The organism is Nonomuraea sp. N2-4H, from assembly GCF_045291505.1.
Taxonomy (GTDB): Bacteria; Actinomycetota; Actinomycetes; order Streptosporangiales; family Streptosporangiaceae; genus Nonomuraea; species Nonomuraea fastidiosa.
This window is the reverse complement of the sequence record NZ_CP147987.1, coordinates 1597507-1653068: the sequence shown is the minus strand read 5'-3', so window position 1 is coordinate 1653068 and position 55562 is coordinate 1597507. Positions and strand designations below refer to the sequence as shown.

The window sequence follows — 55562 nt, the reverse complement described above, 5'->3', positions numbered from 1 at the left end:
TCCCGCTGGACGAGCAACTGCGCAACTGGCGGGAGCTGAACGTCACACCGATCGACCCGGACGCCGCGGATCCGTACACCCGCTGCCGGATCATCACGATGAACGGCATCGAGGTCGAGGCCGTCATGTTCAGCCATCACGCGGCCAGGCACTGCTCGGACCCGGACGTCAAGCGGCGGCTCGCACAGGTCCGCTACATCGAGTCCCAGCAGCAGAAGGCCGTGAACTGGCTGCTGCCCGGCTCGTCGTCGGTGCTGGAGACGACGATCGCCTACGAGCAGGTCGCGGTCGATCTGACGGCGTGGGTGGCGCGGATGGAGCCCGACCCCTACCTCAAGCAGGCGTACCAGTTCGGCGTGCTGGAGGACTTCGACCACCTCTACCGGTACGCCAACCTGTACGAGATGATCGAGCACCGCAAGGCGGACAAGATCGTCGACCGGCTCACCGAGGTCATGCCGGGGCGGCCGACGTACCTGCACCATCGCGACCCCGTCGACAACGTGCGCCGGCCTTACGAGCGCTCCCGCACCGAGCCGCTGTCGCGGCTGCACGCGCTGACGATCACGGCGGCCGAGCAGCAGACGATGAACTTCTACATGAACGTCGGCCCCCTCCACATGGAGCCGATCGCGCGGCAGCTCTACCAGGAGATCGGCATGGTGGAGGAGGAGCACGTCACCCACTACGAGTCGCTGGTCGATCCGGGCGAGAGCTGGTGGGAGATGCTGCTCAACCACGAGTTCAACGAGTGCTACCTGTACCACTCGTTCATGGAGACCGAGACCGATCCCAGGGTGCGCGCGATCTGGGAGCTGCATCTCGGCATGGAGCTGGAGCACCTGCGGCTGGCCGGCGAGCTGTTCAAGCGGTTCGACGGGCGCGACCCCGAGCAGGTGCTCGCGCCCGCGCTGCCGCCGCCCGTGACGTTCGAGTCGAACAAGGGCTACATCCGCGACCTGCTCACGACCCAGGTGGACGTCACCACCCTGGGCACCGGCTACGTACGCGAGGCGCACGAGCGGTTCACCCGGATGCAGCAGGCCGTCATGGGCGGCGAGGAGCCGCCGTCGGAGCGGGTGATCGAGGACAACCGGGCCATCTCCGGGCGGGAGTACCGGCTGGAGACGGAGGGTCCGCACCCGGTCGGCGTACGGCTCACGCCCTAGCCGTGACCTGCTCGCAGGATTTCAGTTTGGGGACTCGGCCGGAATTCGCTAGAGTTCTCTTCGTCACCCGGCAGCGACCGGGGCGACACGCGGAAGTGGCTCAGGGGTAGAGCATCACCTTGCCAAGGTGAGGGTCGCGGGTTCGAATCCCGTCTTCCGCTCGGAGCTTCCGGCTCGGTGGCGTGGCCGAGAGGCGAGGCAGCGGCCTGCAAAGCCGTCCACACGGGTTCAAATCCCGTCGCCACCTCAGTATCAAAGGACGATTAGCTCAGCGGGAGAGCGCTTCCCTGACACGGAAGAGGTCACTGGTTCAATCCCAGTATCGTCCACTCTCTCGGCCCCAGCCCTCACCGGCTGGGGCTTCGTCTTTTCCACCCGAGCGCGGTCCGCGCGCCGATGAGACGATCGCCCTGCGGACGCGCAGGAGATCGCCGGCCGAGGCGCACTTCCCCGGACGGGCGGCGCAGCGTGGAGCCGGTGGAGGAGCAGTGCCGGCGCACGGTCACCAGAACCGCACCGGCCCACAGCGGTAGCCCCGGCGTGGCCTCTTCGCCGGACGGGTGTGCCGCCTGGGGTAGGCGTCCGATTTTCAGATAGCGCACATGCTTGAGGGATGACCGAAGAACCCAGCGATCTGATCCGCAGCGTCTCCCGTGCCCTTCGCGTCCTGGAGGAGGTCTCGCGCGCCGACCGGCCGCTGTCCGTCAAGGTCATCGCACGCCGGTGCGGGCTGACTCTGTCGACCTCCTATCACCTCGTCCGCACCTTGTGCTACGAGGGTTACCTCCATCGATGCCCCGACGGCGACTACCTGCCGGGTTCCAAGGTCGCCGAGCGGTTCCACGAGATGATCGACGCCTTCGACCGCCCGCCCCGCGCCTCGGTGGTGCTGCGTCACCTGGCGGCCGTGACGGGGCACACGGCGTACCTGGCGCAGCTCGTGGGCGGGCGGCTGGTCGTGCTCGACGTGGCCGAGGGGCCGCGCTCGCCGTGGCTTGAGGACCTGCGGGCCGGATTGGAGGCCGCGCCGCACGCCACCGCGCTCGGCAAGGCGCTGCTGCTCGCGCTGCCGCCGCGGGTGCGGCGCGAGGTCCTGACCGAGTACGGCCTGCCGCGCTTCACCTCGGCGACCCCCACCAGCGTTGAGGACGTCGAGGCGGAGCTGGCCGGCTTATGCCCCGGCGAGGTGGTGGAGGAGCACGGGCAGTTCAGGGACGAGGTGGCCTGCGCGGGCGCGGTGGTGCCCGGCACGTCGTGGGCCGTCGGCATCTCGGCCCGCGGGCTGAGCGTCCCCGCGCGCGCCCGCGCCCGCCTCGCCGAGGCCGCCCGCGACCTCGCGTGATCGCCCGCCTGAGGGTAGGACAGCGGCATGAGGGTGATCCTGTTCGGGGCGACCGGCATGATCGGGCAGGGCGTGCTCAGGGAGTGCCTGGCCGACGAGCGGGTCACGGCCGTGCTCGCGGTCGGCCGCCGCCCCACGGGCGTTCCTCACCCGAAGCTGCGCGAGATCCGGCACGCCGGCCTCACCGACCTGGGCCCGATCGAGGACGAGCTGCGCGGCCACGACGCCTGCTTCTACTGCCTCGGGGTGTCCTCGGCCGGCATGCGCGAGCCCGACTACCGCAGGGTCACCTACGACTTCGCGCTGGCGGCCGGACGGACGCTGGCCCGGCTCAACCCGGGATCGGCCTTCGTGTACGTCTCGGGCGCGGGCACCGACGCCGGCGCGCGGGCCATGTGGGCCCGGGTGAAGGGCGAGACCGAGAACGCGCTGCTGGAGCTGCCGCTGGCGGCGTACGTGTTCCGGCCCGGCTACATCCAGCCGCTGCACGGCGTGACCCCGCAGACGCCGCTGTACCGGGTGGCGTACATGGTGACCAGGCCGCTCTGGCCGCTCCTGCGGAAGCTGTTCGCCGAGGAGGTGACCACGACGGAACGCATCGGGCAGGCGATGATCGCGGTGGCCGAGCATGGCGCGGCCAAGCGGATCCTCGGCCCCGCCGACATCAACGCCCTCTGACCCGCCGCTCCACACGGTCGTCAACGCCCTCTGACCGGCCCTCTTCCGCATGAGTCGTTTACGAGGGATGCCCGATGATGGAATATCGCGGCGTGCTCCCGCGCTACGGTAGCCGTCAAATATTCAACAGTCATGGATGGTGACCAACGTGCAGTTCGGCATCTTCAGCGTGGGTGACGTGACCACCGATCCCACCACCGGCAGGACCCCGACGGAGCACGAGCGCATCAAGGCGATGGTGGCGATCGCCCTCAAGGCGGAAGAGGTGGGCCTCGACGTGTTCGCGACCGGCGAGCACCACAACCCGCCCTTCGTCCCGTCCTCCCCCACCACCCTGCTCGGCTACATCGCGGCCAGGACCGAACGCCTGCTGCTCTCCACCGCCACCACGTTGATCACCACCAACGACCCCGTGAAGATCGCCGAAGACTACGCGATGCTGCAGCACCTCGCCGACGGGCGGGTGGACCTCATGCTGGGCCGCGGCAACACCGGGCCGGTCTACCCGTGGTTCGGCCAGGACATCCGGCAGGGCATCCCGCTCGCCGTGGAGAACTACGCGCTGCTGCACCGGCTGTGGCGCGAGGACGTGGTCGACTGGGAGGGCCGCTTCCGTACGCCGCTGCAGGGCTTCACCAGCACCCCGCGCCCGCTCGACGGCGTGCCGCCGTTCGTCTGGCACGGCTCGATCCGCAGCCCCGAGATCGCCGAGCAGGCCGCCTACTACGGCGACGGCTTCTTCGCCAACAACATCTTCTGGCCGAAGGAGCACTTCATGCGCCTGATCAACCTCTACCGGGAGCGCTACGCCCACTATGGCCACGGCACGCCGGAGCAGGCCATCGTGGGGCTCGGCGGCCAGGTGTTCATGCGCAAGAACTCCCAGGACGCGGTACGCGAGTTCCGCCCGTACTTCGACGTCGCCCCCGTCTACGGCCACGGGCCCTCGCTGGAGGAGTTCATGGCCGAGACCCCGCTCACCGTGGGCAGCCCGCAGCAGGTCATCGACAGGACGCTGGAGTTCAGGGAGTTCTTCGGCGACTACCAGCGCCAGCTCTTCCTCATGGACCACGCGGGGCTGCCGCTGAAGACCGTGCTGGAGCAGCTCGACATCCTCGGCGAGGAGGTCGTGCCGGTGCTGCGCAAGGAGTTCGCCAAGGACCGCCCTGCCGGGGTGCCCGACGCGCCCACGCACGCCTCGCTGGTGGCGGCGAAGAACGCCTCGGCCGCCGTCGGCGCCTGACCCCCCGCATCCTCCGGAAAGGAGACGACCCTCATGAAGCTTGCCGTCGTCACGGCGGGACTGACCCAGCCGTCCTCCACCCGCCTGCTCGGCGACCGCCTGGGCGAGGCGGTGGCGCGGCGGGCCGGCGCCGGTGAGGCGGCCGAGGTCCGCAACGTGGAGCTGCGCGACCTGGCCGTGGACATCGCCAACGCGTTCGTCACCGGCTTCCCCGGCGCCAGGCTGCGCGCCGCCCTGGAGACCGTGACGGAGGCGGACGGGCTCGTCGCGGTCACGCCGATCTTCAGCGGCTCCTACAGCGGGCTGTTCAAGAGCTTCTTCGACGTGATCGACAACACCGCGCTGACCGGCAAGCCGGTGCTCGTCGCGGCCACCGGCGGCACCGCCAGGCACTCGCTGGCGCTCGATCACGCGCTGCGGCCGCTGTTTGCGTACCTGCGGGCCGTGGTGGTGCCGACCGCCGTGTACGCGGCTCCTGAGGACTGGGGCGGCGGCAAGGACGCGTTCACCGACGGGCTGAGCGAGCGCATCGAGCGCGCCGCCGACGAGCTGGCCGCGCTGCTGGCGAACCGCGCGCCCCGCCGGCCCGGCAAGGCGGGTGAGCCAGATGAGGTCGTGCCGTTCGAGGAGCAGCTCGCCGCCCTGCGCCCGGACGGCCGGAGCTCCGCGGCGGGCAACGGTCACCGCGAGTGACCGGCGGCGGAGAGCTCCCCGGGACGCGATCGCGCGTCCCGGGGAGGACGCTCAGCGCTTGACCGAGACGACGTCGTACGTCGTGTCGGGGCCGGGGGTGGTGGTGAAGCGGGCGTTGGGCAGGTAGAGCAGGTGGCCGCGGGCGGCGACCGTGGTCGGCACGTCGAACTTCGGATGCGTGATCCGCGTGACGAGCTTTCCGGAGCCGCCGTCGGGCGCCAGCTTGATCACGGCGATCGAGTTGTCGCGGTTCTGCACGGCGTACAGGGTGCGGCCGGACAGCAGCAGGCCGTCGCCGTTGACCAGGCTCACATCGCCGAGCCGGACCTCCGTGGTGGCCCCGGACTTCGGGTTCACCTCGAACAGCTTGCCGGTGTTCGACTGGACGATCAGCAGCGAGCGGCCGTCGGGGCTGCGCACGATGCCGTTGGCGTTGATGCCGTCGCCGTACTGGATGGCACCGCTGAGCGGGATCTTCACCGCCTCCTCCGGCAGCCTGCCGCCCCTGCCGAGGTCCAGCTTGTACAGGACGGGGTTGCTGGAGTCGGTGAAGTAGACGGCGCCGCCGGCGATGATCACGTCGTTGACGAACGACGTGCCGGTGGCGAGCCGGTACGACTTGAGCACCTTCCCGGTGCGCAGATCGACCACCCGGGCGTCGCCGCCGCTGCCGCCGGCCACGAACAGCCGCCCGCGCCCGTCGGTCTCCAGGCCGAGCGACGGCGTGCCGGGCCCCTTGGTGATCACCTTGCCCCTGCCGGTGCGCAGGTCGGCCCGGTAGATGTCGCCGGTGGCGCGCGAGCCGAAGTAGGCGTGGCCGCCGGCGATCGCGATGCCCTCCGGCTGGAAGCCGTTGGGGAGGGGGAAGGTGCCGGGTCGCGTCGCCGCCTGCGCGGGCCCGCCGTGCAGCGTGGCGCCGAGCAGGGCCGCGGTGAACGCGCTGAGTGCGGTCTTGGGGATCGCGGATCTCATGCGCCCACGATGCACGCGCCACCTGCTGCGGCAAAGACCCGTGAACGGCTTCTCACGGAGTTTTCAGAATGTTCTCACCTGCCCGGCTTTTGAGAAGTCTGCGGCGTGGGTCCTGCGGCGGGCGATCGCGGCGAGTAGGTTGGGACGGAGCCAACCAAACGGGGTAGATCATGACAAACGGTGCCCGTCACGCCCTGGGAGTGCTCGCCGGGCTGCTCCTGCCGCCGCTGCTCGCCGCCGGCCTCTGGTACGGCGTGGGCGAGCTGTCACTCACCGCCCAGCGGGACTTCCGGCTCTCCTGGACCGGGATCGTGGTGCTGGCCGCCTCGGGGATCCTCCTGGCCTTGCTGCTCGGCTCGCGCCTGTCGCCCGTCGCCTCGCTGCTCGGCGGGCTCGCCTTCACCGGGCTGGGCGCGCTGCCGTTCGCCGAGATGGCCACGGGCGTGCGGCTGCTGCCCGACGGTCTGCTGCCATCCTCCCTGCGGAGCGGCTTCATGACGGTGACCTACTCGGGGCTGCTGTTCCTGCTCGGGGTGGCGCTGCTGGCCGTCTCCACGTTCCCGTCGCGGTGGCGGGGCCGCCCTCAGGAAGCGGACGCCTACGACGGGCAGTGGCAGTCGGCGCCGTCGCCCTACCTGCCGCCGTCCACCGGCCTGCCCGAGGACGCCACGCGGCCGATGTACCGCGAGTAGGCAGCGCCCCGCCTGGTTGAATGGCCGTCATGCGCGACATGACGATCGACGGCTTCCTCACCGAACTGGCCGGCCGGGTCCCCGCGCCCGGCGGCGGCGCCACGGCGGCCCTGCACGCCGCCCAGGCCGCCGCGCTGCTCGGCATGGTGGCCCGCTACACCACGGGCGAGAAGTACGCCGGCCACGCCGAGACCGTCACCGCCGTGATCGCCGAGACCGACACGCTGCGGGCGCGGGCGCTGAAGCTGGCCGAGGAGGACGCGGCCGCCTTCACCGCCGTCACCGACGCCTACCGGCTGCCCAAGGGAGAGGAGCGCAGCGCCACCATCGCCAGGGCGCTGGCCGGCGCGGCCGAGCCGCCCGCCCGGGTCATCGAGGCCGCCGCGCGGGTGGTCGAGCTGTGCGAGGTGCTGCTGCCGATCTGCAACCGCAACGTGCTCAGCGATGTGGCCGCCGCCGCCGAGGCCGCCCGCGCCGCGCTCACCACGGGCCGGGTCAACGTCGAGATCAACCTCGGCGGCATCAAGGACGAGCAAGTACGCGAGAAGCTGAACATCCGCCTGTCCGGTGTCGACGCCGCCGTCGCCAAGGCAGACTGGGTGACCGCCGAGGTACGCGAGCAGATCAAGCCGTGACGGCAGCGGCGCGCGAGAGCAAGGGGCGAGACGACCGTTGAAGACGCTGACCGGCAAGGACCTGGCGGCCGCCATCAGAGCCCAGGCGCAGGCCGAGGCCGCCGCCGGCCCGCAGCCGCGGCTGGCCATGGTGGTGGCGACCGCCGACGAGGCGAGCCTGTGGTACGTCCGCTCCATCGCCAAGACGGCGGCCGGCGTCGGCATCGCCTGCGACGTCGTCGATCTCGGCCCCGAGGCGGCCGCCGACCAGATCGGCGAGACGCTGGCCAGGCTCTCCGCCGCCCCCGACGTCCACGGCGTGATGCTGCAGACCCCGCTGCCCGCCGGCGCGTCGGCGCAGGAGCTGGCCGCCGCCATCGACCCGCGCAAAGACGTCGACGGCGCCAACCCGCTCTCGCTCGGCAGGCTCGCCGCCGGGCTGCCCGCGTTCCCGCCCGCCACGGCCGCCGCCGTGCTGGCGCTGCTCGACCACTACGAGGTGCCGCTCGAGGGGCGCCGCGCCGTCGTGGTCGGCCGCTCGACCGTGGTCGGCAAGCCGGTCGCCCACCTGCTGCTCGACCGGCACGCCACGGTCACCGTCGCCCACTCGCGCACCCGTGACCTCGCCGCCGTCACCTCGCAGGCCGACGTGCTGGTCGCCGCCGCCGGCCGGGCCGGGCTGATCGGCCGCGGCCACGTGGCTGCGGGCGCGGTGGTGATCGATGTGGGCACCAACCCCACCGAGGAGGGCGGGCTCACCGGAGACGTCGACGCCGCCGCGGTCGCCGACGTGGCCGGTGCGCTCACCCCGGTGCCCGGAGGCGTCGGGCCGGTGACCACCGCGCTGCTGCTGCGCCACACCGCCAGGGCGGCCAACCTGCCGTGACCGTGCCCCTGTGTGATCGTGCCTGATCCGACCCGTGTTTGATTCGACCGTGCCCGTACGGCGGGGTCAGCGCTGACCCGTCCCCGCCGCTGTTTTCACCCCTTCGTGTTTGGAGCCCGGCGTTGCCTGACGTCCTCATCATCCAGAACAGCAGGAGCGGCGGCCCCGGCCGCCTGGGCGACTGGCTGGCCGAGTCAGGGCTGCGGCTCGACGTGGTGCCCGCCCACGAGGGCGCCGCGCTCCCCCAGCGGCTGGAGCACGACGCCCTGATCATGCTCGGCGGCGGCTACCTGCCGGGCGACGACCACCGCGCGCCCTGGCTGGCGGACGCCCGCCGGCTGATGGGGCAGGCGCTGGCCGACGAGGTGCCGCTGTTCGGCATCTGCCTGGGCGGTCAGATGCTGGCCGAGGTGGCGGGCGGCGAGGTGACCGGCGACACCGGCCTGCCCGAGAACGGCAGCCTGCCCGTCACCATCCGCGCCGAGGCGGCCGAAGATCCGCTCTTTCACGGCCTGCCGCCCGTCGTGCCCGCCATCGAGCACCACAAGGACGCCGTGACCCGGCTGCCCGACGGCGCCGTCCATCTCGCCGAGACCGAGCGCTGCCCGTATCAGGCGTTCCGGGTGGGCGAGCGGGCGTGGGGCGTGCAGTTCCATCCGGAGGTGCTGCCCGAGCGCGTACGCCAGTGGCGGGCCGACGGGTTCGACCCCGAGGAGGTCTACGCGCAGGCCGTGGCCGACGAGCCGGTGTCCACGCCGGTCTGGCGGCGGGTGGCCGGACGCTTCGCCGCCCTGACCGCCGGCGCCGCGTCCTCCCCCGCCTCCGCCGGGCGGGCGTGACCCGCGGCCGGGCCAAGAGCTTCGCGCAGGCGTTGCTCAAGGAGCAGCCGCACCGGCCGCCTCCCGGTCAGGCGAGCGCGGCGGTGATGGCGCTCGCGGTGGCCCGCCAGATCGGGCTCTCGGGGTTGATCACGTCGAAGTGGTGGCCGGGCAGTTCCAGGTACGTCACGTCGTCGCCCGCCGCCCTGGCCGCCACCGCGTAGCGGCGGGAGAAGTCGACCAGGTCGAGATCGTCCTCCGCGCCCTGGACGACGAGCTGCGGCACGCCCAGGGGGACGCGCAGCAGCGGGGACGACGCGGCGTACCGGCCGGTGCCCGGCTCGTGCGACGGGTGGCCGAGGGCATGGCGACGGCTCCGGCGCTGAGCCAGCGGCGGTCGCCCGCCTCGAGGTCGAGCACGCCCGCCAGCGACACCGCCAGGGCCACGCCCGCTCCGTCCGCCGCCGCCCGCAGCGCGAGCTGGCCTCCCGCCGAGTGCCCCGCCACGGCCACCCTGCTCAGGTCCATCTCCCCTCTCGCCGTGGTGTGGAGGGTGGACAGGGCGGTGGCGACGTCCTCGGTGGTGGCGTCCCAGCCGTGCAGGTCTGGGCGGCGGTACTCGACGTTCCAGACCGCGAAGCCGCGCTGGAGCAGGTCCGCGCAGAGCGGCTCCATGAGGTCGGCCGCCCAGATCGACCGCCAGTAACCGCCGTGAATCAACGTCACCACAGGGGGACCGGCCGCGCCTGGCGCGGGGTCCGGTAGGCAGTGGTGGCCGGACGCCGGCTTCACCGACCGGACCCCGGCACTCGGCCGGTCACCGGCATCTGACGCGGGGGCCGCCGGCCGGGTGCCGTGAGCCGATGGCTGCGGGAGGTAGAGGTCCGCCCACTGGTCGGGGGCGGGGCCGTAGGGGACGCGCAGGATGCCGGGGTGGCGCATGCGGTGCACGGCGTGGCGGATGCCCCACGCCAGCCCCTGGACGCCGCGCCCCTGAATGCGCCGGACGTGCGCCGGGGCGGTGTCCGTGCGTTCGATGTCCACCCACACCGTCACCGGCGGCTCGGGCACCCGGCCGGCGAGGGCGCGGTCGCCAGGGCCGGGCAGCACCACCGCGGTCTCGCGCTCCGCCAGCAGCGACCGCAGGTGGGCGGTGTCGCGGGCGTGGACGACGGCGCCCGTCACCTCCTGGGCGGCGAACTCGCGTTCGGCGATCTCGTCGAGCAGCCGCGCGTCGGCCGGCACGCCACGGCCGACCACCACCAGGACCTCGCTCATGATCCCCGACCCTACAGAGGGCGGGCGACGGGATAGCTTAGGCGGGTGCGTGTGGAGCGGCTTCATCCGTGGCCGGCCGGCATCGCGGAGGCCGAGGCCATCCAGGACCGGCTGAGGTCCAGGGTCGAGCTGACCGGGCCGGACACGTTCACGCTGGTCGCGGGGCTCGACGTGCACTACAGGGGCGGCGACGCGCTGACGGCCGCCGTGGTCGTGCTGGACGCCGCCACGCTGGAGCCGGTCGAGCAGGTGGTGGCGCACGGGGAGGCGGCGTTTCCGTACGTGCCGGGCCTGTTCGCCTTCCGCGAGCTGCCCGCGCTCGTGACCGCGCTGGAACGGCTCACGACCACGCCCGACCTGCTGGTCTGCGACGGGTACGGACTCGCGCACCCGCGCGGCTTCGGCCTGGCGTGCCACCTGGGCGTGCTGACCGGGCTGCCGTCGCTCGGCGTGGGCAAGACGCCGTTCGTGGGCACGCACGAGCCGCCCGGGGAGGAGCGCGGCTCCTGGACGCCGATCGTGCACGAGGGCGCCGTGGTGGGGCGCGCCCTGCGTACGCGGCGGGGCGTCAAGCCGGTGTACGTGTCGCAGGGCCACCGCATCTCGCTGGACGTCGCCACCGAGCAGGTGCTCCACCTGGCCGCCCGCTACCGCCTGCCCGAACCGATCCGCCACGCCGACCACCTGGCCCGCCACCCCTGACGCCCCGCCCACCGGTATCTGGCCAACCCCCTGACGCCCCGCCCATCGCTCCCTGGCCGACCCCCTGACGCCCCGCCCATCGCTCCCTGGCCGACCCCGTGACGCCCCCGTCGGCCGTGACCCGCCCGGCTCGGCCAGGTGCGCCCGTACGGCCACCCGGGCCCGGTCCCCGTGCGGTCCGGGCGGCCGCGTCCCGGAAGGGTCAGCGGCGCCAGGACCAGACCACGAGCCAGATGCTGAGGCCGAACAGCGTCATTGCGAGCGGCACGTGCAGCGCCATCGCCCCGGAGCCGCCCGCCGCCGACTGGACGAACCCGAGCAGCAGCACCGCCGCGCTCGCCACCGCCGGCCACCCGGCGCCCCGCCCAGGCCGCCACAGCAGCACGCCCGCGACGAGCAGGGCCAGCCCCAGCAGGTGCACCGCGAACGACCCCAGGCCGTGCAGGTCCCCCGCTCCCCCGCTCATGAGCTGCCCGGCCGTCACCGCCTGGAGCAGCACGACGAGCGCGTTGAGCGCGGCGACGACCTTGAACGTGGTTGCGTACCCGCTCTTCTGTGCGACCTCGGTGACCACTCGACTTCTCCTTCTGACCGACCGCTGAACGAAGAACTTCAGCATCTCGGCGGGCGGCGCTGCGGGCATCCGCCGTACGTCGCGATCGCCTCTACACCACCGGTCGTACGCGCGGTCAGCCCCGGCCGTGCGCGCCCGACGCGGCCAGCGGCGGGAGTATCGCCTGGGCGTCGGCGCCGCCGAACCACAGGCCGATCACGAAAGCCGCCGTCGCCTCCAGCAGCATCGCCCGGTCGAGGCCGCCGCCGTCCACGGGGGTGCAGCCGAGGTCGGCGACCAGCGTGCGGGCGGCCGCCAGCGCCTCCTCGTCGTCGCCGCACAGCGGCACCGCAAGCGGCCGGCCGTCGAACACCGGCGGAGTCATCCGCCACACGTCCACGTGGCACAGGTTGAACGCCTTCACCACGTGCCCGCCGGTGACGTCGGCGATCAGCCTGGCGATCGGGCGGGTGGGGTCGTAGGCGTAGATGTCGGCGGTGTTGACGACGTCGATGAGCGGCTTGCCGCGCAGGGCCGTACCGGTGGCTCTGAGCGTGTCCAGCAGACCCGCCTCCCTGACCGCCACCATGACGACCTCGCCGAACGCGGCCGCCTCCCCGAACGACCCCGCCTCCACGCGCCCGGCTCCGGTCGCGAGGCTGTCGGGCGAGCCGCCCCGACGAGCGGGGGTGGTTGCGGCGATCCCGCGCTCGGCGGAAGCGACCGCCCCTTCAGCGGCGACGGCGCTCTCGGCGGCCGTCCGGTCGGCGGCGGCGGTCATGGTGGCGGCTCGTTCGGCGGTGCGTGCCGCGTCGCGGCCGCTGATCATCACCGCGTGCCCGGCACGTGCCCACTGCGTGCCCAGAGCGTCCGCCATGCCGCCCGCGCCCAGGATCCCGATCCTCATATGTCATGCCCTCCTGCCATGAGTCCCCGATGTGGGGCTTTACCGTTGAGGAGGACAGTAGGAAGCACGTTGCGCACCATTCGGTGCCTATCGGAGGCCCCCGTTGTTCCTCGCCGACTGCCAGGCCAGGCTGGCCTTCGACCTGCTGGGCAACACGTGGAACGCGGTCGTGCTGTGGGCGCTGCGGCACGGCCCGCGCCGGCCGGGGCAGTTGCGCGAGGAGATCGGCGGCATCAGGACCAAGGTGCTGACCGAGACGCTGCGCCGCCTGGAGTACAACGGCCTGGTGGCCCGCCACGCCTACGCAGAGGCCCCGCCCAGGGTCGAGTACGAGCTCACGCCGCTCGGCCGCTCCCTGCTGCCGCCGATCGAGGCGTTCGGCGAATGGGCGTTCGACCACGCCGACGAGGTGATGGCGGCGCAGGAGCGGATGGATGCCATGCGTTCTCGTGACGCGCCATAGACTCAGCGTTACCAATTGACTACTCTAAGTAGTCAGTTGGAGGATGTTCCACACCGTTACCCAGGAGGTTTCATGCGATTCGCTTTGCGCAGGGCAGCCGTCGCCGTGGCCGCCGCCGGCGGCTTCATGCTGGCGACCGCGCCCGCGTCGCACGCCGTCATCGACCCGGCCGTGGTGCTCGATTGCCTCACCGCTGCCACCGACGTCGGCGGGCTGCTCGACCCGGCCGCCCTGACGACCGAGCTCCCCCTCACGGGCTGCCTGGCGCCCTGACGCGACGCCGGCCAGGGACCACCCCTCGACACCGGCACTGACGGCACCGCACACCGTCCGGTCCCAGCCATCGAAGCGCAGCAGCAAGGAGTTCCGTTGAAGGTACGAGTCCTGACGGCCGCCACCGCCCTGGTGCTGGCGTCCGGTGTGCCCCCGATCCTCGTCGACACGCTCGGCGCGCTGGATCCCCCGCTCATTGAGATGCAGACCTTCATCCAGCACATCAACGTCCTGACGTCGTAGTGCGTCTCGCGCAAGTGCCCGTGGCCGGCGCCAAGGCCGGGGCCCACTCACCGGTCCGGCACGTCGGCTATGTGATGTTCCTCAGCCGATGGATCCAGGTGCCGCTCTACCTGGGGCTGATCGTGGCCCAGGTCGTCTACGTATGGCGCTTCATGGCGGAGCTGGTCCACCTGGTCCACCTGGGCTTCGGCGGCACGCCGCCGGAGACCACCGTGATGCTGATCGTCCTCGGTCTCGTGGACGTCGTGATGATCTCCAACCTGCTCATCATGGTCATCATCGGCGGCTACGAGACGTTCGTCTCCCGGTTGCGCATCGAGGGACACCCCGACCAGCCCCAGTGGCTCTCGCATGTGAACGCCAACGTGCTCAAGGTCAAGCTGGCCATGGCGATCATCGGCATCTCCTCGATCCACCTCCTGCAGATCTTCATCAACGCGGCCCGTCCGACCATCACCGACAGGGAGCTGATATGGAAAACGCTGATCCACCTGACCTTCGTCGTCTCGGCGCTCGCACTCGCCTGGATCGACCGCATCATGGCGGGTGGGCGTCCCCTTCAGGGCACCGGCAGCAGCGAGCAGCAGCCGGGGCAGGCATCGCAGGAGCGCAGGGCCGCCGCCTAACCCGGCGGCGCGGCACATGGCGCTGCCCGGAGAGGCGGTGGCCGTGGCAATGAGACTTCCCGGGCCGTCCCGCCTCGGCGCGCGCACCATCGTGACGCGCTCCGCCCGCCTCGGTGCCGCGGTCCTCAGGACGCGGGCCTCGGCGGCGCGGGTCCCCGGGCTGGTGGGCACGGGCGTGGCGATGGCGCTGCTCGGCGGCGCCCCCGCGTACGCGCTGCCGCAACCGGCGCAGCCGCCCGCGACCACCGTGCTTCCGCAGCCGGCCGGGCCGTCCGTGAACGCCGCGGCGCCGCAACCGGCCGCGCAGCCCGCGCCGCCCGCACAATCGCAACCCCCCGCGCAGCCCGCGCCGGCCGCGCAGCCGCAACCCCCCGCGCAACCCGCGACCGCGGCGGAACCGGCACCCGCCGCAGAGCCGCCTGAGCCCGCAGAGCCGGCCGAGCCGGCCGAGCCCGCGCCGGCATCCGGCGCGACCCCGCTGATCGGCGACATCACCGTCTTCAATGACGAGATCGTCGAGCCGGTGTCGTTCCCGGTGACCACCTGTGGCGGGCTGGTGCCGGTGCTCAGCAAGTCCTCCGGGACCTGTCCCGGCGCGTCGCGGGTGTCCGACGACGACGCGTGACGCCGTGCGTGCCCGCCATCCGCGCGGGCGGGCACGCCGCATCCCCGGCCCCACGCGCCGGCGAACACGCCGCATCCACCGCCTCCACACGAACGGGCACGCCGCACCCCCCGGCCTGACAGGCGTACCGGCAGCGCACGCGGCCGGGGCAGCCGGTTCAGGGCAGAAGTGCCTCCAGTACGGCGGCGACACCGTCCTCATCGTTGGAGAGCGTGCGGCGAGGCGCCGCCGCCAGCACGAGCGGGTGCGCGTTGGCCATCGCGTAGCCCATGCCCGCGTACAGCAGCACCGCCAGGTCGTTGGGCATGTCGCCGAACGCCACGACCTCCCCCGCGCCGATCCCCCGCTCCCGGCAGAACCGGTCGAGCGTGGACGCCTTGTTCACCCCGGCGGCGCTGATCTCCAGCAGCCCCTCGGTTCCCGAGTACGTGACCTCCGCCAGATCCCCGACCTCGTCGGCGACGGCCTGGTACATCTCGTCCGCCGTGTGCGCGGGCGACATGGCGAGCAGCTTGACGATGGGCTGATCGGCGTCGAAGACCGAGGCGACCTCCCGATAGGCGGCGATGTCCTGGGCGCCCCGCCGCGTGTAGGCGGCCTCGGCCAGCACGTTCGTGCCCGTCTCCACCGCCAGGCCGGCGCCGGGCAGCGCCCTGGCCAGGGCCTCGGCGACCTTGCGGGCCGTCTCGGGGGCGAGCGGGCTGCTGCCGACCACCTCGTCGGCGGCCAGGTCGTAGACGAGGGCGCCGTTGCTGCAGATGGCGGTGCCGTTCACACCCGCCTGCCGGGCGACCTCCCTGACGCCGCGCGGCGCCCGCGCGGTGACGAAGACGATCTCGGCGCCGGCGGCGCGGGCCGCCTGTAACGCCTTCCTGGTACGCGGGCTGACGGTGCCGTCGGAAGCGAGGAGCGTGCCGTCGAGGTCGGTGGCGACAATGCGCGGAAAGGGTGCGGAGGTCACAAACGTGATTTACCAAACTTGGCTTCCTAGATCACCCCGATCGCGGCCTGTTAGGGTACGCGCGTGTCATCCGCCACTCCCTCACCGCGGCCCTCGGCGGCGCGCCCCGACGACCGGCTCGCCTCGGCGTTCCGGTTCGCCGTCGAGCTGCTGGCGTGGGTCGCCACGCCGTGGGCGCTCGCCGCGTACTCGGTGCCGCTGGCCGTGCTCTCCGTGGTGGTGCTGATCGGGCTGCCCACGGTCTTCTCCACGCCAGGCGACAAGCGGCACGTGGTGGTCGCGGTGCCGGGCTGGGTGACGATCGCGCTGGTCGTGCTGCACATCGTGGCGGCCGTGGTGGCGGCGTGGACGGTCTGGCACGCCGTGGTGGCCGGGGTGGTCACCGTGCTCGGCGTGGTGACGGTGGTGCTGGAACTGCCGCGCTGGCGCTGGCTGCTCTCCCGCTGACCGCCCGTCCGAGGTCAGAGCGCGCCCTCCCAGGACAGCAGCCCCTCCTTGGCCTCGGGCGAGTCCGCCAGCGCCGCCCGTACCGTGGTCATCGCCCGCTCGACCGCCTCCAGCGAGTCCAGCCCGCTCACCTTGCGCTCGTGCTCCCACCCTTCGAGCCCGTCGATCCGGTACGGGCACGACCACTCGCCGGTGGGCTCCTCGTAGGGCAGGCCGATCGTCACCACGACCTCACGCGGCGGCTCGGTACGCAGCACCAGCACCCGTTGGGCGATCTCGTACATGTCTGTCGAACTACCCTCCGGGATGCGGCAGAAAGACTCGTGCGCCGCGGTGGTTAGGCATCGGCCGGCTCCGTGCCTTAGGGTCGCCGGAGAGCCATCCGCGCCCGCGCCGTCCAGGGCCGCCGCCGACGCGGCCGTGAGGAAGTCGCAACATGAACGAGTCGTTCGGGACCCGCCTTCGAGCCAGGCTCGACGCCTACGGGCCACTGTGCGTGGGCATCGATCCCAGCCCCGCACTGCTGCACGCCTGGGGGCTCGACGACGCCCCGGCCGATCTTGAGCGGTTCAGCCGCACGGTGGTCGAGTCGGTCGCCGACGTGGCCGCCGTGGTCAAGCCGCAGTCGGCCTTCTTCGAGCGCTGGGGCAGCCGCGGCATCGCCGTTCTCGAGCGCACCATCGCCGACCTGCGCGCGGCGGGCATGCTGGTGCTGCTCGACGCCAAGCGCGGCGACATCGGCAGCACCATGGCCGCGTACGCGGAGGCGTACCTCGACCGGGGCAGCCCGCTGGCGGCCGACGCGGTGACGCTGAGCCCGTACCAGGGGTTCGGGTCGCTGGAGGGCGCGATCACGTCGGCGGTCGCCAACGACGCGGGCGTGTTCGTGGTGACCCGCACCTCCAACCCCGAGTCGGCCGGCTTCCAGCGGCCGGTGGCCGGGCAGGTGATCGAGGGCGCGGCCAAGGCGAACGCGGGCCACTCGCCGTTCGGGCCGGTCGGCCTGGTGATCGGGGCGACGCTCGGGCGGCTCGACCACCCGCTCGACGACCTCAACGGCCCCATCCTGGCCCCCGGCGTGGGCGCGCAGGGGGCGACGCCGGCCGACGTGGCACGGCTGTTCGGGCCGGTGCGCCACGCCGTCGTGCCGTCCGTCTCCCGTGCCGTGCTCGCCGACCCGGCGCGGCTGCGCGAGCGCGTGCTGCGCTACCGCGACGAATGCGCCGCCGCCCTGTCTCCCCAGACCGCCGCCCAGCCCTGACCCGCCTCAGACGCTCAGCCCTGACTCACCTCAGCGACGGCTGCTCAGCCCTGAGCGTCGCCCTGAGACCGTCGCTCAGCCCTGCGCGGACGCCTCAACAGCCGCTGGGCCCTGCGCGGGCGCCTCAACAGCCGCCGGGCCCTGCGCGGCGACGCTCCCAGCGCTCCTGGCCCGCGTGACCGCGGCCAGGACGGCCTGCACCGACGCCGTCAGCACCGAGGTGTCCTGGGCCGCGCCCCAGCGAGTGACGCCGCCCGCGCGCACCTCCACGTACGCGATGGCCCTGCCGCCCCTGCCGGGGTCGAGCGCGTGCTCGGCGTAGTGCAGGATGTCCACCTCGGTGCCGTCGGCGGCGAGCGCGGACGTCAGCGCGGCGAGCGGGCCGTTGCCGGTGCCGTGCAGGCGACGCCCGTCGGGCAGCGTCCCCTCGAACTCGTGCACGCCCGGCCCGGTCTCCACCGCCTTCCACTCCACCGGCGCGGCGCTCTCGCCCGGCGCGATGTAGGTGGCGTGGAACAGCTCCCACAGCTCCTCGGCGGTGATCTCCTCGCCGCTGCCGTCGGTGGCCCGCTGCACGACCGAGGAGAAGTCGATCTGCAGGCGGCGCGGCAGCTCCAGGCCGTAGCGGGTGTGCAGCAGGTACGCGATGCCGCCCTTGCCCGACTGGCTGTTGACGCGGATGACCGCCTGGTAGTCGCGGCCCACGTCGGCGGGGTCGATCGGCAGGTACGGCACGTCCCACGGCGCCTGCTCCGGCGGCACGCCCAGCTCGGCGGCGCGTTCGGCGTGGTGGGCCAGGCCCTTCTTGATGGCGTCCTGGTGGGTGCCGGAGAAGGCGGTGTAGACGAGATCGCCCGCGTACGGGTGGCGGTCGGGCACCGGCAGCCGGTTGCAATGCTCGACCACCCTGCGGACCTCGTCGATGTCCGACAGGTCCACCATCGGGTCGACGCCCTGGGAGTGCAGGTTGAGCGCCAGCGTGACCAGGTCCACGTTGCCGGTGCGCTCGCCGTTGCCGAACAGGCAGCCCTCCACCCGCTGCGCCCCGGCGAGCACGGCCAGCTCGGCGCAGGCCACGCCGGTGCCGCGGTCGTTGTGCGGGTGGACCGACAGGATCACCGCGTCCCTGCGGTCGAGGTGGCGGTGCATGTACTCGATCTGGTCGGCGTACACGTTGGGTGTGGCGATCTCGACCGTGGCCGGCAGGTTGTGGATCACGGGGCGGTCGGGCGAGGCGTCCCACAGGGCGGTCAGGCTGTTGCAGACCTCCAGCACGTAGTCCGGTTCGGTGAGGTTGAACACCTCCGGCGAGAACTGGAAGCGGATGTCGCGGTCGCCGGCCAGGCGGGCGACGTGCTCGGCGGCGTCCCTGATCATGGCGTGCAGCTCGGCCCTGTCGTGGCCGAGCACGATCTCGCGCCAGGTGGGTGCGGTGGCCGTGTAGAGGTGGACGACCACGCGGGACATGCCCTCGATGGCGGCGAACGTGCGCTCGATCAGATCGCGCCGCGCCGCCGTGAACACCACCACGCTCACGTCGTCCGGCACGACGCCCGGCGTGGCGAGGTGGCGGACGAAGTCGAAGTCCATCTGGCTGGCCGACGGGTAGCCGACCTCGATCTCCTTGTAGCCCATGCGGACGAGCAGGTCGAACATGCGGCGCTTGCGTGCCGGGTCCATCGGCTCGGCCAGCGCCTGGTTGCCGTCGCGCAGGTCCACCGGCACCCACAGGGGCGCCTCGGTGATGCGGCGCGCGGGCCAGGTGCGATCGGTCAGCGGCACCTCGACGCGCTCGTGGGCGGGGCGGTAGCGGTGGTATGGCATCGCGCTCGGACGCTGCCGGTTCCAGTCGTACATCATGTGTTCCTTCACGGTCGCTTCCTCGAGGACCGGCGGGCACCCTGACCACCGCGGCGGGGTGCCGGTCCGGTCAAGCCCCGCCGCGGCGGCCGAGAAGCAGCAGACCGTACGACGTCATGCCGGGTAGACTAACCACACCACAGGTCCTCAGACAACCTGAGAGGTTGGCGCCCATGCCGCTCGGCTCGATCCGCCCCAGCCCGCTCGTCGAGCAGGCCACCGAGCATCTGCGCGAGCAGATCACCCAGGGAGAGTGGCCGGTCGGCACCCGGCTGCCAGGGGAGAACGCGCTGGCCAAGACGCTCGGAGTGGGCCGCTCGACGGTGCGCGAGGCGCTGCGGGCGCTCGCCGGCGCGGGCCTGGTGCAGGCGCGGCAGGGCTCCGGCGTGTACGTGATCGCCGCCGAGCCGGCCGAGGACTGGCCGGCCCGGCTGCGGCGGGCCGCGATCACCGACGTGTACGAGGTCCGCGCCATCGTCGAGACCCAGGCGGCGCGGCTGGCGGCGCAGCGGCGTACCGAGGAGGACGTGGCGGCGCTGGAGGCGGCGCTGGCCGCCCGCGTCCGGGCGTCGGAGGGCGACGACGCGGCCTTCGTCGCGGCCGACATCGACCTGCACGCGGCGGTCGTGGCGGCGGCGCGCAACCCGGTCCTGTCGGACCTGTTCGCCGAGTTCGCGCCCGTACTGAAAGAGGGGCTGATCGACCTGGTCGAGATGCTGTCACTGCGCGAGCGCGACCCCAACACGGGTCACGGCACGCACGCGGCGCTGGTGGCCGCGATCAGGGACGGCGACGCGGACGCGGCGGGCACGATCCTGCAGAACGAGCTCGACCAGACCCTCGCCCGCCTCCACAGCCGCCGCCTCTGATCGATCGCCCGCTCCCGCCCCGGCCGAGCGGGCGGTCGCGTGCTGCCTCCGGCCGGGCGTGCGAAGGGCGGAGGGCCGCATGCGGCCTCCGGCCGGGCGTGCGGAGATCGGGCGGTCGCGTGCTGCCTGCGGCCGGGCGTGCGAAGGGCGGGTGACGCGGCTTCCCAGGGGGCCGCATCCCCAGGGGCCGCGTCCTTCGCCGTGCCGGAGCGGGCGCGCCCGCCGCGCGTACCGGTTCTGGTGCTGTCAGATGAGGGCCGCCTCGATGTCGCGGCGGGCCGGCATCGAGGTGCTCGCGCCCTCCCGCTGCACCGACAGCGCCGCCGCCACCGTCGCGAACTCCAGCGCGCGCGGCACCGGCATCCCCTCGGACCTGGCGACGGCGAGCGCGCCGACGAAGGTGTCACCCGCGGCGGTGGTGTCCACGGCGTTCACCTTCCTGGCGGGCACCCGGTGCCGCTCCCCCGAGCGCGAGCCGTAGAGGGCGCCCTCGGAGCCGAGCGTGATCACCGCCTCGGGCACCAGCTCAAGCAGCGCGTCGAGGGCCTCGCCGGGGCCGGTGACGCCGGTGATGGCGGCCGCCTCGTGCTCGTTGGGGACGATCGTGGTGACGGCCTCGAGCAGCTCGTCCGGCAGCGGCTGGGCGGGCGCCGGGGTGAGGTAGACGGGGACGGCGGACACCCGGGCCGCCTGGGCGGCGCCGACCACGGCCTCCATGGGGAGCTCGAGCTGGAGCAGCAGCGCCTGGGATCCGGCGATGGCGGCCAGGTCGCTCCCCGACGGCCCGGTGATCGTGCCGTTCGCGCCGGGGACGACGATGATCGAGTTGCCGCCGGAGTCGTCCACCACGATGTGCGCGATGCCGCTGGGCCCCGGCACCTGGCGCAGCCCGCGCACGTCGACCCCCGCATCGGCGAGCGTGGCGCGCATCTCGGCCCCGAAGGCGTCGTCGCCCACCGCGCCGAGGAACGCCACCTCACCGCCCGCCCGCGAAACGGCGATCGCCTGGTTGGCGCCCTTGCCGCCGGGCACGGTGCGGAAGCTGTGGCCGGTGACGGTCTCGCCACGCTTGGGGGCCCGGGAGACGTACGCGACGAGGTCCATGTTGGCGCTGCCGAATACCGAGATCATGGCTTCATCATCTCCTGTGTACGCGCGGCCAGCTCGGCGAGACTGACCCCGTCGAACCCGGTCAGGCTGCTGGCCAGGCTGTCGCGGATGCGCCAGCGCTCGGGCACGCCGCCGTTCAGCGCCCCCGCCACCGACCCCGCGGTGGCTCCCGCCGAGTCGGTGTCCCAGCCGCCGGCGACGGCGCCCGCGATGGTGGCGGTGAAGTCGCCGCGCGCGTGCACGAGGGTGGCGGCGATGAGCGCGGCGTTGTTGACGGTGTGCACCCAGTGCAGGTGGCCGTGGCGCTCGTGCAGGCGGTCGATGACGCGTTCGAAGTCGCTCTCGCGCTCGGCGTCGGCGACGGCGAGCGTGACGGCCTCGTGCAACCGCGACCCGGCGGGGACCACGGACAGCCCGGCCCGCACGACCTCCTCGGCCGACGTGGCGACCAGGGAGGCGGCGCACATCGCGGCGGTGAACATGGCGCCGTAGACGCCGTTGGCGGTGTGGGTGAGGCGGGCGTCGCGCCAGGCGTACTCGGCGGCGGTGGCCGGGTCTCCGGGGTTGACCCAGCCGTACACGTCGGCCCTGATGAGCGCGCCGATCCACTCCCTGAACGGGTTGCGCCTGGTGGCGGTCTCCGGCGGCTCGACGCCGTCGAGGAGGTTGCGGTAGGCGACCCGCTCGGCGGTGAACGTGCGCCCTGCGGGCAGCTCGTCCAGCCAGAGCTTGGCCACGTCGTCGGTGGTGAAGCCGCGGCCGTGGCGTTCCAGCACCGACAGGGCGAGCAGCGGGTAGTTGAGGTCGTCGTCCTCGGGGATGCCGTCGATGTTCTCGGCGAGGGAGTTGACGGCGCTGCGGCGGTTCCACGGCCAGCGGCGGGCGACGTCCTCCGGCAGGCCCTTGCCGGTGAACCAGCCGGTGATGGGCCAGTTGCCGGTGGACTCGGCGATCTCCCTGATGCCTTCGCGCGGGATCTTCTCGACGGGCTTGCCGAGCACGCAGCCGGCGGCCCGGCCGAGCCAGGCGCCCAGCACGCGGTCCGGGTCCACCTCGGCGCTCCCCTGCCGAGGCGCGGGCCAGTCGGGGCAGGCGGCGACGATGGCGTCCCAGTCGGACGGCTCGCCGGGCGGCGCGGGCAGCGCGGCCAGCTCGTCCAGCAGCTCCTCGGCCAGGCCGCGCAGGCGGGCGGCGCCCGGCTCGGACGCTCCGGCGCGCGGCGGCGCGTCGTGGCCTCCGGCGGCGTGCCAGCGCGCGGCGATGTCGCGGGCGTCGCGGCCGTCCTCGGCGGCCTGGCGCAGCTCGTGCCCGATCAGGTCCTCGGGCTGGACCCAGGTGAGGCGGATCATGCGCGATCGAGCTCCGCGAAGGCGGCCTCGTGGGCGCGGCGGCGGGCCACATCGGCGGCGTGCAGGCGGCGCGCGACCTCGGCGATCGCCTTGCCGGGCGCCACCAGGTCGGTACGGCTGGCCGTACCGACCTGCTCGACCCACTCGGCCGGCACGCTGGACAGCCCGCCGAGCGCGCCCGCGATGGCCCCGCCCATGGAGGCGATGGAGTCGGCGTCGCGGCCGTAGTTGACGCCGCCGAGCACGGTGTCGCGGTAGTCGCCCTTGGCGATCACCAGGAAGGCGAGGGCCAGCGGCAGCTCTTCGATGCTGTGCACCCGGCTCGGCCGCCGCGCGCCGAGCCCCTGGTCGCGGTAGGTGTCGGCGACCGTGTCGAACGGCCGGATGGCCGCGCGCAGCGCCTCGAACGAGCCCTCCCAGTGGCCGAGGCCGGAGGCGGTCTCGCAGACGGCCTCGATGGCGGCCCTGGTGCCGTCCTTGGCCAGGCGCAGGCAGGTGCCGACCACGGAGTCGGCGGTGGCGCCAGGACGCATGGCCTCGGCGACGGCGGCGGCCATCACGCCGGCGGCCTCGCGGCCGTAGCTGGACTGGTGCGCGCCGGTCAGGTCGATGGCCTCGGCGTAGGCGGCGTCGGGGTCGGCGGCGTTGACGATGCCGACGGGGGCGACGTACATGGCGGCACCGCAGTTGACGATGTTGCCGACGCCGGCCTCGCGCGGGTCGGCGTGCCCGTAGTGCAGGCGGGCCACGATCCACTTCTCGGCCAGGAAGATCCGCTGCAGCGGCAGCGCCTCGTCCTCCAGCTCGGGGATCCAGCGCTTTTCGCCGATCAGCTCGGGCACGAGGTACTCGGCCACCGCGTACGCGTCCAGGTGCCGCCCGGCCTTCTCGTACACACGGATCAGCGCGTGCGTCATGAGGGTGTCGTCGGTGATGTGGCCGTCGCCCTTGTGGTACGGGGCGATGGGGCGGGCGTTGCGCCAGTCGGCGTTGAACGGCGGCACGATGCCCTCGACGCGGCCCCCGTAACGTTCCACGATCTGTTCGGCGGTCCAGCCCTCGGTGGCGCCGCCCAGCGCGTCACCGACCGCCGCCCCCGCCACGCAGCCAGTCGCCCTGTCCTCAAGCGGCGTCATGCGATTCCCTCCGAAAGTGTGTCCGCTAGTTCGATCAGATCCCGGCCCGCCAGGTCCGGCAGGCAGCAGCCGGTGAGCGTGCGGGCCGAGGCGATCCACCCCTCCGGGATCGCCTCCAGCCCGCCGCAGGCTCCGGTGAGCGCTCCGGTGAGCGCGGGCGCCGAGTCGGCGAGCGCGGCCAGGCAGGCCGCCGCCGGTACGGCGCGGGTGAGGTCGCCGCCCGCCGCCTCGGCCAGCGCCAGCGCGGCCGGCACGGTCTGCGCGGCGCCGACGCCGTAGCTGTAGACGTGGTCGAGCAGGGCGGCGTCCAGTGCGGGGACGGCGGCGAACGCGTCGCCCGCCTTGCGCGCGGCGGCCAGCGCGAGCCGGGCGTTGTGCCCGATCGCGGTGTCCTCGGGCAGCTCGGCCAGCGCCGCCTCGACCGCCCGTCCCACCTGGCCCGAGTCGACGGCCTCGGCCACGGCGGCGGCCATCGCGCGGGCGGCGAGCACGCCGTCGTAGGCGTTCGTCACCTGGGCGTCGGGCGTGGGGTCGCGGCGCAGCACCCCGTACGCGACCGCCCTGACGGCGGCGGCGTCGTCGAAGTGGTGCGGGTTGTCGTGCCCGGACGCGGGCGGCGCGATCCCCTTGGCCAGGTTGTCCAGCGCCGTCGCGACGGAGATGCGGGCCCTGATGCTCTCCGGGCCGGTGCCGGGACGTAGCGGCACCAGCTCCGCGTACGCCTCCGCGCGGGGCCGGTCGATGGTCAGTGCCGTCCAGGCCAGCCACTCGGCGTCGTCCGACGGGCCGAGGCGCAGCGGCGCGACCGGCTGGTTGAGCGCGAACGGCACCGGCAGCGTGGTGACGCGGTGCTCCTCGGCGAACGTGTCCAGCTCGCGGTGCAGGCGGCGGCTCCAGGGCGCGTGCAGGGCCGCGCGGTGCCGGGTCGCGGGCCAGCCCGCGGCGTCACCGGCGGCGAGCCCGGCGAAGGCTCCCCTGATTCTGTCCCCCGACATATCGATCTACAGTCCTTCCGCCGGCGCGTCGGCTCCGGCCGTTTTGCCGGCTTCGGCGGGCTTTCCGGCTTCGGCGGGAGCGCCGGCCTGTCCGCCGCCCTCCGCCAGCCGGTCGGCCAGCTCGTCGGCGACGTCCAGTACGTGCCGTCCGGCCACCACGGGCAGGCATTTGCCGGTCACGGGCCCGATCCTGGCGGCCCAGCGGGACGGCACGCCGCTCTCTCCCCGGGAGGCTCCGGCCAGCGCGCCGGCGATGGCGCCGATGGTGTCGGCGTCCCTGCCGAGGCCGACACCGTACGTGACGGCCGCCTCGACCTCGCCGTCCCCGGCGAGGAACGCGGCCATGGCCAGCGCCACGGCCTCGGGCGCGACGTCGGTCCAGGGGTAGTGCTTGACGACGACGGCCTCGTGCAGCGCGGCGGGGTCTCCGGCCTTGAGTGCTTCGCGCGCTCTGCTGATGTTGCGCGCGGTCCACGAGTCGGCCGGGACGACCGACAGCGCCGCGTCCACGACCTCCTGCGGTACGGCGCCGCCCATGGCGGCGGCCACGGCTCCGGCGACCGCACGGCCGCCGGTGATGCCCTCACCCGACGCGCTGACCAGGCCGTCCTGCTCCACCAGCCGGGCCGCCTCGGCCGGGTCGCCCGGGCAGAAGATCCCGTACGGGGCCGCGCGCATGGCCAGCCCGTCGGACCAGCCGTGGTTGTGCACCAGCCCGGTCAGCGGCGGTTCGAGCCCTCGGCGAAGCGCTTCGACGGTGCCCAGCTCGGAGAAGCCGGCTCCGCGCATGGGGCCCGTCACGCTGGGGATCACCTCGGCCCGGTAGGCCGCCGCCACGTCGGCCGCGGTGAGCGCGTGGCCGTGGCGGACCAGCAGGGAGGCCGCGTAGATGGCGTACTCGGTGTCGTCGGTGCCGCCGCCCTCGATCTCGGTGAGCCGTCCCCACCTGCGGCGGATCTCCTCCGGGGTCAGGTTCTCGGCAGGGGCGCCGAGGGCGTCGCCGGCCGCCAGGCCGAGCAGGCACCCCCGGGCCCTGTCGCGTGGTGACGTCACCGGTAGTACCGCTCCAGCACCTTGTTGCCGTCCTCGACCAGCCGCTTGGCCGCCTCGTCGATGGTGATCTTATTGGCGAAGTACTCCTGCAGCGCCGGGGTGGCCACCTTGGTCTTCCACTCGTCGAAGCCGTTCACCTTGAGGAACGGCGCCACGACGAGGTTCTTGGCCGAGGCGGTCGCCACGTCCCAGCCGTTCTCCTTCGTGGTGATGGCCGGGTCGGAGGCGGCCTTCTGTGAGGTCGGCAGCAGCCAGTCGCCCTTGGCGAGCTTGGCCTGGTTCTCGGCGTTGAGGAAGTACGCGATGAACTGCATCGCCTCGTCGGGGTGCTTGCTGTCCTGCGCGATCGACAGCGTCTGCGAGACCGCGCCCTGCTCGGCGGTGGTGCCCTTGGGGGCGGGCAGCGTGACCCACTCGAAGCCGTCGGGAGCCTGCTCGGCCACCTGCTGGCGCAGGTAGACGCCGGTCGGCAGCATCGCGAACTTGCCCTGGTAGAAGGCGGGCAGCGGGTCGGCGGTGCCCTGGCCGAGCGCGGCCGGGTCGGCCGACTTGTCCTTGTAGAGCTGGTCGTGGATGCGCTGGAGCACCTCGCGCTCCTCGGGGCCGACCTTGACGGTGGTCTTGCCGTCGGTGGTCTGGAAGAACGTGCCGCCGAAGTTGAGCGCCAGGTTGAGCGTCTTGTTGACCGGCGACTTCATCGGCCAGGCGACGCCGTACGTGCCGCCCTTGGTCATCTTCTTGGCCGCCTCGGAGAACTCGTCCCACGACCACGGGTCGTCCGGGGTGGGGATGCGGACCTTGGCGGCGTCGAGCAGCTTCTTGTTGGCGATGATGACCTGCGACTCCTGCAGGAACGGCACGCCGTAGACGCCCTGGCCGCCCTGCCCGTCGTCGAAGGTGACGGTGTCCCAGGCCGTCTGCGGGATGTCGTTCTTCAGCTCGGCGGGCAGCTTGTCCTTCAGGTCCAGCAGGTAGCCGTCGGAGGCGAAGCCGGCCAGCGCGGGCGAGTCGTTGTGGATGACGTCGGGGGCGGTGCCGCCGGAGAACTGGGTGACGAGCTGGTCGTTGACGTTGTCCCAGCTGCCCTGGACGTAGGTCACCTGGATGTCCGGGTGAGCCTTGTTCCACTCCTCCACGATCTGCTTGTTGGCGGCCACCGACTCCTTCTGCCACGCCAGGCTGAGGAAATCGATCTTGACCGGCTCGCCGGGGGCGGACGACTCGCCGCCTCCCCCGCCGCACGCGGCGGCCAGCGTGAGGACCGCCGCCACCGCCAGAGCGGACTTGATACGCATGTGAGCCTCCTAGCCCTTGACGGCGCCGGCCATCAGGCCGGACTTCAGGCGCCGCTGGATGATTGCGAAGAAGATCAGGCTCGGGATCGTCGCCATGAGCGACGCCGCGGCCAGCGGGCCGAGCCTGGCCACCCCCTCCGGGCCGGTGAACCTCACCAGCGTCAGCGGGAGCGTCATGACGTCGGGGTCCTGGAGGATCACGAGCGCGAACATGAATTCGTTCCAGGACGAGATGAACGAGAACAGCAACGTCGCCACCACGCCGGGCGCGAGCAGCGGGGCCACCACGGTGGCGATGGCCCGCACCCGGGACGCGCCGTCCACCGCCGCGGCCTCCTCCAGCTCGGGCGGCACGGCGCGCACGTACCCCTGGAGCATCCACAGCGCGAACGGCAGCGTGAACGTGACGTGCACGAGCACCAGGCCGGGCAGCGTGTTCACCAGCTCCAGATCCCGCAGGATCATGAAGAGCGGAATGATGATCAGGATGAACGGGAACACCTGGCTGACCAGCACCCACCCGATCGCGATTTTGTTGACCAGGCCGCGGTAGCGGGCCATCGCGTAGGAGGCGGGCAGCGAGATCAGCACCGTGATCACGCTGGCGAACAGCGCCACCAGCAGGCTGCGCAGCGCCGCGCCCACCAGGTCCTGCTCGCCGAACGCGGCGCTGAAGTTGGCCAGCGTGGGCTCGCGCGGGATCCACGTGGGCTCCGTCAGCGCCATCTCCTGCGGCGTCTTCAGCGACGTGGACAGCAGCCACAGCAGCGGGAACGCCAGAAAGACGACGTACGCGAGCAGAGCGGCGTACTGGGCGACGCGCTTCACCTGGCCTCCCTCATCTGGCGCCACAGGTACAGGCCGAGCACCGCGAGCACGACGATGGCCATGGCCAGGCCGAGCATCGAGGCGTAACCGGCCATGCGGTACCTGAACGCCTCCTCGTAGGCGAACAACATCGGCAGCCGGGTGCGCCCGCCCGGCCCGCCCTGCGTGAGCACGTAGACCAGGCCGAACTGGTTGATGTTCCACACGAAGTCGAGCGAGGTGATCGCCACGATCACCGGGCGGAGCTGTGGGAGCGTGATGTTCCAGAAGCGCCGCCAGGTGCCCGCGCCGTCCATCGCGCCCGCCTCGTACAGCTCCTTGGGCACGTTCTGCAGGCCCGCGAGCAGCACGACCGTCGTCTGCGGCATGCCCGCCCAGACCCCGACCACGATGATCGCCGGCAGTGCCAGCGAGAAGTCGGCCAGCCAGTTGATGTGGGTGCCGAGCAGGTCGTTCAGGATGCCCGCGTCGGGGTGGTAGACGAGCTTCCACATCAGGCCGACCACGACCGGCGGCATCGCCCACGGCACCACCGACAGCACCCTGGCCACGGCCCGGCCCCTGAGCTTCTCGTTGAGCAGCAGCGCCAGGCCGAGCGCGGCAAGGAACTGCAGCACCGTCACCGAGACCGACCAGATCGCGCCGATCTGGAACGACGCCCAGAACTCGTCGTCGGTCAGCAGCCTGGTGAAGTTCTCCAGGCCCACGAATGCGGTCTGGTGGTTACGGGTGTTGCGGGCGTCGGTGAACGCCAGGCCGATGCCGTACAGCAGCGGGCCCACGCTGAACAGCACCACCGGCACCATCGCCGGCAGCATCAGCAGCCACATCTCGCGCCGCTGCCGCGAGGCCGCGCGGCGCCGGGCTCCCGGCGTGCGCGGCGGCGCGGATCGCGCCACGGTCGCCGTCACGCGCCGCCCTCCTTCCTCAGCGAGTGCTCGTAGCCGGGGCCGGCCGTCGAGGCGCGGATCGCCAGCCTGGGCGGAACGGTGACCCGCTTGGGCTCCCCGTCGTCGCCCTTGAGGCGTTCGAGCAGCAGCTCGGCGGCCGCCTTGCCGCGCTCGGCCGAGCCGAGCGAGACGCTGGTCAGCGACGGCCACGACGCCGCCGCGAGGTCGGTGTCGTCCATGCCGACCACCGCCACGTCCTCCGGCACCCGCCGGCCCTGCTCGCGCAGCACGTCGAGCGCGCCGAGCGCGATCAGGTCGTTGGCGCACATCAGCGCGTCCACCTCGGGGGCGCGCGCGAGCAGCTCGGCCACCGCGCGCCGGCCCTCGGCGCGGTAGAAGTCGCCGATCTGCACGAGGTTCTCGTCGTAGGGCAGCCCGAGGTCGGCCAGCGCCTCCCGGTACGCGGCGCCGCGCGCGGCGCCCGGCACGGTGTCGAGCGGGCCGTTCACCATGGCGATGCGGCGGCGGCCGAGCGCGTACAGATGGTCAATCGCCAGGCGGACGCCCGTGCGGGAGTCGGCGCGCACGTTGTCCACCCGCGTGCCGTCGGGCACCGAGCCGATGATGACGACGGGGGCCCTGGCCGCGGCCAGCATCTCCAGGTGGGCGTCGGTGACGCGCAGGGGGCTCATGATGAGGCCGTCCACGTACCGCTCGCCGAGGCTGTGCAGCACATCGATCTCGTCGGCCACGACGGCGTCGGTCGAGTGCAGCACGAGCCGGTAGCCGGCCGCCTTCAGCACCGGCTGGATCTCCCGCAGCATCGCCAGGTACGCCGGGTTGCCGACGTCGGCCATCGCGAACGCGATCTGGTTGGTGCGGCGCGACTTGAGCGACCTGGCCACGGCGTTGCGCACGTAGCCGAGCTCGTCCGCGGCCGCCATGACCTTGCGCACCGTCTCCTGCCTGGTCGGCAGGCCGTTGAGGACCCGCGAGACGGAGGCGATCGAGACACCGGCGCGCTCGGCGATCGTGGTGATCGTGGGTCCGTCGGCCAAGGCTGTCCTTCCCTCGTGGTGTAAACGTTTACAGATGATCTGCTGTAAACGTTTACGGCGTGGGGGACATGAAACCTGCATGTAACTTGCAGGTCAAGTCACGATCGCATAACACCAGGTCAGCGGCGCTTTGAGCAAACCGATCACCACGGGACCGGGAACCGGGTCGGCCCCAATGGACCGCCCCGGCCCTTCGCGTGGGCTCCCCCGGCGGACGCCGACGGGCGCTTTTCCGTGAAGGTTCACCCGAGACGGCCCCGCGCACGGACCGGCCTTCTGCGATCGGCCTTGCGCGCGCCTCCCGGAGGCGCATCCGCGCCCGTGTCCAGCAGCTGCGGGCGTTGTTGACGACCGCCGTCGCGCAGCGCTGGGCGCTGCAGGCGCATCCGCGCCCGAGTGCAGCATGTGCGGGCGTTGCCTGCAGCGGGCCGGCACGCGCAGGTCGGCTCCCCCTCCGGACCCCGAGGGGACGGACCCGCTTGAAGCCGGCCCAGCGCCCGGCGCCTGAGCACGGCACGGCACGCCAACCTCCCTGCCCAGGTCACCGCCGGGAGCGAGTGCGTGCGCGCGGACCCTGGAACGCGCCTCAGGCACGGGCAGCGGCCCGGTCGGCTCAGTCGCGGACGGCGGCCCGGTCTGGGGCCGGGTCTGGGGCCGAGTTCGGGGTCGGCTCCTTTCCCGGAGTCGAGGGCTCGGACGGGGCGGCGCTGGACAAGGCGAGGAGGGCGCGGATGGCCGGGGAGCCGGCCGCCGTGACCACGGCCGCAAGCACGGCCGGGATGATGAGCGCCACCGGCAGGGACGCCGCCTCCGCAACGAAGCCGAGCACGGCGGGCCCGAGCAGCAGGCCGCTGTAGCCGAAGGCGGTCACCATGGCCAGCGCCCGCCCGACCCGGCCGCCTGCCGCGCCCACGGCGCTGAACAGCACCGGCACCACCGTCGCCAGCCCCACACCGGCCAGCGCCCAGCCGGTCCACGCGCACACCACCCGCAGCGGGTCGCCCAAGATCGGAGACACGAGCACCAGGGCGTACCCGGCGGTCGCGAGGACGCCCGCGAGCCGGATGGTCAGCACGGAGCCGAGCCGTCCCCTGATCGGGTCGCCGAGCAGCCGGAAGGTCGTCATGGCGATCGAGAAGATCGTGTACGCGAGCGGCGCCAGCGCCGGGTCCGCCTCCAGCACCATCCTGGCGTGCAGCGCTGCCCAGTCGATGGCCGCACCCTCGCTCAGGTGCCCGGCGAACGCGGCCAGGCCGAGCAGCGCGATCAGCCCCCACTTGAGCCCGCCATCACCCCCGCTCCGGCCCGGCTTCCCAGCCCCTTGGCCAGGCTTGACGCCGGTCCCGGCAGGTTTCCCGGCGCCATCGCCCGCCCCTGGGGCACCCCCGCCGGCTTCTCAGCCTCCTGACCCAGCCCCGCGGTGGTCCCGGCCGATTCACCGACGCCCTCGCCCAGCCCTGCGGTGGTCCCGGCCGATTCACCGACGCCCTCGCCCAACCCTGCGGCGCTCCCCGCCGATTCGCCGGGGACCTCGCCCGGAGCGCTCAGCCCGCCCGAGCCAGCAGAACCCTCGCCCGGCCCTGCGGCGGCTCCGGTCACTCCCCCGCCCGCGTCAACGGCCGCCTCTCCAGCGGGACCGGGGCGGGTGTAGGCGTCGGGGAGGAGGAGGCGGGCGGCCGGGAGGTACAGGAACGGCACCACGATCGCCGCCACCACCAGCAGCCCCTGAGCGTCCAGCCCGCCCTGGAGGACGAGCGAGGTGAGCCCGCCGCCGGCCGCGCCGCCGAGGCTCCAGGTGCCGTGGAAGGCGGAGATGATCGGCCGCCCGTAGCACCGCTCGACCTCGACGGAGTGGGCGTTCATGGCGATCTCCAGGACTCCCAGCCCCATCCCGAACACCACCGCGAGCACCATCAGCACCCAGGGCGACGGCGCCAGCGCGGGCCCGAGCAGGGCCACCCCGGACAGCGGCCCGGCGATCCAGCACAGCCGCCTGCTTCCCCACCGGTCCACCAGCCGCCCGGCGAGCAGCATCGACGCCAGAGCGCCACCGGAGATCAGGAGCAGGACCCGGCCGAGCAGGGCGGGCCCCAGATCGAGCCGGTCGTTGAGCGAGGGCAGCCCGGCGGCCCACACGCCCATGACAAGACCGGCGAGAAAGAAGAATCCGAAAACTCCGACACGAGCCCGTCTGGCGACTATGGCGCTTTTGTTCACGGCTAGAGCATAAACTGTGGATCGTGAACGGTGCTACGACGAGTGGCGAGCTTCGCGCGCACAACCGGGTCAGGCTGCTGCGCGCCGTGCACGACTGCGGAGCCACCCGCACCCGCTCCCAGCTCACCCGTGACCTGCGCCTGGCCAGGGGCACGGCCTCGGTCCTGGTGGCCGGCCTGGCCGAGGAGGCGCTGCTGCACGAGGAGCCCGCACCCGAGCACGGGCGCGGGCGGCCGACGCAGGTGCCGGGGCCGCATCCGTACGGGCCGGTCGCGCTGGCCGTGGACGTGCGCGAGGACGCCTGGGAGCTGGCGGAGTGCGAGCTGGGCGGCCGGATCACGGTGCTGGAGGTACGCCCGCACGACGGCACGCCGGAGGGCGTGCTCCGCCCGCTGGGCGAGGCCCTGGCCGCGCACCGCGAACGGCTCGGCAACCGATTCATCGGCGCCGGTGTCGCCCTGGCGGGTCCGGTACGCCACGGCGGCCTGGTGGACATCGCCCACCTGGGCTGGAACGCGGTGGACGTCCCCGCCCTCCTGGCCGCCGGCGCTCGCCAGGAGGGGGCGGCCGGGGCGCCCGGAGAGCCGTCCGGGGCCGAGGTGGATGACGTCCCGCGAGGGGGCGAGGCCGGGGCTGGACGGAGTGCGTCCGGGATGCCGGGGATGCCGGTCGTCGGGAACGACACCGCGTTCGCGGCACTCGCCGAGGCGCGGCGGGGGCGGCTGCGTGACGTGCGCGTGGGCCTGCACCTGCACGTGGACTTCGACCTGGGCGGCGTCCTGGTGGTGGACGGGCGGCCGGTCGCCGGGGCGGGCGGCGCGGGCGCGGAGTTCGGCCACATGACGCTCACCGGCAGCGAGCGGCTGTGCGCGTGCGGGGCGCTCGGCTGCTGGGGCGCGGACGTGGGCGCGAACGCGCTGCTGCGGCACGCGGGCCTGGCCCACGGAGACGGGCGGGGCCGGGAGGAGGCCGAGCACGTGCTGGCCACCGACGCGGCGGCGGTCGAGGAGACCGCGCGGACGCTGGGGCGCGGCATCGCGAGCCTGGTGAACGCGCACGATCCCGAGGTGGTCACGCTGTCGGGGCACGGCCCTGAGCTGTACGAACGGGCCGGAGCGGCGCTCCTGGAGGCGTGCGAGCCGTACCTGATGGCGATCCGCCGCGAGCGGCCGCCGCGGATCGAGGCGTCGGCGCTCGGGTGGCGTGGAGCGCTTCTGGGTGCTATGGAGTCCGTGTTCGACGCGTTCCTGACCGTCGAAGGGCTGGAGATGTGGCGCGAAAACCACCCTGACCAGGCCCGCGACACGCCCGAACGGCAAAGTGTGACGCATTCCACCCCGGGCGGGGGCCGGCCGTCATAACGCGCTCGCGGAAGGCCCCGTACGCGATCTTGGCAGGCCAGGCGTCCGCGACCGGAGCGAAGGGGTCAGGAGGAGCGGGACGATCATGATCTGGGGGCGGGCGCCCGTCGCTCCCGTACGCGCACCGCACAGGACCGAGGCGACCCCCGAGCAGGGGTTCCGCACTCGACGGCGATCTTCGCCGGGGCCTCCTGCGCGACGGCGCACCGCGCGTCCGCCCAGCTCATGACGGGTCCCGGACGCCTCGGACCGATGCCCGCACCCGGCTCCTTCCACTCCTGCGAGAGCCGCCGCGACCGTCACCCTCCGCAGGGGTGACAGCGGGCCCGAGCGGCGCCGGATTCGCCCGAGCGAAGGGGGCATTCCGCCCTTTTAGGGCTACGGTGTGACAGAACGCGTGGTCGGCGGCATAGGGGTCAGCGGGGGCACCGTCGCGCCGGGCGCGAGGTGTGCGGAGGCCGCCGCATCGGGGTGACAGGCACGTTGACAGGGCGCTTTCCGCAACACGAACCGCTGGTATCCGCCATGATTAGCCACTGCACCACGGGTTACAGGACCCGAACGTAAAACTCCCCGAGGAGAGAACTGAGATGGCACTTCCCACTCTCACCCCCGAGCAGCGTCAAGCCGCTCTGGCCAAGGCCGCCGAGGCCCGTGCCGCCCGCACGGCCCTGCTGGCCAAGGTCAAGGCGGGCGAGCTGACGTTCGCCCAGCTGCTGGAGCGCGACGACGACATCGCGAAGAAGATCAAGGTGTCGCAGGCGCTGCGCGCCGTCAAGGGCGTGGGGCCTGCGAAGGCCAACGCGCTGATGGAGGAGGCGGGCGTCGACGAGAAGCGCCGCCTCGGCGGCCTGGGCGCCCAGCAGCGCAAGAAGCTGGTCGAAGCGCTCGGCTGATGCCGGGCGGCCAGGTCCGCGCGCGTGAGGCCGCGCGGACCGGCCGGCGACCCTGGCAGCCCAGGAGAACCCGGCGAGCGGAGCCGCCCCGCTCGGCCGGCGGGCCGCCCCTCAGGGAGCCCTCCCCCGGCTCCCGCCCAAGGGGCCACCCCCACCCCGCCGCCCAGGGCCACTCCTGCAAACGCCTCATCGCCCTCCGACGCCCCCGCCCAGCTGTCTGTCTCGGCGGCCCACCGCCTCCAAGGGCCCATCTCCGCACCCGGCAGCCCCCGGCCTCCAAGGGCGCGTCCCCACCTCCGCCACCCCACCGAGCACCAAGGGCACGTCCCCACCTCCGCCGGCCCACCGGCCGCCCAAGGGCGCGTTTCCGCCCGAGCAGCCCACGCCAAGGGCTCGCCCCGCTTCCGGCGCCCCGCCCCTCCGTCGCCGTCCTCCGGCTCGCCTGAGAGCCTCTTTCACGGCCTCTCGGCCGCCAAGGGCGCGCGAACCCTTCCGATGAGCGGTCCTGGCCGCGTCACGGCGGCAGAGCGAGTCTCACGGCCGGTCCGGCGAAGGCCGCGGCACACCCCGAGTCCGGCGGCAGGCGCATCCGCATCGGCGCCGGCCGCGACCAGCGCATCGGGCTGAGGCTCGGCCGGCGCTCGTCGTCAGTGGTGATCGGCGCATCGGCCAGGACGGAGCCGGTACGGCAGGTGAGGGCGCGGCCGGCGCACCGCGGTCAAGGGCGCCCGTGTCAGGCCGGGGCGACCGCGCGAAACCGGCCGAGGCAGGCGGCAGGTCAGGAGCGCAGGTACATCAGCACGGCGAGGACGCGGCGGTGCTGGTCGGTGTCCTCGGCGTACAGGCCGAGCTTGCTGAAGATGCTCCTGATGTGCTTCTCCACGGCGCCGTCGCTGATGACGAGCTGCCGCCCGATGGCCGGGTTGGAGCGGCCCTCGGCCATGAGTCCGAGTACCTCGCGCTCGCGCGGCGTGAGCTGCGCCAGCGGGTCGTCCTTGCGCCTTCGTACCATCAATTGGGACACCACCTGGGGATCGAAGACCGTGCCGCCCGCGGCCACCCGCCGCAGGCCCTCCAGGAACTCGTCGACGTCGACGACGCGGTCCTTCAGCAGGTAGCCCACCGCGCCCCTGGCGTCGGCCAGCAGGTCGTCGGCGTAGGAGACCTCGACGTACTGCGACAGGATGAGCACCGGCGCGCCGGGCACCCGCCGCCTGGCCTCGACGGCGGCCCGCAGGCCCTCGTCGGTGAACGACGGCGGCATGCGCACGTCGACCACCGACACGTCGGGCTTGTGCTCGGTGACGGCTTCGACGAGGGCGTCTCCGTCCCCGACCGCCGCCACCACCTCGCAGCCGAACTCCTCGAGCAACCTGACCAGGCCCTCCCTGATCAACACCGCGTCATCGGCCACGACTACCCGCACGGCACCTCCGCCACGATCACCGTGGGCCCGCCTTCAGGCGACTGGACGGTCAGCTCGCCGTCCACGGCGCGCAGCCGGTCGGCCAGCCCCGCGAGCCCGTGTCCCTTGGCGACGTGTGCGCCGCCGACCCCATCATCCCCGATCGTGAGCATGAGGGCGTCGCCGAGACGGACGAGCTGGACGGTGCAGACGGTGGCGCGGCTGTGTTTGGCCACGTTGGTGAGCGCTTCGGCGCAGACGAAGTAGATGGCGTTCTCGATGGCGGCGGAGTAGCGCTCGACGGTCTGTACGTCGAGATCGACGGGAACCGTGCAGCGGCCGGCGAGCGCGGCCAGGGCGGGCGCGAGGCCGCGGTCGGACAGGATGGGCGGGGCGATGCCGCGCGAGAGCGCACGCAGCTCGTCGAGGGTCTCGCGGGTGGCGTCGATGGCCGACTTGAGCGTGGCCTGGGCCGCCTCGGGGTCCTTGGCGAGCTGCCGCTGCGCCCTCGACAGCTCCATGGCGAGTGAGACCAGCCGCTGCTGCGGCCCGTCGTGGATGTCGCGCTCCAGCTTGCGCAGCGCGTTGGCCTCGGCGGAGACGGCGGCGGCGCGGCCTTCGGCGAGGTCGTCGATGCGCTCCTGCAGCTCGGCCACGCCGGTCAGCAGCGCCCGCCCGAGCCCGGCGCGCAGCAGCGCGGCGCCCCGGATGACGAACGGCTTCAGCAGCAGGAAGAACAGGCCGACGACGACGTAGAAGGCGGCGTTGACGAGGTAGCCGTCGCCGAGTCCGAGCAGCTCGGGCAGCTCGATGTTGCCGGGGATGCGCATGGTGATGATGCCGTACAGCGGCCAGGCGAGGCAGGCCAGGGGGACGATCCAGAACACCACCGTCACCACGAACGAGATGACCGCGAACGGCAGGTTGATGATGCCGTGCAGCAGGTCGAGCCAGGACTGGCCGCTCGTCAGGGGGTTGACCATGCGGCGGAAGCGGCCGGCCCCGGGCGGCGCGGGCTTGTAGCGCGGCCGTACGGGCGGCCGCTGCAGCACGTCGGCGAGCCATCCCCGCTCGGCGTCGGCGAACCCGCGCGCGATCAGCAGCGTCCCGGCCAGTAGCGGCAGCCCGATCCAGATGACCGCCGTGCCGACGCCTGCGGCCAGGCCGGTCACCATGAGCACGAAGCCTATGAGCGTGGTCGGGAAGCCGACCAGCGTGTATCGGGTGTCAAGGAGGACACGCCTCGTCAGGGAGCGCATGGCCACCACGGTAGGCGGCGGAACCCGGCGGATCGAGTGGGTGCACCGGTGTCCGGTGGTAGGGCTTGCCCTACCCCTGGTGGTGGTGGCGTGCCGACCGAAGGAGTGCGGCTCGCGTCAATGTGCGCGGGGCCGCGCGGCGGGAGCCTGGAGTGCGTCCGCTCTCCCCCGTGCGAATCGAGGCTCCCGTCATGACCGTGCTGCTGGACCGGCCCCCTGTCCAGGCGGCGCCGCCCGCGACCCGGCCGGCGCCCGCGCGGCCCGCGCGTTCGCGCCGCGACCCGTTCATCGACCTGCTGCGCGTGGCCGGCATGGCGCTGATCGTCTTCCAGCACTGGACGATCCCGGTGCTCGACTACGAGGACGGCCGGCTGACGACCGGCAACGCGCTGGCCACGCCCGGCGTGTGGGTGGTCACCTGGCTGAGCCAGGTGATGCCGCTGGTGTTCTTCGCGGGCGGCGCGGCGAACGCGATCAGCTTCGCCCGCTCGGAGCAGGCCGGGGCGCAGGCGCCCGCGTGGCTGGCGGTACGGCTGCGGCGGCTGGCCTGGCCGCTGCTGCCGCTGGCGGCGGTGTGGATCCCGCTGCCGCAGCTGCTGCTCACGCTGGGCGTGCCCGCCCAGCCGCTGGAGGTGGGCGCGCGGCTGACCGGGCAGCTGCTGTGGTTCCTCGCGGTGTACCTGATCGCGGTGGTCGCCACCCCGTACGCGCTGCGGCTGCACGCCCGGCACGGCTGGCGGGTGCCGGCGGCGCTGGCGCTGGGCGCGGTGGTGACGGACGTGGCGCGGTTCTCGACCGGGTTCAATCCGGTGGGCTACCTGAACGTGGTGTTCGTCTGGCTGGCGGTGCACCAGCTCGGCTTCTTCTACGCCGAGGGCAGGCTGCGCGGCGCCGGGCTGCTGGCGGCGGGCGGGTTCGGCGCGGCGGCGCTGCTGGTGGCGTACGGGCCGTACCCGGGCAGCATGATCGGCCTGCCGGGCGCCGAGGTGTCGAACATGGCGCCGCCCACGCTGGCCATGCTGGCGGTGGGCCTGGGCCAGATCGGGCTGGCCGTGCTGCTGCGTCCGGCGCTGGTGCGGCTGCCGCTCGGCCGCCTGCTGGACTGGGCGGGGCCGCGCGTCATGACGGTGTACCTGTGGCACATGCCGGCCCTGTTCGCGGTGACCGGGGTGGTCGTGGTGCTGCTGGGCGTGGACACGCCGCGGCCGGGCAGCGTGCTGTGGTTCGCCGGGTGGCCGGTCTGGTTCGGGCTGCTGTGCCTGGTGATGTGGCCGCTGGTGAAGTGGTTCGCCAGGTTCGAGGCGCCGCCCGCGCTGCCGTACGGCAAGACCGGGACGCGCGGCATGCTGGCCGCGTCGGCGCTGGTCGGTGCCGGGGTGCTGACGCTGACCGTGGGCGGTTTCGCGCCCGGCGCGGGGCCGTTCCTGGCGGTCCTGGCGCTGCTCGGCGGCCTGCTGATGACCGTGCCCCGGCTGGAGTCCTGAGGCGGCGGCGCGGGCCCGGTGATGAGCCGGAAATACGGATGTCATGCGCCGATCACGAGAATCGGGGCATGACGCTGATTCGCCCGCTCGGCGAGACGGACCTGCCGGCCGTCGCCGACATCTACGCCCACTACGTGACGACCAGCGCGGTGACCTTCGACGAGACGCCGCCGGGGCTCGGCGACTGGCGGGCCAAGGCCGCCGCCATCTCGGAGGCGGGCCTGCCGTTCCTGGTGGCGGTGGTGGACGGGAAGGTGGCCGGGTACGCCTACCTCTCCCAGTACCGCCCCAAGCCCGCCTACCGCCACACGCTGGAGGACAGCATCTACCTCGCGCCCGGGTACACCGGCAAGGGCCTGGGCGGGCGGCTGCTCGGCGAGCTGATCGGGCGGGCGCGCGCGACGCAGGCCAGGCAGCTCGTCGCGGTGATCGCGGACACCGGCGACCCGTCGTCGGCGCGGCTGCACGAGAGGCTCGGCTTCCGCGCGGCGGGCCGGCTGAAGGCGGTGGGTTTCAAGCTCGGCCGCTGGATCGACACCGCGCTTTTCCAGCTCGACCTGCGCGCTTCCTGACTCGGGTGGCCTCCGGCGGTTCGAGCACCGGGTGAACTTCGGCAGGATAGGGGTGTGAGCCTTCTCGTTGACCGCCTGCCCGAAGACATCGACGCCGATCCCGACGAGATCTTCGACGCGTTCGTCGCGTGGAACGCCGAGCGGGGGCTCACCCTCTATCCCGCTCAGGAAGAGGCCCTCATCGAGGTCGTCTCCGGCAACAACCTGATCCTGGCCACGCCGACCGGGTCGGGCAAGTCGCTGGTGGCGGCCGGCGCCCACTTCACGGCGCTGACCCGCGACCAGCGCACGTTCTACACGGCCCCCATCAAGGCGCTGGTGTCGGAGAAGTTCTTCGACCTGTGCGCGATCTTCGGCACCGAGAACGTCGGCATGATGACCGGCGACGCGAGCGTCAACCCGGGCGCGCCGATCATCTGCTGCACGGCCGAGATCCTCGCGAACGTGGCGCTGCGCGACGGCGCCGAGGCCGACATCGGCCAGGTCGTGATGGACGAGTTCCACTTCTACGCCGAGCCCGACCGCGGCTGGGCCTGGCAGGTGCCGCTGCTGGAGCTGCCGAAGGTGCAGTTCATCCTGATGTCGGCCACGCTCGGCGACGTCACGATGTTCAAGGAGGACCTGACCCGCCGCACCGGGCGGGAGACCGCGGTGGTCAAGCACGCCGAGCGGCCGGTGCCGCTGGTCTACTCGTACCGGATGACGCCGCTGCACGAGACGATCGAGGAGATGCTCGAAGGCGGCCAGGCGCCGATCTACGTCGTGCACTTCACGCAGGCCGCGGCGATGGAGCGCGCCCAGGCGCTGATGTCGATCAACATGGCGACCCGCGAGGAGAAGGACGCGATCGCCGAGATGATCGGCGGGTTCCGCTTCACCACGCGGTTCGGCCGGGCGCTGTCGCGGCTGGTGCGCCACGGCATCGGCGTCCACCACGCCGGCATGCTGCCGAAGTACCGCAGGCTGGTGGAGCGGCTGGCCCAGGCGGGGCTGCTCAAGGTCATCTGCGGCACCGACACCCTCGGCGTCGGTGTCAACGTGCCGATCCGCACGGTGCTGTTCACGGCCCTGTCGAAGTTCGACGGCAACAAGGTGCGCAGGCTGCGCGCCCGCGAGTTCCACCAGATCGCCGGCCGGGCCGGGCGCGCGGGCTTCGACACCATCGGCTACGTCGCCTGCCAGGCTCCCGAGCACGAGATCGAGAACGCCAGGGCGCTCGCCAAGATCGGCGACGACCCCAAGCGGCGGCGCGGCTATGCCCGCAAGAAGCCGCCGGAGGGGTTCGTGGGCTGGAGCGAGGAGACGTTCGTCAAGCTCCAGGAGGCCGAGCCGGAGCCGCTCACCTCGCGGTTCAAGGTGAGCAACGCGATGCTGCTCGCGGTGATCAACCGTCCTGGCGACTGCTTCCAGGCGATGAAGCACCTGCTGACCGACAACCACGAAGACCGCAAATGGCAGCGGCGGCACATCAGCCAGGCCATCGCGATCTACCGGTCGCTGCTCGCCGGCGGCATCGTCGAGCAGTTCCCCGAGCCCGACGAGCAGGGGCGGCGGGCCAGGCTGACGATCGAGCTGCAGGAGGACTTCGCGCTCAACCAGGCGCTGTCGACGTTCGCGCTGGCGGCGTTCGACCTGCTCGACCGCGAGTCGCCGTCGTACGCGCTGGACATGGTCTCGATCGTCGAGTCCATCCTCGACGACCCGCGCCAGATCCTGTCGGCCCAGCTGAAGAAGGCCAGGGCCGAGGCCGTGGCGCAGATGAAGGCCGACGGCATCGAGTACGAAGAGCGCATGGAGCGGCTGGCCGAGGTCATGTACCCGATGCCGCTCGAAGACCTGCTGCTCGGCGCGTACGAGACCTACCGGCGCGGGCATCCGTGGGTGGCCGACTACACGGTCAGCCCGAAATCGGTGGTGCGCGACATGTACGAGCGGGCGATGACGTTCAGCGAGTACATCCAGTTCTACGAGCTGGCCCGCTCCGAGGGCACGGTGCTGCGCTACCTGGCCGACGCCTACCGCACGCTGTCGCGTACGGTGCCCGAGCACCTGAAGACCGACGACCTGGTCGACCTCATCGAGTGGCTGGGCGAGATGGTGCGGCAGGTCGACTCGTCGCTGATCGACGAGTGGGAGAAGCTGACCAACCCGGCGGCGGCGCTGGAGGAGGAGCAGCAGCTGGAGACCAAGGTGCGGCCGGTCACCGGCAACCCGCGGGCCTTCAGGGTGCTGGTGCGCAACGCGATGTTCCGGCTGGTCGAGCTGTGCGCCCTGGAGAAGGAGGAGGAGCTGGAGGAGCTGGCTCCCGACGTCGACTGGGGTGCGGCGCTCGACGCGTACTACGACGAGCACGAGGAGATCCTCACCGACGCCGACGCGCGCGGCCCCGCGCTGCTGCGCATCGAGGAGGAGGACGGCGTCTGGAAGGTGCGCCAGACGATCAGGGACCCCGAGGGTCACGGCGACTGGGGCATCGACGCCGAGGTGGATCTGGCCACCTCCGACGAGGAGGGCCGGGCGGTCCTGCACGTGCAGGGTCTCAACCGGCTGTAACGCCGCCGGGGTCACCCGATGGGAGGCGGAGAAAGAACAAGCCGTGTGCCGGAACGGACTGGCAACGGGCGTCCCGGCACCGGCCTGTCACCTTCAGTGTCGGCCGGAAAACGTCGGAGATTCGTCATGGTCGTGTCGCAAGATCGTGACATTCCCCGTATCCAGCGGCCCGTGGCCGTGCGGACACGCCTGGCGCCTGGGCGATAACGCGTGGCGGTGCGGGCGGGCCGTTCACCACAATGAGGGAGGTGAACGACGAAGAGGTCCGCCGCGTCCTGGGGCTGCTCTACCAGAACGACACCCTGACCGCCTTCGCCTCCCTGGTGCTCGGCCTGCCCGAGGGCCGGTCGCCCGAGGCGCTGCGCAAGCTGGCCGCCGGCGGGCTGGCCGCGTGCGACGAGAGCGGCAAGTGGCGCGCCACCCCCGAACGCTTCCGCGAGCTGCTGCGCTCGCACGCCGAGCCGGCCGAGCGGCTCAGCGAGGAGGAGCGGGTGCTGCGCACGTTCCTGGTGGACGGGCGGCTGACGACGCTGGCGATGCGGCGCGACAAGCGGCTCATCGTGCTGCGCTACGTCTCGCGCGTCTTCGAGCCGGGCGTGCGCTACCCCGAGAAGGACGTCGACGTCGCCCTGCGGGCCTTCCACGACGACTACGCGGCGCTGCGCCGCTATCTGGTGGACGAGGGGCTGCTGTCCCGCGAGGGCAACGTCTACTGGCGCAGCGGCGGCCCCGTGGACGTCTGACGGGTTCTCACGTCCTCAGGGCCGCCGCAGGGCGCTCGGCAGCCGGCGTGCCTCCCAAGACGCACGACCACGCCGCCTGCTGCCGTCAGCTCAGCGCGCGCAGCCTGCTCGTCCAGGCGTCCAGCTTGGCCTGCCACCGTTCGGGCGACTCGGGCCTGCCGGGCACGCCCGGCCGGGTCTGCCAGGGCAGCGGACCCTCGGCCCGCCGGTACTCCACGCCGATCGCGTCGAGCCTGCGCAGGTGCTCCTCAAGACGGCGCAGGAAGCCGGGCAGATCGCGATACTCGGAGCTCCACACGGTCTCGGCGAAGGCGGCGAGCCGGGGGAAGGCCATGTAGTCGATCCGGCGGCCCGAGTCGATCAGCTCGGTCCAGACGCCGCACTGGGCGCCCAGCACGTGCCGGGCGGCCGGTTCGCCGCGCAGCTCGGCCGGGATCGGCTCGAAGGCGTAGACGTCCTCGAGCGTCAGCACCGTCCCGAACGGCACCGGCTCGTCCTCCCCCGGCCCCTGCCGGTAGTCGAAGTAGACGGAGGTGTTGGGGCAGTTGACGACGTCGTGGCCGCGCCGGGCCGCCGCCACCGCGCCCAGCTCGCCGCGCCAGGACGCGATGATCGCGCCGGGCGGCGGGCCGCCCTCCAGCACCTCGTCCCAGCCGACCATGCGCCGGCCGCGCTCGGCGAGGAAGTCGCCGAACTGCCGCATGAACCAGCCCTGTAGCTCCTCCTCGTCGCGCAGCCCCAGCTCGGCGATGCGGCGCTGGGCGGCCGGGCTCTCCTTCCACTGGTCCTTGGGGCATTCGTCGCCGCCGAGCACGACGTACGGGCTGGGGAAGATCTCCAGGACCTCCTCCAGCACGTTCTGGAAGAACGCGATCGTGGAGTCCTCGACGTTCAGCACGTTCCTGCCGACGCCCCAGGTGGTGCGCACCTCCAGCGGCGTGTCGAGGTTGCCGAGCTCCGGGTAGGCGGCGATGGCGGCCTGGGTGTGGCCGGGCAGGTCGATCTCGGGGACGACGGTGATCTGCCGCCGGGCGGCGTAGGCCACGACCTCCCTGAGGTCGTCCTGGGTGTAGTAGCCGCCGTGGGGGCGGCCGTCCATGGCGCCGTTCCAGCCGGTCTGGCTCTCCTTGCGCCACGCGCCGACCTCGGTGAGCCGGGGGTAGCGGCGGATCTCGACCCGCCAGCCCTGGTCGTCGGTGAGGTGCAGGTGCAGCACGTTGAGCTTGTGCAGCGCCATCAGGTCGATGAAGCGCAGCACCTCGTGCTTGGTGAGGAAGTGGCGGGCGACGTCGAGCACGCAGCCGCGCCAGGCGAAGCGCGGCGCGTCCTCGACGTACGTGCCCGGCACGGCGAGCGGCCCGCCGGGCGCCTTGCGGTACACGGCGGCGGGCAGCAGCTGCCGGAACGTCTGCGCGCCGTAGAAGGCGCCGGCGGGACCGCCCGCGACGATCTCGACGCGCTCCCCGACGCTCAGCCGGTACGCCTCCGGCGGCAGCTCGCCGAGCACCAGCCTGATCGCCCCCGACTCCGTGCCCGGACCCGGTAGCAGCTCGCCCCCGGTGACGGGGGCCAGCTCCCCGCGCAGCCAGGCCGCCACCTCGCTCAGCGCGGGATCGGCCGCGAGCGAGGTCCCGGCGTCGAGGACGAACGTCCCCGGCCTGGACTCCTGCATGACGGGCTTCGGAACGATCATGAACGTGCGGCTCCTTACGTGCAGGTGATGGTGGCGTCGGCGAAGTCGACGTGGTCGTAGTAGGCGTTGTCGCCGCCGTTGGTCGCGACCAGCCGGACGAATCGGGCGCCCTCGATGTTCGCGGTGACCTTGCGGGCCGGCATCGATCCGGTGATCAGGCCGGAGTAGGCGACGCGGCCGCCGTCCGCCCAGACCTCGAACCCGGCCGAGCCGTTCGCGCCCACCTCGTCGTCGATGCCGGCGAAGAACTGGACGGTCGTGCACCGGCCGCCGGTGTAGTACTCGATGTCGGCGGGCGCGTGCGCGCCGAGGCCCTTGGCGTAGCGGACGCCCTCGATGGTGATGGGCCTGCCGTCGCCTCCGGCCTGGTCGCCGTTGCTGGTGTCCTTCTCGACGGGGCCGAAGTGGTTCTTGACGGCCGTCCATTCGAGGTCGCTCACGTACGTCGTGCCGGGCCCCGGCCCCTTGGCGACCATGATGACGGCGGTGGCGGTGCGCTCGCCCTGCCGGAACTCGATCTCGTAGCTGCCCGGCGGGGCGGTCGCCGTGACGTTCCACCTGACCGTGAACGTCTTGCCCGGCTTCAGCAGGCCGGTCCTGGCCGGGGTGCCGGCCTCGATCGTCCAGCCCTGGGGCGCCTTCGCGGTCACCTCGATGTCGCGCAGCGCGGCGGTGGCGCCGGTGTTGGTGACGCGGGTGACGATCTCGCCGGGCACCCCGGGCTCCAGCACGGACGGCCGGTCGTCGCCGGGGAACTTCTGCGGGTCGGCCTCGAAGGTGACCAGCGGCGGCGCCTGCTCGTCCGCGTCGGTCGCGGCGACCCGGTAGAGCCGGGCGGCGTGCGCGGGCACCTGGGCGGCCAGCTCGCCGGTGGTGGAGGAGACCTCGCCGGTCCACAGCTCCTCCACGCGGTAGCGGCCGCTGCCGAGCCTGGCCGAGATGACGGCCGCCCGGTCGCTCTCGTTGAACAGCGCGATCGCCCGGTCGCCGTTCGCGAGGGGCTTGGCGAGCACGTGGTACCAGCCGTCGGTTTTGACGAACGTGCCGTGGACGCCGAGCGGGTCCTGGTTCACGGCGATGACCTTGGGGTTGGCGACGATCGACGCGGGCGCCTGCTGCGGGGGCGTCTGGAGGATCAGCGGGGCGGCGGCCATGGCCCACAGCGTCATCTGGGTGCGGTGCTCGGTCTCGGTCATGCCGGTGCGGCCGGCCTGGACGAGGTCGGGGTCCGCCCAGCTTCCCGGGCCCGCGTACTCGGCTCTGAGCTGGTTGAACTCCCAGATGGCGACCATGTCGGGGTAGGTGCCGTTGATGGGCTTGTTGTAGACGTTGGTGCGCCAGGTGGTGGCGCCCGCGTCCTTGCCCCACAGCCACGGGACGGTGCTGCCGTCCTCGTTGTTCATGGCGAACACGATGTCCTGGCCGAGCGCCTGCCGCATGGGCCGGTAGAGCGCCTCGGCGATCTGCTGGACGTTCTTGCCGGGGAAGTCGGCGGTGGGGATGTTGCACCAGTCGTACTTGACGTAGTCCACGCCCCAGGCCTTGATCTGGGCGGCGTCGGCGGCCTCGTTGCGGTACGAGCCGGGCCCGCCGCCCGAGCACGCCGTGGTGCCGGCGGAGAGGCTGAGCCCGAGCTTCAGCCCCTTGGAGTGGAGGTAGGAGGCGAGGCCGGCGATGCCGCCGGGGAAGCGGGTGGCGTCGGGGGCCAGCTTGCCGCCGCTGCGCTGGGCGGCCAGCCAGCAGTCGTCGATGATGACGTAGCGGTAGCCGAGCGGGGCGAGGCTCGCCATGGCGTCGGCGGCCTTGCGTACGGACTGCTCGGAGACCGAGCAGCCGAGCGAGCGGGTGCTCCACCCCATGGGCGGCGCTGTCAGCGGTGCGGTGGCGGTCGCCGCGGCCTCCGGCGGGGATAACAGGGCGGCCGTCAGAGGCAGGGCGAGAAGGGCCGCCCCGACCCTTGTGAAAGCGGTCTTGAGCATGCGCATGGTGCTCCTGGTCAGGCGGGGTTGAGGGTGGGATCGCCCGGCTCGATGACGAAGGAGCCGGAGGTGTAGGCCGGGGCGTACGGCTCGGTGACGCGCGCCAGCGAGCGGAAGTCGACCTTCATCTCGCTCTCGGTGATCCGGGTCCGTACGTAACCGCGCCGGCCGTTGAAGAACTTGACGTGCGGGTTCTCCTGCAGCAGGACGGTTGTGTCGGGGTATTCGTCCAGGCCGTCGCCCGCGCTCGTCACCGAGGTGGTGACCAGCTCGACGGCCACCGACTTGGACTCGGGGTCCTGGTAGTCGCGCTTGACCTCGCCGGCCCAGTGGGAGTGCACGTCTCCGGTGAGCACGACCGCGTTGCGCTTGTAGGTGTCGATGGCGGCGGTCAGCCGGTTGCGGGAGGCGACGTAGCCGTCCCAGCCCTCGTTGGAGTAGCCCTTGCCCTCGCCGTTCGTCCAGTCCATCTCCATGAAGAAGACCTGCTGGCCGAGCAGGTCCCAGGTGGCGGCCGAGTCCTTCAGCTCCTTGTCCAGCCAGGACTCCTGCTCGCTGCCGAGGATGGTCCTGTTGGGCTCGAAGCGCTCCATGCAGTCGGGGCCGACCGTGCCGCTCTTGCCGGTGCAGGCGTACAGGTCGCGGTACTGGCGGGTGTCGAGCAGGTGCAGGTTGGCGACCGCGCCCCAGCGGATGCTGCGGTACAGGTGCAGGTACGCCCCGTCGGGCTTTTGGGCGCGGCGCAGCGGCATGTTCTCGTAGTACGCCTGGAACGCGGCCGCCCGGCGCTCGAGGAACGGCGGGTCGGGCTGCTCGGGCACGTCGCCGGCCCAGGCGTTCTCGATGTCGTGGTCGTCCCACACCACGACCCAGGGGGCGATGGCGTGCGCCATCTGCGTCTCCGGGTCGGCCTTGTGCTGGGCGTGGCGCAGCCGGTAGCCGGCCAGGTCGAGGCATTCGCCGCCGGCCTGGTCGCGTACGGGGTACTTGTAGTCGCCGTACTCGTAGATGTAGTCGCCGAGGAAGGCGATGAGGTCGGGCTCGTCCTCGGCCATGCGCCGGTAGGGGGTGAACCAGCCGGCCTGGTAGTCGGCGCAGGAGGTGAACGACAGGTTCAGCGCCCTCGTCCTGGTGCCGGGCGCGGGGGCGGTGAGCGTACGGCCGACGGGGCTCAGCTCGTTCGCCGCCTTGAACCGGTAGAAGTACTCCGCGCCGGGCCTGAGCCCTTCCAGCTCCACGTGCACGCTGTGGGCGGACTCGGGCAGGGCCGTCTCGGCGCCGCTTCTCACGATCTTGCGGAAGTTCTCGTCCTCGGCGAGCTGCCATTCGACGGTCACCGGCCGGTCGGGCATGCCGCCGCGGCCGTCGAGCGCGATCGGGTTCATCGCCAGGCGGGTCCACAGGACCACGCCGTCGGGGGTGGGCTCGCCGGAGGCGACGCCGAGCTGGAAGGGGTCGGAGATGGGGGCGCGGCGGGCGGCACGCGCGGGGGTGACCCCCAGCGCGGCGGACATGCCCAGGCTGACGCCCCCGGCGAAAAGAGCACGCCGGGTGATCATGGGGGTCCTCACTTGACGGTGGCGTTGCCTTCGGCGACAGCCTGGTCGGCCGCCTGTTGCGGAGAGAGTTTTCCGAGATACATCTCGTTGAAGATCTGGTTGAGCTTCGTCTCGAACCCGGTGAAGCCGGTCGTGATCGGCAGGGGGAAGGTCGTGCCCTTCGCCTCCTCGGCGAACGGCGTGACGTCGATGCCCTTGGCCTTCCAGAAGTCCACGTAGCCCCGCTCCAGGCCGGTGAGCGCGGGGAAGACGTAGCCCTCGTCGGCCATCATCTTCTGGGGCTCCTGGGTGCCGAGCCAGGTGGCCAGCCGCATCGCCTCTTCGGGGTGCTTGCTCTTGGCGTAGACGGCCTCGGCCAGGCCGTTGAGGTTGACCGCGCGGCCCTGCGGCCCTTTGGGCATGGGCGCGACGCCCACCTCGAACGTCGACTCCGGGGCCACGAACGGCAGCAGCGCGTTGTTGGCGGGGAACATCGCGATCTTGCCCGCCTTGAACATGTCGGTGACCTTGCCGGTGGGCGGGTTGGTCTGGGTGGCGGGCGGCGACACGTGGTGCTTGTTGACCAGGTCCACGCCGAACTGCAGGGCCTGCACGGAGGCGGCGTCGTTGAAGACGTACGTGCCGAACGGCTTGTCGACGAGCTTGCCGCCGTTGGAGGCGATCCAGTTCATCCACTGCGTCTGGTAGTGGTTCCAGGACGCGAAGCCGTACGTCTCGACCTTGTCCGGGTCGAACCCGGCGTCGCCGGGGTGCTTGCCCGCCTCGTCCACGGTCAGCTTGCGCGCCGTCTCCAGCAGGGTGCCGGAGCCGTCGGCGGCCCAGGTGAGCTTGTCCGGCATCTCCACGCCGGCCTTCTTGAACAGGTCCTTGTTGTAGAGCAGGCCGACGATGCCCCAGTCCTTCGGGACGCCGTACATCTTGCCCTCGTACTCGAAGGAGGCGGCGACCGTCGGGTGGTACTTGGCGGTGTCCACCTTGACGGGGGCCAGCACGCCCTTGGTGACGTACTCGGGGAACTGGGTGGGGGTCATCCAGAACACGTCGGGCGCGGTGCCGGCGACCGCGTCGGCGGTGAGCTTCGTCCAGTACTGGTCGTACGGCAGCAGCTCGATCCGCACGTCGATGTCCGGGTTGGCCTTCTCGAAGGCCGCCATCACCTTCTCGTAGCCCACCTTCTGCTGGTCGTCCCAGAGCCGGTAGGTCAAGGTGACCTTCTCGCCGCCGCCGTCGCCGCCGCCGTCTCCCCCGCCCGTTCCGCATGCGGACAGGGCGAGCACGGAGGCGAGTGTGGTGGCGAGCCCTTTGACGAGCACATTGGCGAGCAACGCGCAGCGAATCGGGGGGTTCTTCAGCATTCGCTGACCTCTTCTTGCGGTCTGCGCCTGCCGGAGCAGGCTCACTTGAGGCCGGTGAGGACCACCGACCTGACGATGTACTTCTGGAAGAAGATGAAGATCACGACCATGGGGGCCAGCGCGATGAGGCTGCCGGCCATCATGAGGTGGTAGTCGACGCCGATGCCGTCCTTGAGCGTGGCGATCGCGACGGTGATCACCTTGGTCTCGTCGCCGCTCGTGATGATCAGCGGCCACAGGAAGCTGTTCCAGGACGAGATGATCGTGATGATGGCGAGGGTGCCGAGCGCCAGGCACAGCGGCAGCAGGACGCGCAGCAGGATCGTCAGCGGCCCGGCGCCGTCGATCCTGGCCGCCTCCTCCAGGCCGGCGGTAGCGTCTTGAAGAACTGCCGCATCAGGAAGATGCCGTACGGGGTGCCGAGCACGTACGGGATGAGCAGGCCGTACCAGGTGTTGACGAGGTCGAGCTCCCGCATGATGAGGAACAGCGGGATCATGGTCACCGCGCTCGGCACCATCATCGTGGCCACGAACAGCCAGAACAGCACGTCCCTGCCGCGGAAGCGGAGCCTGGCGAACGCGTACGCGGCGAACGTGGTGAACACGAGCTGCCCGGCGGTCAGCACCGCCGTCATGATCGCGGTGTTGAGTATGAAGCGCGGGAAGTCGCCGGACAGCATGGTGGCCAGGTTGTCCGTGGTCGGCGGCAGGCCGGGCAGCCACGGCGCGGTGGAGCTGAGCTGCGCCTGCGTCTTGAACGCGGTGAGCAGCACCAGCAGGTACGGGAAGACGGAGATGAACGCGCCCGCGACCAGCACGGCATAGAGCAGGGCGCGCCGGATCCTGGCGGTGATGGGAGTCATGACGGCCTCAGCTCAGGTCGTAGGTGGTGCGCTTGCCGAAGAACCTGACCTGCGCCACCGTGACCAGGAAGATGATCACGAAGAGCAGCGTGGACAGCGTGGCGGCGTAACCGAAGTCGAACTGCTTGAACGCGGTCTCGAAGATGCGGAAGTTGAGCACCTCGGTGCTGCGGCTCGGGCCGCCCGCGGTCATCGCGTAGACGGTGTCGAACACCTGGAACGCGCCGATCATGTTCGTCACCATGACGAAGAACATCGTGGGGTTGAGCAGCGGCAGCGTCACCCGCCAGAACCGCTGGGCCGAGGTGGCGCCGTCGATGGCGGCGGCGTCGTGCAGCTCCTTGGGGATGCCCTGCAGCCCGGCCAGGAAGAACAGCATGTTGTAGCCCGTGTACTGCCAGACGCTGACCAGGGCGACGGCGGGCAGCGCCCAGGCCGGGTCGGACAGCCAGTCGGGCCCGGTGATGCCGATCATCGCGAGCGCGCTGTTGATCGCGCCGTCGCGGGGGTCGAAGATCCAGCTCCAGATGAGGGCGAGCACGATCGGCGTGGCCATCCAGGGCACGACGAACAGCGCGCGATAGAACCGCATTCCCGTGATCTTGCGGTCGAGCAGCAGCGCGAGCGCCAGGGCGAGCACGGTCTGCAGCGGGATGCTGAGCAGCACGTAGCCGACGGTGACGCCGAGCGAGTGCCAGGTCTCGCCGTCGCCGATCAGCCTGCGGTAGTTGTCCAGACCGGCGAACTCGGGCGCCGACAGCAGCTCCCAGTCGAACAGGCTGAGCACGATGACGATGACCATGGGCAGCAGCAGGAACGCCACCACCCCGAACAGGCTCGGCCCGATGAACAGGTACGGGTGCCAGCGGCCCCGCCTGCGGGGCGGCCGTTCGGCTCGGCGGGCCAGGCCGGCGGCACCGGCGACACGGCGCTGCGCGGTGCCGCTGGTCATGACGGGTCCGTCGCCGTCGGGACCATGAGCCGCCTGGTCGTCTCCAGGCCCCACTCGTCGAGCGCCGCGATCGGGTCGCTGGATCCGCGCAGCCCGCCCGTGGCCTCGATGTGGGCCGCCCACTCCTCCCTGGCCTCGACCTCGGGCCGCAGGATGATGCAGTCGGGGTCGTTCACCCACCAGCGTGCGTGCAGGAACTCGCGGGCCGCGCCGGTGAGCCGGGCGCCGAGCTGGGAGGGCTGGCTGATGTCGCCGGACTTGGGCAGCAGCGTGGGGGCCATGTCGGGGCTGACCCGCATGATGTCGACCAGCCCGATGCTGGGCAGCATGGGCGCGCCGCAGCCGTGCAGCGTGGCGTCGGGTCCCGCGCCCTTGCGGATGAGCTCCAGGCCCAGCCGGTACGCCGCGATCGGGTCGATGTCCTCGTGCCGCCGCCCGGTCAGCGCCCCGGCGTAGATGTAGTCGAGCTTGAAGTGGCTGATGCCCATCCCGGCCAGCGTGCGGAAGACGTTCACCAGGTGCTCGGCGGCCTCGGGGTGGGTGACGTCGAGGACGGCCAGCTCCTGGTTCCACATGTGGCCGGCGTACGCGCCGCCCACCAGCCAGTCGGGGTGCTCGCGGTGGATGCGGCTGCGGTGGCCGACGAGGAACGGCGCGGTCCAGATCCCGGTCCGCAGGCCGGCCTCGGTGACGGCGTCCACGGCCCGCCGGAGCGAGCCGAACCCGGGCCTGCCCTCCAGCCAGTCGCCGATCTCGGCCTCGTAGCCGTCGTCGATGAGGATCATCTCGGCGCCGACCCCCTCGTGCTCGCAGAGCATGAGGTTGTCGATGACGTCGGTGTCGGTGACCTTGTCCCAGTAGCCGTACCAGGTGCACCACATGGGCGGGACGGCGGGGAAACGCTCCGGCGCGTGGCCGCGCGCCATCTCGTCGGCCCAGGCACGTAACGCCCGGTCGAGGCCGCCCTCGTAGCGGTGGTGGCGTACCGGGCCGTCGGCGGAGACGACCAGCCGGCCGCCCTCCTCGCGGACCCTGATGGAGGGCACCTGCTCGGGGCCGGGCGCCGACCACAGCTCGACCACCCCGCTCTCGCCGCCGTCCGGCTCGATGGCGAGCAGCCCCTCGCCCTGGAAGACGCCGTCGGGGACGGGGGTCTCCGGCCGGTAGGCGAGGATCTGAATCGTCTCGGTGGCCGCCCGGGGCGGCGCGTCGGTCCAGCGGTACCGGCCCGTGGGGCTCCAGGACTGCCAGCCGTGCTCGAAGATCCGAGCGTCTTGAGGGCGGCACCTGACGTCGCCGACGTCCGCGAACGGCATGGGGCTCTCACTTCCTCAGCAACTTACGAAGGAGCGCTTCATTAGTAGCACCGGCTCTCACAGAGGGTCAATGCTCCGATTCCTGCACCATCGGGAGGCCACCGAAGTACACGGGCGCTGACGAGCTGGCATAATGACGCCTTACAGAGGACACCTACATTAAGGACGGTTGATGGCGGACCTACGCGGCGGCGACCTGTCCCGGCTGCGGCAGCTCAACTCCCTGACCGCCATCAGGGCGCTGCGCGGCGCCGGGCCGCTCACCCTGTCGGCGCTGGCAGAGCGCACCGGCCTGTCCCGGCCGTCGATGAAGGAGGTCACCGACGAGCTGATGGCGCTCGGCTGGGTCGAGGAGGTGCCACCGAGCCCCGGCACGATGGGCCGTCCTGCCCGCCGCTACCGGTTCCGCGCCGACAGCGGCCACCTCGTGGGCGTGGACATCGGGGGTCACAACATCCGCGCCGCCGTGTCCGACCTCGACGGGCGGATACTCGCCGAGACCCGGCGCCCGGTCGCGCCCGACGCGCCGCTCGATGAAAGGCTGTCCGCGATCGAGCAGGCCGTCTCCGGGTGCCTGACGCTCAGCCATACGGCGATCTCCGACGTGTGGACGATCTCGGCGGGCACGATCGGCGTCATCGACGTCGAGGGCCACGTCGTCTACTCCGCCGCCGTGCCCGCATGGCGCGATCTCGACCTGGCGGGCAAGCTGCGCGAGATGTTCCCCTGCCAGGTGCTCATCGAGAACGACAGCCGCCTGGCCGCCATGGCCGAGACCAGGCGCGGCGTGGCCAAGGGGGCGAAGGACGTGGTGTTCCTGCACGTCGGCAGGCGCATGGGCGCCGGGCTCATCATCGGCGGCAAGGTGCACCGCGGCTTCGGCGCGGCGGCCGGCGAGATCTCCATGCTGGAGGAGGCGCGCTGGTTCGACGCTCCCGAGCACCTGCAGCGGTGCGCGTCCGTGCCGCCCGGCACGCCGCCGGAGGACGCGGCCGGCCACACGCTGGCCGCCGCCCGTGACGGCGACCCGGTCGCGATCGAGGCCGTCGAGCGTTACGTCGACGACCTCGCCGTGGGCACCGCCGCCATGGTCCTCATCCTCGACCCGCAGATGGTGGTGCTCGGCGGCGGCTTCTCCCGCTCGGCCGACGTGCTGCTCGACCGGCTGCGCGACCGCCTGGAGCGGCGCTGCATGCGGCTGCCCGAGGTGCGCGCGTCGGCGCTCGGCGACGAGTGCGTGGTGGCGGGCGCGATCGACTACGCCGTCGAGCACCTGGACGAGCAGCTCTTCACGCCCGACGCGGGCCCGCTCCCGGTCACCCGCTGACTCCGGTCACGCGCTGAACGGCACGGGGGCCCGTTCAGCCGCATCGGGCAGCCTCAGGACGGGGCCGGCCGGACCGGAGCAGCGGGGCCGGGTCAGTTCGGCTTCGGCCTGGCCGGATCAGCCGCCGGAGATATCGGACTCGGCGTCGCCTTCGGGGACCGGGCAGTCCCACGGGTCGTCGAGCCATCCGTCCGGCAGGTGCACCTTCGGCCGCTCCCCCGACTTGCCGCGCGGCGTGTCGGTGTTGGGCGGCCACGGCTGGTCGCGCTCCAGCTTCGCCAGGCTCTTCGCGCAGCGCGTCGAGCGACTGGGCGGTGGCGAGCTCGCGCCGCAGCTCGCTGCCGACCGTGAAGCCCTTCAAGTACCAGCCGATGTGCTTGCGGAAGTCGGCGATCGCGTAGCGCTCGGTCTCGAAGCTCTCCACCAGCCCCTGGGCGTGGCGGGCCATCACGTCGGCGACCTCGCCCAGCGTCGGGCGGGCCCGCTCGGCGCTGCCGTTGAACGCGTTCTCCAGGTCCTTGAACAGCCACGGCCGCCCGAGGCAGCCGCGCCCGACCACGACGCCGTCGCAGCCGGTGCGCGCCACCATCGCGAGCGCGTCGTCGGCGCACCAGATGTCGCCGTTGCCCAGCACGGGGATCTCCGGCACGGCCTCCTTCAGCCGGGCGATGGCCTCCCAGTCGGCGACGCCGCCGTAGTGCTGCTTGGCCGTGCGGGCGTGCAGCGCGATCGCCGCGACCCCCTCGTCGGCGGCGATCCGTCCGGCGTCGAGGTAGGTCAGGTGGTCGTCGTCGATGCCCTTGCGCATCTTCATCGTCACGGGCAGCGGCCCGGCGTTGGAGACGGCCTCGCGCAGGATGCGCCGCAGCAGGTTCCGCTTGTACGGCAGCGCCGCCCCGCCCCCGCGCCGGGTCACCTTGGGCACCGGGCAGCCGAAGTTGAGATCGATGTGGTCGGCGAGGTCCTCGTCCACGATCATCCGGACCGCCTTGCCGACGACGACGGGATCGACGCCGTAGAGCTGGATGCTCCTCGGCCGCTCCGACTCGGCGAACCTGATCATCCGCATCGTCTTCGGATGGCGCTCGACCAGGGCCCGCGTGGTGATCATCTCGCAGACGAAAAGCCCCGCGCCCTGCTCCCGGCAGAGCACCCGGAACGGCGCGTTCGTGATGCCCGCCATCGGCGCCAGCACCACCGGGGGCCACACCCCGATCGGCCCAATCTTCACCCCGTCAGTTGTAGCGCAGGTCAGGCCGTAACCGGTATTCCGCCCGATAGTCTGTGATCAGCATCGTCGGTTGAGGGGGATGGATGCTTCTTCGCGTACGCCTCACGCTGCCCGACAGGCCGGGCTCGCTGGCGCAGGTGACCAAGGCCCTGGGCGCCGCCGGGGCCGACATCACGCAGGTGACCGTGCTCGACAGGGGCGACGGCCGGGCGGTCGACGACATCACGATCTTCAGCCCCGAGAGCACGTCCAGGCAAGATCTGGCCAAATCCCTGGAGAGCATCGACGGCGTGAGCGTCGACGGCATCTGGCCCACACGCGAGGCGCCGGGCACCTACCCCGAGCTGGAGATACTCAAATACATCACCACCGCGGGCGACCGCGCGCTGACCACGCTGATCGACTCGCTGCCGGTGCTGTTCAGCGCCGACTGGGCGGCCACCGCCGCCGAGGGCCGCATCGTGTACGCGAGCTGGCGCGCGCCCGAAGACTTCACCCTCCCCGCCGACGTGCAGGCCCGGCCGACGGCGCTGACCATCGAGGGCGGCCCCCACCTGATCCACGCGCCGCTGCCGCCGCTGGCGCTCTCCCTGCTGCTCGGCCGCAGCGAGGGCCCGGCCTTCCACCGCATCGAGGTCCACCGGCTCACGCGGATCCTGGAGATCTTCCTGAGCCTCCCGGCGACCGAGCGAAGCGTGGCCCGCCAGCTCCGCAAGTAAGCATCCGGTCCGAAAACGCGCTATTGTTAACCACGCAACAGCGCGGAAGTGGCTCAGGGGTAGAGCATCACCTTGCCAAGGTGAGGGTCGCGGGTTCGAATCCCGTCTTCCGCTCGGAGAGGGGTTTGACCTCGGTGGCGTGGCCGAGAGGCGAGGCAGCGGCCTGCAAAGCCGTCCACACGGGTTC

Annotated in this window: 55 protein-coding genes and 5 tRNA genes (2 of these 60 only partly in view); 31 read left to right on the top strand and 29 right to left on the bottom strand. The window is 72.3% G+C overall.

What is annotated here, in order from left to right; all coding sequences use genetic code 11:
• From WBK31_RS07545 to WBK31_RS07510, 8 genes are all read left to right on the top strand, one after another.
• Nucleotides 1–1169 carry the 3' portion of a hypothetical protein gene (locus tag WBK31_RS07545; protein ID WP_378784139.1) on the top strand. The gene continues 31 nt to the left of window position 1, outside the view, so only the last 1169 of its 1200 coding nucleotides appear in the window; its start codon lies off the left edge, out of view; it ends in the stop codon at nt 1167–1169.
• A gap of 89 nt (nt 1170–1258) precedes the next feature.
• Nucleotides 1259–1330: transfer RNA gene (locus tag WBK31_RS07540), tRNA-Gly, on the top strand.
• 15 nt (nt 1331–1345) lie between these two features.
• Nucleotides 1346–1416: transfer RNA gene (locus tag WBK31_RS07535), tRNA-Cys, on the top strand.
• A 10-nt stretch (nt 1417–1426) separates the two neighbouring features.
• Nucleotides 1427–1498, top strand: a tRNA-Val gene (locus WBK31_RS07530).
• 284 nt (nt 1499–1782) lie between these two features.
• Complete coding sequence (locus WBK31_RS07525) at nt 1783–2511, top strand: helix-turn-helix domain-containing protein (RefSeq protein WP_364066178.1); 729 nt, start codon at nt 1783–1785, stop codon at nt 2509–2511.
• Between the two features lie 27 nt (nt 2512–2538).
• Nucleotides 2539–3189: an epimerase gene (locus WBK31_RS07520; RefSeq protein WP_364066180.1), complete on the top strand. Its 651-nt coding sequence runs from the start codon at nt 2539–2541 to the stop codon at nt 3187–3189.
• A 148-nt stretch (nt 3190–3337) separates the two neighbouring features.
• Complete coding sequence (locus WBK31_RS07515; RefSeq protein WP_364066699.1) at nt 3338–4432, top strand: LLM class flavin-dependent oxidoreductase; 1095 nt, start codon at nt 3338–3340, stop codon at nt 4430–4432.
• Nucleotides 4433–4465: 33 nt separating this feature from the next.
• Complete coding sequence (locus WBK31_RS07510) at nt 4466–5125, top strand: FMN reductase (protein ID WP_406674533.1); 660 nt, start codon at nt 4466–4468, stop codon at nt 5123–5125.
• Nucleotides 5126–5176: 51 nt separating this feature from the next.
• On the opposite strand, the gene WBK31_RS07505 is transcribed toward WBK31_RS07510, so the two are convergent.
• Nucleotides 5177–6097, bottom strand: a complete 921-nt coding sequence (locus tag WBK31_RS07505) for a superoxide dismutase (protein ID WP_406674532.1) — start codon at nt 6095–6097, stop codon at nt 5177–5179.
• Between the two features lie 170 nt (nt 6098–6267).
• On the opposite strand from WBK31_RS07505, the gene WBK31_RS07500 reads away from it, so the two are divergent.
• The 4 genes from WBK31_RS07500 (at nt 6268) to WBK31_RS07485 (ending at nt 9128) form a co-directional block, all read left to right on the top strand.
• On the top strand, nt 6268–6789 hold the full coding sequence (locus WBK31_RS07500; RefSeq protein ID WP_378784144.1) for a hypothetical protein: 522 nt from the start codon (nt 6268–6270) through the stop codon (nt 6787–6789).
• A 29-nt stretch (nt 6790–6818) separates the two neighbouring features.
• Entirely contained in the window at nt 6819–7424 is a 606-nt protein-coding gene (locus WBK31_RS07495; protein ID WP_364066190.1) for a cyclodeaminase/cyclohydrolase family protein, read from the top strand.
• 37 nt (nt 7425–7461) lie between these two features.
• Nucleotides 7462–8289, top strand: coding sequence for a bifunctional 5,10-methylenetetrahydrofolate dehydrogenase/5,10-methenyltetrahydrofolate cyclohydrolase (locus WBK31_RS07490; protein WP_406674531.1), 828 nt, complete (start codon nt 7462–7464; stop codon nt 8287–8289).
• Nucleotides 8290–8411: 122 nt separating this feature from the next.
• Entirely contained in the window at nt 8412–9128 is a 717-nt protein-coding gene (locus tag WBK31_RS07485; RefSeq protein ID WP_364066195.1) for a type 1 glutamine amidotransferase, read from the top strand.
• Between the two features lie 165 nt (nt 9129–9293).
• On the opposite strand, the gene WBK31_RS07480 is transcribed toward WBK31_RS07485, so the two are convergent.
• Nucleotides 9294–10385 (bottom strand): alpha/beta hydrolase, encoded by a 1092-nt coding sequence (locus tag WBK31_RS07480; RefSeq protein ID WP_406674530.1) that lies wholly within the window; start codon nt 10383–10385, stop codon nt 9294–9296.
• A gap of 45 nt (nt 10386–10430) precedes the next feature.
• Between WBK31_RS07480 and nfi the strand changes: the two genes are divergently transcribed.
• Nucleotides 10431–11087, top strand: a complete 657-nt coding sequence (gene nfi, locus WBK31_RS07475; RefSeq protein ID WP_406674529.1) for a deoxyribonuclease V — start codon at nt 10431–10433, stop codon at nt 11085–11087.
• Between the two features lie 202 nt (nt 11088–11289).
• Here nfi and WBK31_RS07470 read toward each other — a convergent pair whose 3' ends face one another.
• Both WBK31_RS07470 and WBK31_RS07465 read right to left on the bottom strand, forming a co-directional pair.
• Nucleotides 11290–11661, bottom strand: a complete 372-nt coding sequence (locus WBK31_RS07470) for a hypothetical protein (RefSeq protein ID WP_364066204.1) — start codon at nt 11659–11661, stop codon at nt 11290–11292.
• Between the two features lie 115 nt (nt 11662–11776).
• Nucleotides 11777–12547 (bottom strand): NADPH-dependent F420 reductase, encoded by a 771-nt coding sequence (locus WBK31_RS07465; RefSeq protein ID WP_378784151.1) that lies wholly within the window; start codon nt 12545–12547, stop codon nt 11777–11779.
• Nucleotides 12548–12650: 103 nt separating this feature from the next.
• Here WBK31_RS07465 and WBK31_RS07460 point away from each other — a divergent pair, with 103 nt between their 5' ends.
• The 5 genes from WBK31_RS07460 to WBK31_RS07440 all read left to right on the top strand — a co-directional run bounded on the left by WBK31_RS07460 (nt 12651) and on the right by WBK31_RS07440 (nt 14777).
• Nucleotides 12651–13010 (top strand): helix-turn-helix domain-containing protein, encoded by a 360-nt coding sequence (locus WBK31_RS07460; protein WP_364066210.1) that lies wholly within the window; start codon nt 12651–12653, stop codon nt 13008–13010.
• A 72-nt stretch (nt 13011–13082) separates the two neighbouring features.
• A complete protein-coding gene (locus tag WBK31_RS07455) occupies nt 13083–13283 on the top strand; it encodes a hypothetical protein (RefSeq protein WP_364066213.1) in 201 nt (66 codons plus the stop codon).
• Between the two features lie 96 nt (nt 13284–13379).
• Nucleotides 13380–13526: a hypothetical protein gene (locus WBK31_RS07450; protein WP_364066215.1), complete on the top strand. Its 147-nt coding sequence runs from the start codon at nt 13380–13382 to the stop codon at nt 13524–13526.
• Nucleotides 13526–14152 (top strand): TIGR00645 family protein, encoded by a 627-nt coding sequence (locus WBK31_RS07445; protein WP_364066218.1) that lies wholly within the window; start codon nt 13526–13528, stop codon nt 14150–14152. Before WBK31_RS07450 ends, WBK31_RS07445 begins: the two co-directional genes overlap by 1 nt.
• 49 nt (nt 14153–14201) lie before the next feature.
• Nucleotides 14202–14777 (top strand): hypothetical protein, encoded by a 576-nt coding sequence (locus WBK31_RS07440; RefSeq protein ID WP_406674528.1) that lies wholly within the window; start codon nt 14202–14204, stop codon nt 14775–14777.
• 157 nt (nt 14778–14934) lie between these two features.
• On the opposite strand, the gene WBK31_RS07435 is transcribed toward WBK31_RS07440, so the two are convergent.
• Entirely contained in the window at nt 14935–15738 is an 804-nt protein-coding gene (locus WBK31_RS07435; RefSeq protein ID WP_406674527.1) for a Cof-type HAD-IIB family hydrolase, read from the bottom strand.
• A gap of 63 nt (nt 15739–15801) precedes the next feature.
• Here WBK31_RS07435 and WBK31_RS07430 point away from each other — a divergent pair, with 63 nt between their 5' ends.
• A complete protein-coding gene (locus WBK31_RS07430) occupies nt 15802–16185 on the top strand; it encodes a hypothetical protein (RefSeq protein WP_364066227.1) in 384 nt (127 codons plus the stop codon).
• Between the two features lie 14 nt (nt 16186–16199).
• On the opposite strand, the gene WBK31_RS07425 is transcribed toward WBK31_RS07430, so the two are convergent.
• Nucleotides 16200–16469, bottom strand: a complete 270-nt coding sequence (locus WBK31_RS07425) for a DUF6968 family protein (RefSeq protein WP_364066230.1) — start codon at nt 16467–16469, stop codon at nt 16200–16202.
• Nucleotides 16470–16621: 152 nt separating this feature from the next.
• Between WBK31_RS07425 and pyrF the strand changes: the two genes are divergently transcribed.
• Complete coding sequence (gene pyrF, locus WBK31_RS07420; RefSeq protein ID WP_364066233.1) at nt 16622–17446, top strand: orotidine-5'-phosphate decarboxylase; 825 nt, start codon at nt 16622–16624, stop codon at nt 17444–17446.
• A gap of 75 nt (nt 17447–17521) precedes the next feature.
• On the opposite strand, the gene leuA is transcribed toward pyrF, so the two are convergent.
• Nucleotides 17522–19306, bottom strand: a complete 1785-nt coding sequence (gene leuA, locus WBK31_RS07415) for a 2-isopropylmalate synthase (protein WP_406675459.1) — start codon at nt 19304–19306, stop codon at nt 17522–17524.
• 173 nt (nt 19307–19479) lie between these two features.
• Here leuA and WBK31_RS07410 point away from each other — a divergent pair, with 173 nt between their 5' ends.
• Nucleotides 19480–20175, top strand: a complete 696-nt coding sequence (locus tag WBK31_RS07410) for a FadR/GntR family transcriptional regulator (RefSeq protein ID WP_364066236.1) — start codon at nt 19480–19482, stop codon at nt 20173–20175.
• Nucleotides 20176–20421: 246 nt separating this feature from the next.
• On the opposite strand, the gene rbsK is transcribed toward WBK31_RS07410, so the two are convergent.
• The 11 genes from rbsK to WBK31_RS07355 form a co-directional block, all read right to left on the bottom strand.
• Complete coding sequence (gene rbsK / locus WBK31_RS07405) at nt 20422–21306, bottom strand: ribokinase (RefSeq protein ID WP_378784158.1); 885 nt, start codon at nt 21304–21306, stop codon at nt 20422–20424.
• The gene (locus tag WBK31_RS07400) at nt 21303–22634 is read right to left on the bottom strand and encodes an ADP-ribosylglycohydrolase family protein (RefSeq protein ID WP_364066242.1); all 1332 of its coding nucleotides are present in this window, start codon (nt 22632–22634) and stop codon (nt 21303–21305) included. Before WBK31_RS07400 ends, rbsK begins: the two co-directional genes overlap by 4 nt.
• A complete protein-coding gene (locus WBK31_RS07395) occupies nt 22631–23770 on the bottom strand; it encodes an ADP-ribosylglycohydrolase family protein (protein ID WP_364066245.1) in 1140 nt (379 codons plus the stop codon). Before WBK31_RS07395 ends, WBK31_RS07400 begins: the two co-directional genes overlap by 4 nt.
• Nucleotides 23767–24765 carry an ADP-ribosylglycohydrolase family protein gene (locus WBK31_RS07390; protein ID WP_406674526.1) on the bottom strand — a complete coding sequence of 333 codons (999 nt, stop codon included), beginning with the start codon at nt 24763–24765 and terminating at the stop codon, nt 23767–23769. The genes WBK31_RS07395 and WBK31_RS07390 overlap by 4 nt, the downstream gene beginning before the upstream one ends.
• A gap of 6 nt (nt 24766–24771) precedes the next feature.
• Nucleotides 24772–25818 (bottom strand): ADP-ribosylglycohydrolase family protein, encoded by a 1047-nt coding sequence (locus tag WBK31_RS07385; protein ID WP_364066250.1) that lies wholly within the window; start codon nt 25816–25818, stop codon nt 24772–24774.
• Nucleotides 25815–27113 carry a sugar ABC transporter substrate-binding protein gene (locus tag WBK31_RS07380; protein ID WP_364066252.1) on the bottom strand — a complete coding sequence of 433 codons (1299 nt, stop codon included), beginning with the start codon at nt 27111–27113 and terminating at the stop codon, nt 25815–25817. Before WBK31_RS07380 ends, WBK31_RS07385 begins: the two co-directional genes overlap by 4 nt.
• Nucleotides 27114–27122: 9 nt before the next feature.
• A complete protein-coding gene (locus WBK31_RS07375; RefSeq protein ID WP_364066255.1) occupies nt 27123–27941 on the bottom strand; it encodes a carbohydrate ABC transporter permease in 819 nt (272 codons plus the stop codon).
• Nucleotides 27938–28852, bottom strand: coding sequence for a carbohydrate ABC transporter permease (locus WBK31_RS07370; protein ID WP_406674525.1), 915 nt, complete (start codon nt 28850–28852; stop codon nt 27938–27940). The genes WBK31_RS07375 and WBK31_RS07370 overlap by 4 nt, the downstream gene beginning before the upstream one ends.
• Nucleotides 28849–29889 (bottom strand): LacI family DNA-binding transcriptional regulator, encoded by a 1041-nt coding sequence (locus WBK31_RS07365; protein ID WP_364066261.1) that lies wholly within the window; start codon nt 29887–29889, stop codon nt 28849–28851. Before WBK31_RS07365 ends, WBK31_RS07370 begins: the two co-directional genes overlap by 4 nt.
• 613 nt (nt 29890–30502) lie before the next feature.
• Complete coding sequence (locus WBK31_RS07360) at nt 30503–31075, bottom strand: hypothetical protein (RefSeq protein WP_378784169.1); 573 nt, start codon at nt 31073–31075, stop codon at nt 30503–30505.
• Between the two features lie 80 nt (nt 31076–31155).
• Nucleotides 31156–32106, bottom strand: a complete 951-nt coding sequence (locus WBK31_RS07355) for an MFS transporter (RefSeq protein ID WP_406674524.1) — start codon at nt 32104–32106, stop codon at nt 31156–31158.
• Between the two features lie 23 nt (nt 32107–32129).
• On the opposite strand from WBK31_RS07355, the gene WBK31_RS07350 reads away from it, so the two are divergent.
• Nucleotides 32130–33467, top strand: coding sequence for an ROK family protein (locus tag WBK31_RS07350; protein ID WP_406674523.1), 1338 nt, complete (start codon nt 32130–32132; stop codon nt 33465–33467).
• Nucleotides 33468–34057: 590 nt separating this feature from the next.
• A complete protein-coding gene (mihF, locus tag WBK31_RS07345; protein ID WP_364066267.1) occupies nt 34058–34363 on the top strand; it encodes an integration host factor, actinobacterial type in 306 nt (101 codons plus the stop codon).
• 778 nt (nt 34364–35141) lie between these two features.
• On the opposite strand, the gene WBK31_RS07340 is transcribed toward mihF, so the two are convergent.
• A complete protein-coding gene (locus WBK31_RS07340; protein WP_364066269.1) occupies nt 35142–35789 on the bottom strand; it encodes a response regulator transcription factor in 648 nt (215 codons plus the stop codon).
• The gene (locus tag WBK31_RS07335) at nt 35780–37027 is read right to left on the bottom strand and encodes a sensor domain-containing protein (RefSeq protein WP_364066272.1); all 1248 of its coding nucleotides are present in this window, start codon (nt 37025–37027) and stop codon (nt 35780–35782) included. Before WBK31_RS07335 ends, WBK31_RS07340 begins: the two co-directional genes overlap by 10 nt.
• A 191-nt stretch (nt 37028–37218) precedes the next feature.
• On the opposite strand from WBK31_RS07335, the gene WBK31_RS07330 reads away from it, so the two are divergent.
• The 4 genes from WBK31_RS07330 (at nt 37219) to WBK31_RS07315 (ending at nt 42379) form a co-directional block, all read left to right on the top strand.
• Entirely contained in the window at nt 37219–38511 is a 1293-nt protein-coding gene (locus WBK31_RS07330) for an acyltransferase (RefSeq protein ID WP_406674522.1), read from the top strand.
• Between the two features lie 68 nt (nt 38512–38579).
• A complete protein-coding gene (locus WBK31_RS07325) occupies nt 38580–39083 on the top strand; it encodes an N-acetyltransferase family protein (protein ID WP_406674521.1) in 504 nt (167 codons plus the stop codon).
• A gap of 54 nt (nt 39084–39137) precedes the next feature.
• A complete protein-coding gene (locus WBK31_RS07320; RefSeq protein WP_406674520.1) occupies nt 39138–41636 on the top strand; it encodes a DEAD/DEAH box helicase in 2499 nt (832 codons plus the stop codon).
• A gap of 248 nt (nt 41637–41884) precedes the next feature.
• Entirely contained in the window at nt 41885–42379 is a 495-nt protein-coding gene (locus tag WBK31_RS07315; RefSeq protein ID WP_406674519.1) for a DUF2087 domain-containing protein, read from the top strand.
• 85 nt (nt 42380–42464) lie between these two features.
• On the opposite strand, the gene WBK31_RS07310 is transcribed toward WBK31_RS07315, so the two are convergent.
• The 8 genes from WBK31_RS07310 to WBK31_RS07275 form a co-directional block, all read right to left on the bottom strand.
• Nucleotides 42465–44072, bottom strand: a complete 1608-nt coding sequence (locus WBK31_RS07310) for a beta-N-acetylhexosaminidase (protein WP_364066283.1) — start codon at nt 44070–44072, stop codon at nt 42465–42467.
• A 14-nt stretch (nt 44073–44086) separates the two neighbouring features.
• Nucleotides 44087–45931, bottom strand: a complete 1845-nt coding sequence (locus tag WBK31_RS07305; protein WP_364066285.1) for an NPCBM/NEW2 domain-containing protein — start codon at nt 45929–45931, stop codon at nt 44087–44089.
• Nucleotides 45932–46068: 137 nt separating this feature from the next.
• Nucleotides 46069–47610 (bottom strand): alkaline phosphatase D family protein, encoded by a 1542-nt coding sequence (locus WBK31_RS07300; protein WP_364066288.1) that lies wholly within the window; start codon nt 47608–47610, stop codon nt 46069–46071.
• Nucleotides 47611–47618: 8 nt separating this feature from the next.
• Nucleotides 47619–48965 (bottom strand): ABC transporter substrate-binding protein, encoded by a 1347-nt coding sequence (locus WBK31_RS07295; protein WP_378784189.1) that lies wholly within the window; start codon nt 48963–48965, stop codon nt 47619–47621.
• Nucleotides 48966–49006: 41 nt separating this feature from the next.
• Nucleotides 49007–49294, bottom strand: a complete 288-nt coding sequence (locus tag WBK31_RS07290) for a hypothetical protein (RefSeq protein ID WP_406675458.1) — start codon at nt 49292–49294, stop codon at nt 49007–49009.
• On the bottom strand, nt 49291–49830 hold the full coding sequence (locus WBK31_RS07285) for a carbohydrate ABC transporter permease (protein ID WP_406674518.1): 540 nt from the start codon (nt 49828–49830) through the stop codon (nt 49291–49293). The genes WBK31_RS07290 and WBK31_RS07285 overlap by 4 nt, the downstream gene beginning before the upstream one ends.
• 7 nt (nt 49831–49837) lie before the next feature.
• Entirely contained in the window at nt 49838–50782 is a 945-nt protein-coding gene (locus WBK31_RS07280; protein WP_364066295.1) for a sugar ABC transporter permease, read from the bottom strand.
• Nucleotides 50779–52098: a glycoside hydrolase family 36 protein gene (locus WBK31_RS07275; RefSeq protein ID WP_406674517.1), complete on the bottom strand. Its 1320-nt coding sequence runs from the start codon at nt 52096–52098 to the stop codon at nt 50779–50781. The genes WBK31_RS07280 and WBK31_RS07275 overlap by 4 nt, the downstream gene beginning before the upstream one ends.
• Before the next feature lie 172 nt (nt 52099–52270).
• Here WBK31_RS07275 and WBK31_RS07270 point away from each other — a divergent pair, with 172 nt between their 5' ends.
• Complete coding sequence (locus tag WBK31_RS07270) at nt 52271–53425, top strand: ROK family protein (protein WP_406674516.1); 1155 nt, start codon at nt 52271–52273, stop codon at nt 53423–53425.
• A 34-nt stretch (nt 53426–53459) separates the two neighbouring features.
• Here WBK31_RS07270 and dusB read toward each other — a convergent pair whose 3' ends face one another.
• Nucleotides 53460–54656 (bottom strand): tRNA dihydrouridine synthase DusB, encoded by a 1197-nt coding sequence (gene dusB / locus WBK31_RS07265; protein ID WP_406674515.1) that lies wholly within the window; start codon nt 54654–54656, stop codon nt 53460–53462.
• Between the two features lie 83 nt (nt 54657–54739).
• Between dusB and WBK31_RS07260 the strand changes: the two genes are divergently transcribed.
• The 3 genes from WBK31_RS07260 to WBK31_RS07250 all read left to right on the top strand — a co-directional run.
• The gene (locus WBK31_RS07260) at nt 54740–55375 is read left to right on the top strand and encodes an ACT domain-containing protein (protein ID WP_378784195.1); all 636 of its coding nucleotides are present in this window, start codon (nt 54740–54742) and stop codon (nt 55373–55375) included.
• Nucleotides 55376–55417: 42 nt separating this feature from the next.
• A tRNA-Gly gene (locus tag WBK31_RS07255) sits at nt 55418–55489 on the top strand.
• Nucleotides 55490–55508: 19 nt separating this feature from the next.
• Nucleotides 55509–55562: transfer RNA gene (locus WBK31_RS07250), tRNA-Cys, on the top strand; it runs 17 nt beyond the window's last position.

Bases quoted from the DNA above. Each gene is read 5' to 3' on its own strand.
- WBK31_RS07510 (WP_406674533.1), top strand. From the start codon at position 4,466: ATGAAGCTTGCCGTCGTCACGGCGGGACTGACCCAGCCGTCCTCCACC.
- WBK31_RS07480 (WP_406674530.1), bottom strand. From the start codon at position 10,385: ATGAGCGAGGTCCTGGTGGTGGTCGGCCGTGGCGTGCCGGCCGACGCG.
- WBK31_RS07335 (WP_364066272.1), bottom strand. From the start codon at position 37,027: ATGCGCTCCCTGACGAGGCGTGTCCTCCTTGACACCCGATACACGCTG.
- WBK31_RS07270 (WP_406674516.1), top strand. From the start codon at position 52,271: ATGGCGGACCTACGCGGCGGCGACCTGTCCCGGCTGCGGCAGCTCAAC.
- WBK31_RS07500 (WP_378784144.1), top strand. From the start codon at position 6,268: ATGACAAACGGTGCCCGTCACGCCCTGGGAGTGCTCGCCGGGCTGCTC.
- WBK31_RS07465 (WP_378784151.1), bottom strand. From the start codon at position 12,547: ATGAGGATCGGGATCCTGGGCGCGGGCGGCATGGCGGACGCTCTGGGC.
- WBK31_RS07520 (WP_364066180.1), top strand. From the start codon at position 2,539: ATGAGGGTGATCCTGTTCGGGGCGACCGGCATGATCGGGCAGGGCGTG.
- WBK31_RS07400 (WP_364066242.1), bottom strand. From the start codon at position 22,634: ATGATCCGCCTCACCTGGGTCCAGCCCGAGGACCTGATCGGGCACGAG.
- rbsK (WP_378784158.1), bottom strand. From the start codon at position 21,306: ATGATCTCGGTATTCGGCAGCGCCAACATGGACCTCGTCGCGTACGTC.
- WBK31_RS07295 (WP_378784189.1), bottom strand. From the start codon at position 48,965: ATGCTGAAGAACCCCCCGATTCGCTGCGCGTTGCTCGCCAATGTGCTC.
- WBK31_RS07425 (WP_364066230.1), bottom strand. From the start codon at position 16,469: ATGTACGAGATCGCCCAACGGGTGCTGGTGCTGCGTACCGAGCCGCCG.
- mihF (WP_364066267.1), top strand. From the start codon at position 34,058: ATGGCACTTCCCACTCTCACCCCCGAGCAGCGTCAAGCCGCTCTGGCC.
- WBK31_RS07440 (WP_406674528.1), top strand. From the start codon at position 14,202: ATGAGACTTCCCGGGCCGTCCCGCCTCGGCGCGCGCACCATCGTGACG.
- WBK31_RS07285 (WP_406674518.1), bottom strand. From the start codon at position 49,830: ATGACTCCCATCACCGCCAGGATCCGGCGCGCCCTGCTCTATGCCGTG.
- WBK31_RS07525 (WP_364066178.1), top strand. From the start codon at position 1,783: ATGACCGAAGAACCCAGCGATCTGATCCGCAGCGTCTCCCGTGCCCTT.
- WBK31_RS07280 (WP_364066295.1), bottom strand. From the start codon at position 50,782: ATGACCAGCGGCACCGCGCAGCGCCGTGTCGCCGGTGCCGCCGGCCTG.
- WBK31_RS07360 (WP_378784169.1), bottom strand. From the start codon at position 31,075: ATGGTGCTGGAGGCGGACCCGGCGCTGGCGCCGCTCGCGTACACGATC.
- WBK31_RS07275 (WP_406674517.1), bottom strand. From the start codon at position 52,098: ATGCCGTTCGCGGACGTCGGCGACGTCAGGTGCCGCCCTCAAGACGCT.
- WBK31_RS07380 (WP_364066252.1), bottom strand. From the start codon at position 27,113: ATGCGTATCAAGTCCGCTCTGGCGGTGGCGGCGGTCCTCACGCTGGCC.
- WBK31_RS07455 (WP_364066213.1), top strand. From the start codon at position 13,083: ATGCGATTCGCTTTGCGCAGGGCAGCCGTCGCCGTGGCCGCCGCCGGC.
- WBK31_RS07390 (WP_406674526.1), bottom strand. From the start codon at position 24,765: ATGTCGGGGGACAGAATCAGGGGAGCCTTCGCCGGGCTCGCCGCCGGT.
- WBK31_RS07300 (WP_364066288.1), bottom strand. From the start codon at position 47,610: ATGATCACCCGGCGTGCTCTTTTCGCCGGGGGCGTCAGCCTGGGCATG.
- WBK31_RS07260 (WP_378784195.1), top strand. From the start codon at position 54,740: ATGCTTCTTCGCGTACGCCTCACGCTGCCCGACAGGCCGGGCTCGCTG.
- WBK31_RS07505 (WP_406674532.1), bottom strand. From the start codon at position 6,097: ATGAGATCCGCGATCCCCAAGACCGCACTCAGCGCGTTCACCGCGGCC.
- pyrF (WP_364066233.1), top strand. From the start codon at position 16,622: ATGAACGAGTCGTTCGGGACCCGCCTTCGAGCCAGGCTCGACGCCTAC.
- leuA (WP_406675459.1), bottom strand. From the start codon at position 19,306: ATGATGTACGACTGGAACCGGCAGCGTCCGAGCGCGATGCCATACCAC.
- WBK31_RS07310 (WP_364066283.1), bottom strand. From the start codon at position 44,072: ATGATCGTTCCGAAGCCCGTCATGCAGGAGTCCAGGCCGGGGACGTTC.
- WBK31_RS07495 (WP_364066190.1), top strand. From the start codon at position 6,819: ATGCGCGACATGACGATCGACGGCTTCCTCACCGAACTGGCCGGCCGG.
- WBK31_RS07410 (WP_364066236.1), top strand. From the start codon at position 19,480: ATGCCGCTCGGCTCGATCCGCCCCAGCCCGCTCGTCGAGCAGGCCACC.
- WBK31_RS07305 (WP_364066285.1), bottom strand. From the start codon at position 45,931: ATGGGGTGGAGCACCCGCTCGCTCGGCTGCTCGGTCTCCGAGCAGTCC.
- WBK31_RS07395 (WP_364066245.1), bottom strand. From the start codon at position 23,770: ATGACGCCGCTTGAGGACAGGGCGACTGGCTGCGTGGCGGGGGCGGCG.
- WBK31_RS07330 (WP_406674522.1), top strand. From the start codon at position 37,219: ATGACCGTGCTGCTGGACCGGCCCCCTGTCCAGGCGGCGCCGCCCGCG.
- WBK31_RS07325 (WP_406674521.1), top strand. From the start codon at position 38,580: ATGACGCTGATTCGCCCGCTCGGCGAGACGGACCTGCCGGCCGTCGCC.